This is a genomic window from Halomonas denitrificans (assembly GCF_003056305.1).
In the GTDB taxonomy this organism is placed as follows: Bacteria; Pseudomonadota; Gammaproteobacteria; order Pseudomonadales; family Halomonadaceae; genus Halomonas; species Halomonas denitrificans.
In genome coordinates, this window is record NZ_PYVX01000007.1 from 111,613 (window position 1) to 164,558 (window position 52,946).

Genomic DNA, 52,946 nt, shown 5'->3' on the forward strand with positions numbered 1-52,946 from the left:
TTACTCCTCGTTCAGGGCCACGGCCGCTTCCACCAGGCCGGCCAGGTGGAAACGCTCGGGCAGCTTGCCGGCCACGGCCAGCTCGACCCGCTCGGCCACGGCGTCGAGGTCCACCTGCTCCATCACCTCGCCGGCGAAGGCCAGGGTCAACAGGCCCCGGGCCGTCTGCTCGTCGATGCCGCGGGTGCGCAGGGCGAACACCGCCTCCTCGTCGAGCTGGCCGGTGGTGCTGCCGTGGGAGCACTTGACGTCGTCGGCGTAGATCTCGAGCTCGGGCTTGGTGTCGATCTCGGCGCGGTCGGAGAGCAGCAGGTTGGCGTTGCTCTGGTAGCCCTCGATCTGCTGGCTGTCGCGCTTGACCATCACCTTGCCGTTGAACACGCCATGGGCGCGGTCGTCGAGAATGCCCTTGTAGTTCTCGTTGGAGTAGGTGCGCGGCGCGTTGTGGTTGACCAGGGTGTGGTTGTCCACGTGCTGGCGCCCCTGGCCGTAGAACAGGCCGTAGAGGTTGGCCTCGGCGCCCTGGCCGTTGAGCTCGGCCACCAGGTCGTTACGCACCAGGCCGCCGCCCAGATTGAGGTTGAAGGAGGTGTAGCGGCTATCGCGGGCCTGCTCGACGTGGATGCTGGCCACGTGCAGGTCCTGGAGCGCGGCCTCCTGCAGCTTGTAGTGGGTGAGGATGGCGCCGCGCTCGAGGATGATCTCCTCGACCAGGTTGGTGAAGTTGGCGGCGCCGTCCTCGCCCACGTGATGCTCGATCACCGTGGCCTCGCTGCGCCCGGCCATCTCGACCAGGATGCGCGGGTGGCTCATCACCGCCTGCTCGCCTGCCCGGGAGAGGAACTGCAGCACGATGGGCTTCTCGACCACGGTGCCCGGCGCCAGGCGCAGCACGGCGCCCTCCTCCATGAAGGCGGTGTTGAGCGCGGCGAAGGAGGAGAAGTCGACGCCGGTCAGCCGGCCCAGCGGACCGCCCACGGCCTCGTGGTTCTCCTCCAGCGCCGCCGAGAGCGGCAACAGATGCACGCCCTGGGGCAGCGCGTCGAGCTGCGACAGGGCCGGGGCGAAGACACCGTCGACGAAGGTCAGGCGGTGCGCCTCCATCGGCAGCGTCAGCGCCGCCGCGCTGGCGGGCGAGAAGTCGGCGTTCTCGGCCAGGGCGAAGTCGCCCCGGGCGATGACGCGCACGTCGGTGTACTTCCAGGCCTCGACCCGGCGATGGGGAAAGCCCATGGCCTCGAAGCGCGCGGCGCCCGCCTGGCGCCGAGCGGCGATCCAGGTGGGTTCCGGCCCCCGCGCTTCGTTGCGCTCGGCCAGGCGGTCGAGGAAGGTCTTCACGTCATCACTCATGCCGCGGACTCCTCCTGCACCCAGTCATAGCCACGGCTCTCGAGCTCGAGGGCGAGCGCGGCGTCGCCGCTCTTGACGATGCGGCCGTCGACCAGCACGTGGACCCGGTCCGGCACGATGTAGTCGAGCAGGCGCTGGTAGTGGGTCACCAGCAGGATGGCGCGGTCCTCGGCGCGCAGGGAGTTGACGCCCTCGGCCACCACCTTCATGGCGTCGATGTCGAGGCCGGAGTCGATCTCGTCGAGCATGGCGAGGCGCGGCTCGAGCACCAGCATCTGCAGGATCTCGTTACGCTTCTTCTCGCCGCCGGAGAAGCCCTCGTTGACGGCCCGCTGCAGGAAGCTGGTGTCCATCTTCATGGCCGCCACCTTCTCCTTGATCAGCTTCATGAACTCCGGCGCCGGGATCTCGCCCAGCCCCTCGGCCTCGCGCTTGGCGTTCAGTGCCGCCTTGAGCAGGTAGATGTTCTTCACCCCCGGGATCTCCACCGGGTACTGGAAGCCCAGCAGCAGGCCGGCGCGGGCGCGCTCCTCGATCTCCATCTCCAGCACGTCCTGGCCCTCGAAGGTGATCGAGCCCTGGGTCACCTCGTAGCCGTCCTTGCCGGCGATCACCGCCGAGAGGGTCGACTTGCCGGCCCCGTTGGGGCCCATGATGGCGTGGACCTCACCGGCGTTGATGGTCAGGGTGAGGCCCTTGAGGATCTCGGAACCCTCGACCGTGACGTGCAGATCCTTGACTTCGAGCATGTTGACTACCTTTGATTCGTGGTGAGCCGCCGGCGCGACTCCTTGAATGTGTTGACCTTTTTGCGAACCCGGAGAAACGTGCAGGCGATGTGCCGCCGTTTACTCAACCGACGGCGCCTTCCAGAGTGACGTTCAAGAGCGCCTCGGCCTCCACGGCGAACTCCATCGGCAGCTCCTGGAAGACGTCCTTGCAGAAGCCGTTGACGATCATGCTGACCGCGTCCTCCTCGGAGATGCCCCGGCTCTGGCAGTAGAAGAGCTGGTCCTCGCCGATCTTGGAGGTGGTGGCCTCGTGCTCCACCGTGGCGGTGCTGTTGCCGATCTCCTGGTAGGGGAAGGTGTGGGCACCGCACTGGTCGCCGATCAGCAGGGAGTCGCACTGGGTGAAGTTGCGCGCGCCCTTGGCCCGCGGGCCCACCTTCACCAGGCCGCGATAGGACTGGTTGCTGCGCCCCGCCGAGATGCCCTTGGAGATGATGCTGGAGCGGGTGCCCTCGCCGATGTGGATCATCTTGGTGCCGGTATCGGCCTGCTGGCGGCCGTTGGTCACCGCCACGGAGTAGAACTCGCCGATGCTGTCCTTGCCACGCAGCACGCAGGAGGGGTACTTCCAGGTGATGGCCGAGCCGGTCTCGACCTGGGTCCAGCTGATCCGCGAGCGGTCGCCGCGGCAGTCGCCGCGCTTGGTGACGAAGTTGTAGATGCCGCCCTTGCCGTCCTCATCGCCCGGGTACCAGTTCTGCACCGTGGAGTACTTGATGTAGGCGTCTTCCAGGGCCACCAGCTCGACCACCGCGGCGTGCAGCTGGTTCTCGTCGCGCTGGGGCGCGGTACAGCCCTCCAGGTAGGAGACCTGGGCACGGCTCTCGCAGACGATCAGGGTGCGCTCGAACTGGCCGGTGTTGGCGGCGTTGATGCGGAAGTAGGTGGAGAGCTCCATCGGGCAGGTCACGCCCTCCGGCACGAAGACGAAGGAGCCGTCGGTGAAGACCGCCGAGTTGAGCGCCGCGAAGTAGTTGTCGCCCTGGGGCACCACGCTGCCGAGGTACTGCTTGACCAGCTCCGGGTAGTCGCGGATCGCCTCGGAGATGGAACAGAAGATCACCCCCGCCTCGTGCAGCTTCTCCTTGAAGGTGGTGGTCACCGAGACGGAGTCGAAGACCGCGTCCACCGCCACGCCCGCCAGGGCCGCCCGCTCGTGCAGCGGGATGCCGAGCTTCTCGTAGGTCTCGAGCAGCTTGGGGTCGACCTCGTCGAGGCTCTGGGGCTTGTCCTCGTCGCGCTTGGGCGCGCTATAGTAGGAGATCGCCTGGTAGTCGATGGGCGGGTAGTCGAGATGCGCCCAGGAGGGGGGCGTCATCTTGAGCCACTGGTGGTAGGCCTTGAGGCGCCACTCCAGCATCCACTCCGGCTCGCCCTTCTTGTTCGAGATGAAGGCGATGGTGCTCTCGTCCAGGCCGGGCGGTACCGTGTCGCTCTCGATGTCGGTCACGAAACCTTCCTTGTATTCGCGACGGACAAGCTGTTCCATTTCCTGACTTGCCATGATGTCTCCCCTCCCGGGCGGTTGGGTCGGCGAGCGCGGGCTCGCCTCGGGTAGTGAAATACTCGAGTGCGTCAGGCCTCGACGGCCAGACTCACGCTCTGAATGGGCAGCTGCACCGGCAGCTTGATCGGATTGGTATCGGCCAGGTGGGCCAGGGTGACGCTGTCGAGCAGGGTGCGGATGGCCAGCGAGACGCGCTGCCAGTTGTCGGCGACCCCGCAGGTGGCGGCCAGATCGCAGTCGCCACCAGCTTGGCTGCACTCGGTCATGGCCACGGGACCCTCGATGGCCGAGATGATGTCGCTGGCGGTGATTCGGGACGCCGGGCGCGCCAGCGAGTAGCCGCCCTGGGCGCCGCGGCGCGACTCCAGCAGCCCGGCGCGCACCAGCATCTTCAGCGTCTTGCTGACCGTGGGATGCGGCAGCTGGACCGCCTCGGCGAGCTCCGCCGCGGCATGGGGCTGCTCGGGGTGCCGGGCGATCTGCGCCATCACCACCGCCGCGTAGTCGGTCAGTCTGGAAAGCTTCAGCAAGGCCTGACTCCCCGGGGTTCGACCCCCTCGTGTTTCGATTGGGGACCAGTTTAGTCCTGTATGAATTTGATGTGAAGCCCCGCCGCCCGGGAAGCCGCATAGCCGGCAGGATCGCGGCACGTTCGCCGCCATTCGATAAATAATGCCAATCATTCTCATTTGATCGACACCCGATCTTTCCAGCGTCGCGGCACCTCGGTAGCATGACGCTGATCCCCTGGAGGCCGAGACGATGACGACATCCTTCATGCTGCTGATCGGCGCGGCGCTGGCAGTGCTGGCCGCCCTGCACTGGCTGGTGTTTCGCCTGGTCAAGCGAGCGATCGCCCGTTCGGACGCGACCCGCCGGGACGATGGCCCGCGCCGCGACTGAGCGACGCGGCCACACGACCGGCGGCGCGTGGCGCCGCCCAGGAAGAGGACAGGAGAGACGATGATGCGCGAGGCCCCCGTAGTGGTCTTCGGCGGCACCGGTTTTCTCGGTGGCGCCATCGTCCGGGAGCTGGTGGAGAGCGGTCGGTCGGTGCGCATCGCCGCCCGCCACCCGGCCCTGCCCGCCTGGGCCGAGGAGGGTGACGTCATCGAGCTCGCCACCGCCGACCTGCGTGACGAGCCGAGCGTGACCGCGGCGCTGGCGGGCGCCGGCGCCGTGGTGAACGCCGTCAGCCTCTACGTGGAGAGCCGCGAGGCGAGCTTCGAGGCGATCCACGTGACCGGCGCCGGCCGGCTGGCCCGCCTGGCCCGGGCAGCGGGCATCGCCCGGCTGGTGCAGGTCTCGGGAATCGGCGCCAGCCTCGACTCGCCCTCGGCCTATGTGCGGGCCCGCGCCCAAGGCGAGGCGGCGGTGCTCGACACCATGCCCAAGGCGATCATCGTGCGCCCGAGCGTGATGTTCGGCCCCCGCGACGCCTTCCTCTCGGGCCTGGCGGGCCTCACCCGACTGCCGCTGATACCGCTGTTCGGGCGCGGCGAGACCCGGCTGCAGCCGGTGCACGTCAACGACGTCGCCCGGGCCATCGCCCAGCTCACCGGCCGCCCCAAGACCCCGCGACGCCTCTTCGAACTCGGCGGCCCCGAGGTACTGCGCTACCGCGAGCTCCTCGAGGCGCTGCTCGTTCACCTCGGGCGCTCACGCCCCCTGGTGCCGCTGCCCTTCCTGGCGTGGCGGCTCGCCGCGGCCCTGGCCCGCCCGCTGCCCGGGCCACCGCTGACCCGCGACCAGGTGATCCTGATGCAGGCCGACAACGTCGCCGACGCCGAGGTCGGCGGCTTTGCCGACCTCGGCATCCTGCCCCGCTCGCTGCGCGAGAGCCTGCCGAGCTGCCTGCCGACGGCACCGCCCCGGGGCTGACCTCAGGCCTTCTTGACGAACATCGACTTGAGCTTCATCGGCCCGATGCCGTCGATCTTGCAGTCGATGTCGTGATCCCCGTCGACCAGGCGGATGTTCTTGACCTTGGTGCCGACCTTCACCACCGAGGAGGAGCCCTTGATCTTGAGGTCCTTGATCACCGTCACGGTGTCGCCGTCGGCCAGCGGGTTGCCGTTGGCATCGCGGATCACCGCCTCGTCCTCGCCCGCCGCCGCGGCATCCTTCGACCACTCGTGGCCGCACTCCGGGCAGACATATTGCATGCCGTCGTCGTAGGTGAACTCGGAGCCGCACTCGGGGCAGTTGGGCAGATCGCTCATCGCTGATGTCCTGGGCAATGGAAAGAGGCGGGAAGCCTACACCCAGCGACCGCGCCGCTCCAGTCGCGCCATCGCCCCGACGCGCGCGTGGCGGTATGCTCCCGGGGTGGATTCCCGGAACGATGAGGAGAGGCTGGATGAAGATCGCGATCATGGGCAGCGGCGGCGTGGGCGGCTACTTCGGCGCCCGCCTGGCGCAGGCCGGGGAGGACGTCACCTTCATCGCCCGCGGCGAGCACCTCGCGGCGATCCGTCGCGACGGCCTCGCCGTGTCGAGCGTCGAGGGCGACGTGACCATCGCGCCGGCCAGCGCCAGCGATGCACCGCGAAAGGTGGGCATCCAGGAGGCGGTGATCGTGGCGGTGAAGGCCTGGCAGGTCCGTGAGGCCGCCGAGGCGATCCATCCGATGGTCGGCCCCGCCACCCTGGTGCTGCCTCTGGAGAACGGCGTGGAGGCCGCTGACACCCTGACCGAGGTCCTCGGCGAGGCCGGCGTGCTCGACGGCCTGTGCGGAATCCTCGCCTGGCGGGAGGGCCCGGGCCGGATTCGTCATGCCGGCGTCTCCCCCTTCGTGCGCCTGGGCCCCCGTCGTCCCGATCAGGCCGAGGGCGCACGGCGCCTGCAGGCCGTGCTGGACCGCGCCCCTGGCGTGCGTGCCGAGATCCCCGACGACATCCAGGCCGCGGTCTGGAGCAAGTTCCAGTTCATCTGTGCGATGAGCGGCATCGGCGCCATCACCCGGGCCCCCCTCGGGGTGACCCGCACCCTTGCCGAGACTCGCTCGCTGACCGAGCAGCTGCTCGCCGAGATAGAGGCGGTGGCCCGTGCCCGGGGCGTGGCCCTGCCGGAGGACGCCGTGGAGCGTGCCATGGCGTTCATCGACGCGATGCCGGCCGAGAGCACGGCCTCCATGCAGCGTGACATCATGGCGGGTCGGCCCTCCGAGCTGGAGTCCCAGAACGGCGCGGTGGTGCGGCTCGGTCGGGAGGCCGGCATCGACACCCCGGTCAACGCCATGATCCATGCCGCCCTGCTGCCCCAGGAGCGGGCGGCACGAGGAGACGGGGAAACCGGGTAGGCCGGTGCTCAGTCGCCCAGGGCGGAGAGCCGGTCGGCCTGGACGACCTCAATCCAGTAGCCGTCGACGTCCTTGACGAACACCACGTCCTTCATCTTGCCCTGGTCGGAGCGCTTGACGAACTCCACCTGGTTGGCGTCGAACCAGGCCTCGGCCGCCTCCAGGTCCGGCACCGAGAAGCAGATGTGGCCGAAGCCCTGCGGTTCGGCATTGCCGTCGTGGTAGATCCGCCCCTCCTGGCCCTCGGTTCCCCAGTTGTGGGTCAACTCCAGCACGCCGCGCTGGCTGAAGGTCCAGACGGTGCGCTCGCCCGTCTCCTCGGGAACGGTCTCGCCGGCTTCCGGACGGGCCAGGAAGTAGAGCGAGAACTGCATCGCCTCGAAGTCGAGCCTGCGCAGCACCCTCATGCCGAACACCCGGGTATAGAAGCTCAGCGACGCCTCGGGGTCCTTGATCCTGAGCATGGTGTGGTTGAGGCGAAAGCCGTCGGCCTCGGGGGGCGGCACCTGGACGCCGGGATACTGCTCACCTGCAAAGCTCATATCGCAACTCCTTGATCGATAACCTATGAGGGACGAGAGACGCGCCCGCTCCTCCGGGCGCGTCCCGTGACCGCATCAGACCACGCCTTGCTGCATCAGCCGGCCGATATGCTCGGCTTGGCGGATCGCCAACGACACGATCGTCAGTGTGGGGTTCTCCGCGGCGGAGGTCGTGAACTGGCTGCCGTCCGAGATGAAGAGGTTAGGAATCTCGTGGGCCTGGCCATAGCCGTTGCAGACCCCATCCTCGGGCCGCTCGCTCATCCGGCAGGTGCCCAGGTTATGGGTCGAGGGATACGGCGGCACCTCGTAGATATCCCTGGCCCCCACCGAGCGATAGAGCTCGGTGCCCTGGCGGTAGCCGTGCTCGCGCATGGAGATGTCATTGGGATGGTCATCGTAGTGGACGTTGGCCACCGGTAGCCCGTAGCGGTCGGTGACCTCGGGGTTGAGGGTCACGCGGTTGCTCTCCTGGGGCAGGTCCTCGCCCACCAGCCACATGCCGGCCATGTTCTCGTACTGGTCGAGGGCACCGGTGAAGCGCGGCCCCCAGGCGCCGGGGTCGAGGAAGGCCGCCATGAACGGCAGGCCCAGCGACAGGGTCTCCATCTCGTAGCCGCCGACGAAGCCCCGCTCGGGATCATGGCGCGCCTCGTCGGAGACGATGCCGGCCATGGTGGTGCCGCGATACATGTGCACCGGCTCATCGAAGGTGGCGTAGACCGAGCCGGTCATGTGGCGCATGTAGTTGCGGCCCACCTGGCCCGAGCCGTTGGCAAGCCCCTCCGGAAACATCGTGCTGGCCGAGTTGAGCAGCAGTCGCGGCGTCTCCAGGGAGTTGCCGGCCACCGCCACGAGTCGCGCCTTTTGACGCTGCTCCTCGCCAGCGGCATCGAAATAGACCACCGCCGTGACCTTGCCACTGCCATCATGCTCGATGCGGGCCACATGGGACTCGGGACGCAGCTCCAGATGACCGGTGGCGATCCCCGCCGGCAGCTCGGTGTAGAGCGTCGACCACTTGGCGCCAGTCTTGCAGCCCTGGAAGCAGAAACCGCGCTGCTGACAGGCGGCGCGTCCGTCGCGAGGCGCGCTGTTGATGGCCATGTGTCCCGTGTTGCAGGAATAACCGAGGTTCTTCGCCCCGTTGTACATCACCTTGAAGTTGTTGTTGCCGGGCAACCCCTTGATGTCGTTGGTCCGCGTTACCCCCATGCGCCGTTCGGCGAGGTCGTAATAGGGGGCAAGATCGTCATAGCTGAGCGGCCAGTCGAGCAGGTTGGCCCCCTCCACCTCGCCGTAGGTCGACAGCGCGGCGAATTCGTGGGGCTGGAGGCGCAGGCTGGCGCCGGCCCAGTGAACGGTGGTGCCACCCACCGACTTGACGATCCATGCCGGCAGGTTGGGGAAGTCCTTGGCGAGGCGGAAACTGCCCGAGGTGGTCCGGGGATCCAGCCAGGCGAGCTGAGCGAAGGAGGCCCACTCGTCGGCCAGGAAGTCGCCGGTGGTGTGCAAGGCACCGGCCTCCAACACCACCACATCGACACCCTGCTGGGCCAGCTCGTTGGCCAGGGTGCCGCCCCCCGCGCCGGACCCGATCACCACGACGACGCTGTCGTCGTCGTGGGCGAAGGTCTTCTGGTTGTCGGTCATTGCCATCTTGGCGTCTCCAGTTGCGTTGTTGTTCTGGTCGTCGATCGCTCGGCGGCCCCGTCAGGCCGTGGGTTCCTCGAAGGGCAGGTAACCACCCTGAGGCTGGGGAGGGTCGGGCAGCCAGGTGAGGTCGTTGAAGCCTTTCGTCAGGTAGCCGCCATCGCCCTCGGCGCCCTGGTAGCCGAAATGGGCAAAGGCCAGAGGGTTGTCGTAGAGCGATACCACGGCATCGCCACGGATGGCCTCGAAGAAGGGAGTTCCCCCCATGGGGGTGAGGATCTCGAGCCGCCTGGCATCGTCGATGGCCAGGAAGTCGCCCCCGGCGGCGGCATCCAGCTCGGCAATGCCCTCGTCGAGCAGGTGGCCCAGTGCGCTCACCTGATCCAGGTTATCCGCCGCCCGAGTCTTGCGATCCAGACTCTTCACGACATGGGCGTAGACGGCGTCCTCGAGGTCGGGATGGGGGAAGATTTGACGGGTGACGGCCAGCAGGACCTCGCCCTGGCGACTGGTCAAGTTATCGAGCGGCATGGCCCAGCTCCGCGAGGGCGCCAGCAGAGCAATGGAGCCGCTGGCAAAGGCCAGGGTACCGGCCAGAACGCCGCCACTCGCCTTGAGAAAGACACGGCGGGACATCGTTGGTGAACTCATCGCTGAACTCTCCGGGGTGAGCGGCGCTGCGCCCTCTGGGCCGCGCCTGGTTTATTGTTGTTGGGATACACCGGCGTACCGGCCACCTGATAGTGAGAGTAGTGACTAGCATGGCCGGAGGGGTAACAGCGGGTTACTACATCGACGATGGTCTAATGCTCAAGCCAAGCGGCAGCAGGCAAGGTCGAGTGTGCCGGGGTGGCTCCGGCGCCCTGATTCTGCGGAGTGATGTCATGTGCCACGTCTATGCCTCCACCGATCCCCGACGCTACGAATGCGTCACCCGCTCGCTGCGCGTCCAGGGCAGCGTGACCAGCGTTCGCCTTGAACAGGAGTTTTGGGAGATCCTCGACCAGATGGCCCAGGACCAGCAGCTCTCCACCAGCCGGTTCATCAGCGAGCTCTACATGGAAGTCCTGGCGACCAAGGGAGCCGTGCCCAACCTCGCATCGATGCTGCGGGTCGCCTGTGCGGTGCACCTGCATATCCGCGCCGAACCCGCCTCACGCAGCGCCTGACACCGCACCACGCAACGTTCCACGTTTCGCACCGACATCATTTTCCTCCGTTGGGTCTGCTGCTACGCTGCCGGGCCATGCCGCGACACTCAGGAGCCCCGATGACCCGGCCGCGCATCACCCTTGACGTCTTCAGCGACTTCGTCTGCCCCTTCTGCTACCTGGAGGCGCCGGAACTCGATGCCTTGGCCGAGCGCTTCGCGGGCGAGGTCATGATCCGCTGGCGCGCCTTCGAGCTGCGTCCCGCACCGGAACCGACCCTCGACCCCGACGGCGACTACCTCCACGACGTCTGGGCGCGGGCCGTCTACCCCATGGCGGCCGAGCGCGGCATGATCCTGCGCCTGCCCCGCCGGCAGCCCCGCTCTCGCCTCGCCCACGAGGCCAGCGCCTGGGCCGCCGAACAGACCGATGAGCGCCCCGATGCCGCCGCGGCGATGCGCACGGCGCTGTTTCGTGGCTTCTTCGAGGAGAGTCTGGACCTGGCCGATCCCGAGGAACTCGCCCGGGCGGCGAAAGGGGTCGGCCTGGACGGCGCGGCGCTGGAGCGCTCGCTCGCCGCCGGGGAGTTCCGCGAGCAGGTACTGGCCGATCAGCGCCTCGCCGGGGAGCTCGGCATCGGCGGCGTGCCGGGCCTGCGCTTCTCGCTGGATGGCGAGCACGCCGGGGTGCTCGAGGGCGCGCAGCCGCGCCGACAGCTGTTCCTGGCCGTGGAGCGGCTGCGCGATCTGATGGGCTGACCTAATAGACTGACCCAGTAGACTGACCCAGTTCGCCTGGAGGCACTCGACGCCGGCTACTTGACCTCGACCCTGCGGCGGTTGGCGCGCTTGAGCTTCGGCAGCGTCAGCTCCAGGACGCCGTTCTTGAAGCTGGCCTCGGCCTTGTCGGTGTCGACCTCGCCGGGCAGGGCCACGGTGCGGGTGAAGGAGCCGCGGGAGATCTCCGAGCGGAAGTACTCGCCCTCCTCCTCCTTGCTCTCCTCGCGATGGTCGCCCTTGATGGTCACCGCGCCGTCGGTCACCGAGACATCGAGCTCCTCGCGCTCGAAGCCCGGCGCCTCGGCCCGCACCACCACCTCGGCGTCGCGGTCGATGACGTCAACCTTGGGCATGCCCTTCTCGAAGGCGGCGAAGCGCTCCCAGAGGGGGTGCTCCCAGCGAGAGGGCATCCGGCCGCGATCGAAGAAGCTCTCTAGCATGCGGTCGAACTCGCGAAACGGGCTCATCGCCCGGGATTCCGACGGCTGGTCAGACGGCTCGGTCGAGACCGGGACCTCCTTGGATGCTTTCTTGGCCATGACGCTACCTCCTCGTGATCGGATCGTAAGGGGAGCGAGCGGGGAAGCCCGGGAGAACACGCCGGGGAGGGCTCGCCCAGGGTAAATATAGTCTCGCCCCGCTCCCCCGCGTTGATCCACATCAAGGGCGTATCGCCATCGGCCGGGACCGCGACGCCTCGGGCTCAGTCCATTCGCGCCTTGAGCACCGACCCTGCCGAGAACGCCAGCATCAGGAAGGCGCCGCTGAAGAAGAGCGTTTCGGGCGAGATCGGCTGTCGCAGCCAGAGCGCCGCCGCGATGATCGCCGTGATCGGCTCGAAACCGTAGAGGAGGCCCGCCACCCCGGGGCTCAGGGGGTCGCCCCCAGCGCCTCGGGCCACGCCGAGCTGGAGGAGCGTATACCCGAGGCCGGTGCCCACCACGCCCGCGAGGATGACATCGCCGTTGCCGGCGGCCTCGAGCAGGGCCGAGAGCGTCGTGTCGGTGGTCAGCAGCGCCAGCGCCGCGGCGATGATGCACCCGTAGGCGAGGTACCAGCCGACGGACGCCAGGTCGTCGGCGGCATGCCGGCTACGCAGCAGCACAGGCAGCAGACCGTAGATCGCACCACTCACCACGGCCGCCCAGAGCGACCAGGAGACCTGTGCACGGGCGTTGTGCGCCGAGAGCACCGTGGCGATCAACGCCACCAGCACGGAGGTGAGGATGAAGACATGCTCGAGGCGCAGACGCCCGGAGGTCTCGACCAGGAACCCGACGACGGCGGACGTGCCGACCAGCGTGATGATCACCGGGGTCACGTCGTTGGTCTCGAGCGCCAGGCTGTAGAGAAAGATGGTCGCCCACCCGATGAGCAGGCCGTTACGCAGTAGCGAGAGATGATCCCGAGGGAGGCGTCGGCCGGGCGCCCTTGCGCGCTGCATGCAACAGGCCCCCATCACGGCCACGGCCCCCCAGAAGAGGCGACCCGTGACGAGCTCGGAGGTACTGAGCCCTCGGTCGAATGCCGCCTCGGTCGGCACGACCACGAGCCCGATCATCGCTGCGCCCAACGCGAAGCACACGGCACGCGGCAGGGGGAGGATCATGGGGCACGGCGGTCGCGGAGAAACGGCCCGAACAGGCGGAGGATCGGCAAGATGAAGGTCCTGGCAGCGTCTGTCTCCAAGGACAGAGGAGAACGTCATGCCGGACGCACGCGCCCTGGCGGCTGGAGACCATGTGCCGGGCATGCCCGAACGAGCGGTCGCGATGTCACTCGCATCCTGCTCCACGGCGTCGTGGCGTCATCCCGGGAGCAGACTCCCTCAAGGTAGCAGCACCCGGCCGACTTGACCCGGATCAAGGGTCTCTCGCCATGCCCTGACGGCCAGGGGCTACTCGCCGATGTCCTCGTGCCACAGCTCGGGCGAGGCGGCGATGAAGGCCTCCATCAGCGCGATGCACTCGGGATCCTGCCACACCTCTACCTCGACGCCGCGTTCCTCGAGCAGCGCCTCCTCGCCGAGGAAGGTCCGGTTCTCGCCGATCACCACCCGGGGGATGCCGTAGAGGAGGATGGCGCCGCTGCACATCGCACAGGGCGAGAGCGTGGTATAGAGCGTGCTCTCGCGGTAGACCTCGGCCGGATGGCGCCCGGCGTTCTCCAGGGCATCCATCTCGCCGTGCAACACCGCGCTGCCCAGCTGCACGCGGCGATTGCGGCCGCGGCCGATGATGACACCGCGATGTACCAGCACGGAGCCGATGGGGATGCCGCCCTCGTCGAGCCCCTGGCGGGCCTCCTCGAGCGCGGCCTGCATGAAGTGTTCCATGGGCGGACTCCCTGCCGGATGACAATGTGCACCAGCCTACGTTGTCCGACCGAAGACGCGCCAGCTCAATGCCGGACGGAGAGGCGGCCTGCGTTGAATGCAGGCTGTGGCACATCCCGGCTATGGTGTACCCAGGCACCCGCTACCGGGTGTCGTGTCGTTCTGCCTTTCAGGAGTTGCCATCGTGGCCGACCAGACCCGCGTGATCACCTTCTACGACGAACGAATGCTGGACCACCACCCCAACATCGAGGTGCCCTTCCTGCCCGACCGCATGGACAAGCGGATTCGTCAGCTGCTCGCCGGTCTCGGCACCCCATGGAAATACCCGGAGCATCCCGGGCGCCTGAGCGCCATTCACCATCTGCTGGAGCGCGAACCGATTGCCGGTCTCAGCTTCGAACCGGGGCGTGCCGCCACCCGCGAACAGCTCGCCCGGGTCCACACCACCACCTACCTGAACGAGATCTTCAGCCTGCGGGGACAGAATGCCTGGCTGGATGTGGATACCACGGCGGTCTCACCGGGCAGCATCGAGGCGGCCGAGGTCGCCGCCGGCACTTCCATCGCCGCCGTGGAGGCCGTCATGGAGGGCCGGTCCGAGAGTGCCTTCGCCCTGGTGCGCCCTCCCGGCCATCATGCGGAGCCGGTTCGAGCGAGGGGGTTCTGCCTCTTCAACAACGTCGCGGTGGCCGCCGCCCATGCCCGAGAAGCCCTGGGCTGCCGGCGGGTGATGATCATCGACTGGGACGCCCATCACGGCAACGGCACCCAGGAGATCTTCTGGGCCGATCCCGATGTGCTGTTCTTCGACATCCACCGCGCCAGCCCCTTCTACCCCGGTTCGGGTCAGCTCGAAGAGGTCGGGGCCGGCCGCGGCGAGGGCACCATCATCAACGTTCCGGTTCCCGCGGGCACCGGCGATGAGGCCTATCTCAAGGCCTTCCGCGATATCCTGTTCCCCGCCGCGGACTGGTTCCGCCCCGACCTGATCCTGGTCTCGGCGGGCTTCGACCCGCACTGGCACGACCTGGCGCTGAACGTCTCCTACGAGGGCTTCGGGGCCATGACCGGCCTGCTGCAGTCACTCGCCGAGCGACACTGCGACGGCCACCTGGTCTTCGTGCTGGAAGGCGGCTACAACCTCGAGTCGCTTGCCCGGGGCACCCATGCCGTGCTCTCGGTGCTGGCCGGCGCGCCTCCCCCGGCGCCCGGCAGTTGCGGGGTGGCCGAGGTGGAGGCGGCCGCCGCCTTCCATCGCAGCGCCTTCGCCGACCCGAGCGACGACACTTCCGCCTCCTGAGCCGCTCCCGTCAGGGGCCCAGGCCGAACATCGCCTGTGCCAAGTAGCCGGTGAAGAAGGCCAGTCCCGCCGCGGCCCCGCCGATCAGCAGGGTCCGCAGCCCCGACGTCAGCAGCGGCTGGTGATAGACGAGACTCTTGCCCATGCCGATCAGGAAGAACATCAGCCCGGCCACCGCCAGGCTCGCCAAGAACTGCCGTGTGGGATCGAGCCACGGCATCGCATAGGGCACGAGCGGCATTGCGCCGACGACCATGAAGGCCAGAAAGGTCGCCCACGCCGAGCGCATCGGGCTGAGTCCGACCGTTTGCAGGCCATGCTCCTCGGCCACCATGGTCTCCACCCATGTCTCGCGATTGCTGCAGATGGTCTCCACCACCCGTTCCAGGGTCTCCCCCGTGAACCCCTTGCGCTGGAAGATCTGGCGGATCTCCTCGCGCTCCCCTTCCGGCACCACATCGATATGGTGATGCTCGGTGCGACGGACCCCGTCGAGATGCTCGCGCTGGGCATGGACCGCCTCGTAGTTGCTGATCGCCATGCTGAAGCCGTCCGCGAGCAGGTTGGCGACCCCCAGCACCAGCGCGACCGTGGAGGAGAACCCTGCGCCGAAGGCTCCGGTGACCACCGCGAAGGTGGTCACGCAGCCGTCGATACCGCCGAGGATGGCATCGGGCAGGTGCCGGTGACGGGAGGGGGCGCGAAGCCGCCGTTCGATCATCTCCGGCCGATGCTCCTGCTCCAGTGCGTCCCGCCGCCGATCGTTCATGTGGCCTCGCATCGTCGCGTTGCTCATCCCGCTGACAGCTTGGCACAGCGGGCCCGGGAGGGATAAGCCGCCCTGCCGAGGCCCGCTTCCCCACGGATGCGCCATACTGACAGCGCGACACGACACGGCGAGGCATCGGCATGACCCAGGACACCTTCAATGGCCTCTTCCGCCGCCGCTACCTCAGCCACGAGGCGCTGACCCGCCAGCTCGAGACCTGGGCCCGGGACCACCCCCGACTGGCCCGCCTGGAAAGCATTGGCGTAAGCCCCGAGGGGCGCGACATCTGGGTGCTGACCCTCGGCCCCGAGCCGGATCGCCGGCGTCCCGCCGTCTGGGTGGACGGCAACATGCACGGGACCGAACTGGCCGGCTCCAGCGTCGCCCTGGCGGTGGCGGAGATGGTCCTGGCGCTGCACCTCGCCCCGGACCGGCTGCCGGTCGAGTGCCCCGAGCACCAGTGCCGGCATCTGCGGGAGGTACTGTTCCATGTCTGCCCGCGCATCTCGCCGGACGGCGCCGAGCAGGTGCTGCGCCAGGGCGGCTTTGTGCGCTCCGCCCCTCGGCGAACCCCCGGCAGCCCCGATCGCCCGAGTTGGCGCAGCGAGGACCTGGACGGCGACGGTCGCTGCCGCTACCTGCGCTGCCAGGACGAGGCGGGCGACTTCGTCGCCTCATCGGACCACCCGGGCCTGATGCTGCCTCGCCAGGTGGAGGACCCGCCCCCCTACTGGCGGCTCTATCCCGAGGGGATGATCGATCACTGGGATGGGGTGACGGTTCCCGAGCCCGACTGGCTGGCCGACACCCCGGACTTCAACCGCAACTTTCCCTGGGGCTGGCGGCCCGAGCCGGATCAGGTCGGCGCCGGCCACTACCCCGGCGACGCCCCCGAGACCCGGGCCATCATCGACTTCGCCCTCGCCCACCCGAACCTCTACGCCTGGCTCAACCTCCACACCTTCGGGGGGGTCTTCATCCGTCCGCTGGTCGATGCCCCGGACCGTGACATGGACCCCCAGGACCTCGCGATCTACCGACAGCTGGCCGCCTGGGGCGCCTCGTTCACCGGCTACCCCACCGTGAGCAGCTTCGAGGAGTTCAGCTACCAGCCGGAGACCCCGCTTCATGGCGACCTCATCGAATTCGCCTATCACCAGCGCGGCTGCCTGGCCCAGGTCTGCGAGCTCTGGGACCTCTTCCAGCGCCTCGACCTGCCCCGTCCCGAACGCTTCATCGACCATTACACCGCGCTGGACCGCGAGCAGATGGCGCGGCTCGCCCGGTGGGATCGAGTCAGCAACGGCGGACGGCTGTTCGACGACTGGCATCCCATGACGCACCCTCAGCTGGGCGAGGTGGAGGTCGGCGGACTGGATCCGTGCCTCGGCATCTGGAACCCGCCGCCTGAGGAGCTGCCGGCGATCTGCGACGGCCTTTGCAGCTACTGGCTGCGGGTCGCCTCGATGATGCCGCGCCTCGTCATCGAGGCGGTGCACTGCACGCCCCTGGGCGAGGGGTTCCATGCCCTGGAGGTGACGGTCGCCAACCATGGCTACCTGCCGAGCTACGGCGTCCAGGCGGCCCGGCAGCGCCCCTGGAACAGTGGACTGGAAGCCGAGGCCAGCACCACGGGCTGTCGGCTCCACGACCCCGCCCGGGCACGCCAGCGGCTGGGCCACCTGGAAGGCTGGGGCCGGGGCCTCGGCGACGGCGCCCAGATGCCCTGGTACCAGCGCTCCCGCGGCAACGGCCACCAGGCCCATGCCGAATGGGTGATCCAGGGGGAGGGCGAGGTGACCCTCCACATCGCCAGCCCCCGGCTGGGCACGGTGTCCCGCTGCATCCGGATCCCCGACCCACGAATGGCCCCTCCGCGAGCCCCTGCCCGGGCTGCCCCTGACACTCCGCGTAGATGAGCACACCATGGACGTCGTACTGAAGCAGGTCACCCGCGAGAACTTCGAGGCCGTCATCGCGCTGGAGGTGGCGACTTCCCAGCGCGGCTATGTGGCCAGCAACCTCTACTCCCTTGCCGAATCGTCCTTCCAGCCCACCCTCCGACCCCGCGCCATTCACTGCGACGGCGAGGTAGCGGGCTTTCTCATGTACGAGTCGTTAGAGCAGGAGGGACGGCTTCCCGCCTACAGCATCTTTCGACTGATGGTCGACCGACACCACCAGGGACGAGGCATCGGGCACCGGGCCCTGCGGTGTGTGCTGGACGAGATCAGGGCGCAGGGGCCCTTCGAGCGCATCTTGATCTGCTATGTGCCCACCAACCAGGTCGCCCGGGACTTCTATGCCGGCCTCGGCTTCCAGGAGATAGGGCTGAGCGAGGCCACCGGCGAGGTGATCGCCGAGATCCGGGGATGACGGGGGACCCGGGGCGACGCGCCCTCGCCGACGCACCCGGTGAACGACAGGCTTGACCACCGGGTGGCCGACGGCCCCAGAATACGGCATGACCCCGAGGATGGTACGGCAGGCCCCGCCTCCCTCTTCGGGAGGCGCGCCACATCGACGGAACGACGAGGAGAGCCCCATGACCGATCGCCAGCCCCACCCCCGCATCCTGGTCTTCGCCGGCAGCACCCGCGCCGGGTCGTACAACAAGCGGCTGGCCCGCCAGGCCGCCGAGAGCATCGAGCGGGCGGGTGGTCGCCCCACCTTCATCGACCTGCGTGACCACCCGATGCCCCTCTACGACGGCGACCTGGAGGCCGAGCGGGGCCTGCCCGAGAACGCCCTGGTGCTGCGGCGCGGCCTGGCCGAGCACGACGGCCTGCTGATCGCCTCGCCGGAGTACAACGGCTTCATCACCCCGCTGCTCAAGAACACCATCGACTGGCTGAGCCGCCCCCACCAGGGCGAGAGCGGCCTTGCGCTCTTCGCGGGCAAGCTGGCCGGCGTGGTCTCCGCCTCCCCGGGAGGGCTCGGCGGCCTGCGCAGCCTGACGCTGACCCGCCAGCTGCTCACCAACATCGGCGTGACCGTGCTGCCCGACCAGCTCGCCGTGGCCCGCGCCGCCGAGGCCTTCGACGACCGGGGCCGGCTCATCGACGACGGGCAGCAGCAGACCCTCGACGCCCTGTGCCAGCGGCTGGTCGACACCCTGCACCGGCTGAAGGCCTGAAGACAGGGGCCGAACGCCGGGCCCGAAGGAATAGCCGGGACGAGGCGCCGCGGAGCCTCGCGGGGCGCCGCCCCGGGGCCCGGGTCCAGCGCCCTACCTTTGTCATCTCAGGGGCCGATAGGGCCGCGGCGACGCCCAGTCGAACGCCTGATTTTCGCCGGCCAGGGGGTGCTTTCGGGCGCCAGCGTGCCGCGCCGCGAGCACCGGGCACTATACTATTAGAGCCAGCGCCAAGGTGCCCGCGGCGGCGACCGGAAGGCCAGCGCAAAGAACCACGGCGGTCATGTGAATTCCAGCCCCTCCTTCTTTCACGCGACCCTCTTCTTGCTCAGCACGCCTTGACGACCGGCACCCCGAGTGTCCGCCAGGGCACGCCCGCACCCGACCGGCGATCCCCTGCGAAGATGGACACTTGCGGATCGGTTCGATGATTGGCGCCGGACCGACCCCACAGCGTCAGCGCCACGACACGATGAGGCGTCCCATGAAACTCACGACCCTGACGGCCATCCTGGTGATCAGTCTGTTCTCCGTGAGTGCCTCCCTGGCAGGCGATTCCACCTATCTGGAAGAGCGCAGTGCTCGTCTGCATCAGGGCATCGCCGACACGAGCGAACAGATGATGGGTACCGAACGTATCCACTCCCAGGAACCTCGGCAGACCTATCAGGGGCCGACCCCAGAGCAGGAGCGCTGGTGGAAGTAACACCGGCAGCCGCGCTGCTCCTGTCTCACTGACCCGACCGCGCACCGGCGCCAGGAAGGCACCCGCCGGCCACAACCGACCGTTCGACACGGTCCCCGACGAGACACGCCGCCACCCCTGACCCAGGCCAGGCCCCGCGAGGGGCCTGGCCTGCCTGCATCACCGTCCGCCGGGGCCGTCGCCGGCCATGACAGCCTTGCCTCGACGAGGGATACTGGGCGTATCGCCCACCCTCCTCAGGTCACCGCGCCTCATGACGACCGAGACCGCGCGTCGCGAGCAAAGCCGCCTGAAGAACGGCCTGCAGACCCTGCTGATCATGGGTGGGCTGGCGCTGGTGCTGGCGGTCCCCGGCTACCTGCTGGCCGGCGGCCTCGGCCTGCTGATGAGCCTCGCCGCGGCGGTCGTCGGGGCGCTGGCCGGCAGCTGGGTGCCGGCCCGGGTGATCCTCGCCGAGGCCGGCGCCGGCCTGGTCGAGCGCCATCAGGCGCCGATCCTCTATCGCCTGCTCGACGCCCTCTATCGACGCGCCGGACTCGCCGGGCCGCCGCGGCTCTTCTACACGCCCTCCCCCGACCTCAACGCCTTCGCGGTGGGCACCCGGCGCGACGGCGGCATCGCCGTCACCGCCGGCCTGCTGCGCACCCTGACCCTGCGCGAGCTGGCCGGAGTGCTCGCCCACGAGGTCAGCCACCTGCGCCACGGCGACACCCGGGTGATGTCGATGGCCGCGGCCATGACGCGCCTGACGCTCTTTCTCACCACGCTGCTGCAGGTCAGCCTGCTGCTGATGCTGCCGATGATCCTGGCCGGCGAGCTGCGACTGCCCTGGGGCGTGCTGCTGATCGTGGCGTTCTCGCCCACCCTCAGCACCCTGCTGCAGCTGGCCCTCTCCCGCCACCGCGAGTACGCCGCCGACCTGGAGGCCGCGAGCCTGACCGGTGACCCCCGGGGCCTGGCCTCGGCACTGGCCGCGCTGGAGCGTCATCACGGCCGCTGGCTGCTGACGCTCTTCGGCCGCCATCCGCCGGCCGGCCCCGAGTGGCTGCGCACCCACCCCTCGACCCGCGAACGCATCCGCCGGCTGCTGGCGGCCGAGCCCCCCGCGGGTCACCCCCCGCTCTCGCCTGCCCTCGATCCCGCGCACTCCCCGGTGATCGACGATCCGCCGGGGCCCCTGGGCCGGGGCTACTGGCTGCGTCGCTGATTTGCGCGCCCGGGCCGCGAGGCCGCATCCTGTGGATCCAGGCTCACCGCCTACGCCGTGAGCGGACCCTTTACACCGAGCCATCGAGAGAGCAGCCCATGAGCGATCCCCAAGCCCCCTGGACCCAGGCCATGCCCGAGGCGCAGTTCGACCTGATGCGGCGCATCCTCGCCGCCCCGAGCCCCGTGGGACTCGAGGGCGCGATGACCTACGGCGTGCTGAAGCCCCGCTTCGAGGCCACCACCCCCGCGCACTGGCGACTCCAGCAGTTCAAGGGCCACGCCGGCGTGGTGCTCGACACCCACCCGGGCCGCGACGACCTGTTCAAGGTGATGATCATCGGCCACGCCGACAAGATCCGCATGCAGGTGCGCTCCATCGGCGAGGACGGCAAGATCTGGATCAACACCGACTCCTTCCTGCCGGGCGTGCTGATCGGCCACGAGGTCACGCTGTTCAGCGAGGATCCCGCGGCGCCGGGCCGCTATCGGCGCCTCGAGGGCGGCACCGTGGAGGCGCTGGGCGCCATCCACTTCTCCGACCCGGCGCAGCGCTCCGGCGAGAAGGGCATCAAGAAGGAGCAGATCTACCTCGACCTGCAGATCCACGGCGAGAACAAGAAGCAGCAGGTGGAGAACCTCGGCGTGCGCCCCGGCGACGCCATCCTGCTCAACCGACCCATCCGCCCGGGCTTCAGCCCGGACACCTTCTACGGCGCCTACCTGGACAACGGCCTGGGCTGCTTCGTCACCGCCGAGGTGGCGCGGCTGATCGCCGAGGCGGGCGGCACCGAGCAGATGCGCGTGCTGTTCGCGATCGCCAGCTACGAGGAGATCGGCCGCTACGGCAGCCGGGTGCTGGCCGGGGAACTGCGTCCCGACGCCATCATCGCCGTGGACGTGAACCACGACTACGTGGCCGCCCCCGGCATCGGCGACCGGCGCATGCAGCCGCTGGAGATGGGCAAGGGCTTCACCATGTCGGTGGGCGCCATCGCCAGCGAGCAGCTCAACCGGATCATCGAGGCCACCGCCCGGGAGCAGGGCATCCCCATGCAACGCGACATCGTGGGGCCCGATACCGGCACCGACGGCATGGCCGGGGTGCTCGCCGCCGTGGACTGCGTGGCCACCTCGATCGGCTTCCCGATCCGCAACATGCACACCATCTCCGAGACCGGCCATACCCGGGACGTGCTGGCGGCGATCCACGCCATCACCCACACCGTCCAGGCCCTGGACGCCCTGCCCGACCCGCATCGCGAGTTCCTCGACCACCACCCGCGCCTGGATGAGGCGGGGCCCCTCGCCCATCAGGGGAGCGCCAAGCCCGAGGGGAGCGGGGAGCAGGACGCCGGCTAGCGGCGCGCCCGGCCATCGCGACGCCCCCGGGCGCGGCGACTAGGGCGTGGCGCCGCGCAGCTGCTCGAACTCCGCGTCGCTGACCTCGCGGCGCTCGGCGTCGAGGATCTTGCCGCCGAGCGCGGCGATGGAGCGGGTGAAGTCGATCAGCGCATCGGGGCTGTGGGCGACGCGACGCCGGTTGCGGAAATGCACCAGGATGGAGAGGCCGTCGACCACCGGGTGCTCCCCCTCCTCGTGCAGGGGCGGCAGCGCGCCGGGCGGCGTGCTGTTGGCGATCATCATGCGATAGCCGGTGCGCGGCGGATGGATGTTGTAGACCCGCTGGCGGGCGTCGTAGACCGCCCCGACCTCCTCCAGCCGGCGGCGGATGCGCCGATTGGTATCGAGCCCGGGCCAGTCGAGGACCACGAACAGGCACTGCCGGACCTCGCCGTCCGCGGCGACACGAAAGCGCCGTGCCACCTGCTCGGGCTCGGGCGCGGCCGGGGCGCTCGGTGCCTGCGGCGCGGGGGGCTCGACCGGGGGCGCCGCCGGCATCTCGGGGGCGGCCTCGGCGCGCTCCTTTTCGGCAGGTCGCTCGGGGCGGCGGTCGCGACGCAGACGCCAGAGCACCCCCACGGCCGCCAGTCCCATGGTCAGGGCCACGCCGGCCAGCAGTACGGCTCCGTTCGTCATGTCCATCGCGCCTCCCCCTTCCGCAGTCCACCGTCGACCTTAAACAAGAACATGACGATATAACCTGCACAAGGCGCCCAGGCCGGGAACAGCCGCGCAAAACCCCCGCTATTCGTCGCTTTGCCCGCCCCCTTCTTGCCGAGTCCCCTTCGCCGAGCGCTCCTGACGGCTTCCTCGATCTGACGATGCCCTCGAGAGGGCCGCGCGAGCTATCGCCAGGCCGCCAGCACCCGGGCGAGGGCCGGCGCCAGCAGCGGCGCCAGGGCGATGGCGTTGCTCGAATGGGCGATGGCGTCGGTGCTCCACACCTCCCCCACCCCGGCGGCCTCGATCACCGCCAGCGCATCGTCGACGAAGAGCGCGTGGGTAACGGCCACGTCCACCGAGGCCGCCCCGGCACCGAGCAGCGCCTCGGCGGCGCGGGCCAGGGTATGGCCGGAGCTCGCCACGTCGTCCATCAGCACCACCTGGCGGCCGGCCACGTCGAGGTCCGGCAGCCGGATCGTCACGTCCCGGTCGCCGCGGCGGGTCTTGTGGCAGACGCCGACCTCGAAGCCGGTCGCCTCGGCCGCACTCTGCACCCACTGGCGCGCCTCGGCGTCGGGGCCGACCAGCAGCGGAGCCGCGCGCTTCTCGGCGATCAGCTCGGCGAGGCGCGGCGCCCCGGAGAGCGCGACGGCGTGGTCGAGGGGAATCGCCTGGTCGAGGCGCGCGATGCGGTGCAGGTGGGGATCGACGGTGATCACGGCGTCGAACAGCTCGGCGAGGAAGTGGCCGATCAGCGGCTGGCTGACCACCTCGCCGGGAGTAAAGGCGATGTCCTGGCGCATGTAGGCGAGATAGGGCGCCACCAGCACCAGCCGGCGCACGCCCTGGGCCCGGGCATGGCGGGCGACCAGCAGCAGCTCGACGAGCTTGTCGTTGGGCCGGTCGAGGCTGCGGTAGACCACCAGGGTCTCGGGGAAGTCGGCGGTATCGGCAAGGGGCAGCGTCAGGCGCAGCTCCTCGTCGGGGAAGCGGTGGCGGGCGATGGCCACCGCCGTCAGCCCCGCGGCCTCGGCCAGGCGGCAGGCGGCGGCGGCCTCGTCGTCGCAGTAGAGCAGTACGGGGCTCATCAGCACTCCACGTTGAGTCGGGTGATCTGGTCGGGCTGGCCGATGGCGAAGCCGCTGTCGCGCTCGCTGGCCTGGCGGGAGAAGGTCAGCTCGTTGGGGTAGGCGGCATAGACGCGATAGAGCGGCTGGCCGGCCTCGACCGTATCGCCGATCCGCGCCAGCACGTCGATCCCGGCGCCCACGGCCCGCGGCGCCCCGGCGAGCCGGGCGATGCGCGCCAGCTGCAGGTTGTCGATGGCGGTCACCACGCCGCCGGAGCGAGCGGTCACTTCCAGGCAGTGCGGCGCCAGCGGCGGCTGCTCGGGATCGAAGGGCCGGGCGCCTTGGGCCGCGATGATGGCCTGCATCTTCTCATGGGCCCGGCCGGCGTCGAGGATGTCCCGGGCCAGGCCGAAGCCGTCGCCGCCGCGCACGTCCGGGTCGAACTCCAGCATTCGCCCGGCCAGGCGCAGGGCCTTCTGGCGCAGGTCCATGGGGGCATCGGGGTGGTTGGTGAGCACTCGCATCACGTCCCGGGCCTCCAGCACGGGGCCGATGCCCCGCCCCACCGGCTGGCTGCCGTCGGTGATCACCACGTCCAGGGTCAGGCCCATGCGCCCGGCCACGAACTCGAAGAGCTTGCGCAGCCGGCGCGCCTCGGGCATCGAGCGCACCTTGGCATGGGGACCGATGGGGATGTCGAGCAGCAGGTGGGTGGAGCCGGCGGCGACCTTCTTGGAGAGGATCGAGGCGACCATCTGCCCCGGGGAGTCGATGGAGAGCGGACGCTCCACCGAGATCAGCACGTCGTCGGCCGGCGAGAGCTGGCTGGTGCCGCCCCAGGCCAGGCAGCCGCGGTGAGTGCGCACTAACTGACCCAGCTCCTCGAAGGGCAGGTCGACGTTGGCCAGCACCTCCATGGTGTCGGCGGTGCCCGAGGGCGAGGTGATGGCCCGCGAGGAGGTCTTGGGGCACAGCAGGCCGTGGGCGGCGACGATCGGCACCACCAGCATCGAGGTGCGGTTGCCGGGGATGCCGCCGATGCAGTGCTTGTCGACCACCGGATGCTCGTGCCAGTCGAGCCGCCGCCCCACCCGGCTCATGGCGTCGCTCAGGTAGAAGACCTCCTCCCGGTCGAGCTCGTTGCGGTCGCAGGCGACCACGAAGGCGGTCAGCTCGATCTTCGAGTAGCGCCGCTCGGCGATGTCCTGAACGATATGCAGGAAGTCGTCACGGGTCAGCCGCTCGCCGGCGATCTTGCGGTGCAGGGCGGGAATCGAGGGCGGCGGCTCGGCCTGCAGGATGCTCACCGGCTGGCCCTCGGCGACCCCCAGGGTGGCGAAGGCCTCCTCGGAGAGCCCCAGCTCCCCGCAGGAGACGATCGAGGCATCGTCCACCACGTTGAGCGTGGCGAGAATGCGCTGGCCGTCGGCCCGCACCTCGACCTTGGCCAGCGCCTGAAAGCCCTCGGCCCGGTAGCGGTCGCACTCCCGGTGCATGTAGGCCACGTTCTCCCGGTAGGTATCGATGCCGACGCGCGTCAGCTTGAGCGGCGAGAGGTGATCCTGAGCGGGTGCCGCCTCGGCGACGGGGGAGCGGGTCATCGTGTCGTCCTTGCAGGGTGGCCGGCCCGCGCCCGAGATGCGGGGGCCGGCCACCCGAATGAGGAATGGCTTCATCCTAGCAGCGCCCCGAGACAGCGTCATCGCGGCTCGGCGCACGCACCGGGGCTCCCCTGCCGGAGCCACTCCCCTGTCTTGCCAACGCCGCGCCTTGGACTAGCTTGAGGGAGTGGGCGTGCGGCCCGACGTCGAGGTGACTCCCCAACGAGCCCGTTCATGCCCAGGATCAAAGGACGTATCACGAGTACTCGGAGGTCAGGATGAGGATGAACACGACAACGGTGGGGATAGCGGCGGTGATGGCGCTCTCCCTGGGCGGCTCGGCATGGGCTGGCGAACACGAGGAGGAGTCCGGCGCAACGACGCCGAGCGCGGCCGGCGGCGGCGAGGGTCCCCCCAATATCCTGGTGATCTGGGGCGACGACATCGGCTGGACGAACCTGTCGGCCTACGAAAACTCGGTGATGGGCTACTCGACGCCCAACATCGACCGGATCGCCGACGAGGGGGTGCTGTTCACGGACCACTATGCCCAGCCCTCCTGTACCGCGGGCCGGGCCGCGTTCATCACCGGGCAGTACCCGATCCGCTCGGGCATGACCACGGTGGGCCAGCCCGGCTCTCCCCTGGGCCTGCAGGCCGAATCGCCGACCCTGGCCGAACTCTTGAAGGCGGAGGGCTACCGCACCGGCCAGTTCGGCAAGAACCACCTGGGCGATCGCAACGAGCACCTGCCTACCGTGCACGGCTTCGACGAGTTCTTCGGCAATCTCTATCACCTCAACACCCAGGAAGAAGCGGAACAGCGCGACTACCAGCGCTTCGGCGAGGCGTTCTCAGGCTCACTGGAAGCCTACGAGAAGCGGTTTGGCACGCGGGGCGTGCTCCACAGCGTCGCCACCGAGGAGTTCGACGACACCGAGATGCCGCGTTTCGGGGTGATCGGCGCCCAGACCATCGAGGACACCGGCCCGCTGACGCGCGAGCGCATGGAGAACTTCGATGGCGAAGAAATCGTTCCTCGCGCCCTGGAGTTCATGGAGAAGGCCAAGAGCGCGGGCGATCCCTTCTTCGTGTGGCTGAACACCAGCCGCATGCACCTCTACACCCGCCTCAACGACGAGTGGCGCTATGCCGCGGAGGAATACACCTCCGAGGCCGACCTCTACGGCTCGGGGATGCTGCAGCACGACCATGACATCGGCACCGTGCTGGACTGGCTGGAGGAGCAGGGCCTGGCCGACAACACCATCGTCTGGTACTCCACCGACAACGGCCCCGAGCACAGCTCCTGGCCACACGGCGGCACGACGCCCTTCCGCGGCGAGAAGATGACCACCTACGAGGGCGGGATCCGAGTGCCCTCGATGCTGCGCTGGCCCGGGGAGATTCCCGCCGGCAGCGTGCGCAACGGCATCCAGGGCCACCAGGACATGTTCACCAGCCTGGCGGTGGCGGCCGGCATCGAGGATCCGGTCCAGCGCGTGAAGACGGAGATGGACCAGTACATCGACGGCGTCAACAACCTGCCGTACTGGCGGGGTGACGCCGAGGCGTCCGCCCGAACGCATATCTTCCACTACTACGAGAACAAGCTGACCGCGGTGCGCATGGGGCCCTGGAAGTTCCACTTCTCCACCAAGGAGGACTACTACGCCAACGTGGTGCCACGGACCATGCCGCTGATCTTCAACCTGCGCATGGATCCCTACGAGAGCTACGACTCGACGGACAGCTACGGCCATCTGACGCAGAAGATCTCCTGGCTCTTCCAGCCCATGTCGGTGCTGATGCAGCAGCACCTGGCCTCGCTGGCCGAGTACCCGCCGGTGCAGGGCGGCGCCTCCTTCGACATGTCCAACGTGATCGAGGAGTTCACATCCAAGGCCATGCAATAATCGGCCGCTCGTCACCCGCCATGGTCTCCTCCGGGGGGCCATGGCGGCGTCACGTCTGTTCGCCATGCAATCGACACGACACCGCACGACACAGGGAGTGCCATCGCATTGGACGCCTTCGCCTCGCCCGTCTCCGCTCCTAGTTTTCACCTCGGTCGCCGCCTGACGCGGCGTCTGTCGATACTGACCCTGCTGACGCTGCTGCTCGTCGACAGCGTCCAGGCCGCCTCGCCGCGCCTGGCCAGCGAGGCCGAGGGCTATGCCCCGGAAGGCAGCTGCGCCGGCTGCCATCGGGAGGAAGCGGCCGCCTGGCAGGACTCCGACCACGGCTGGGCGATGCGCCCCGCCACCCCGGACAGCGTGCTCGGCGACTTCACTGACGCCCGCTTCATCGAGAGCGGGGAAGAGGGCGAGGTCCAGGCGCGCTTCCACCGCGAGGAGGAGCGCTTCCTCGTCACCCTCGAGGGCCCCGGCGAGCCCGAGGCCACCTGGGAGATCGCCTACACCTTCGGCTACTTTCCCCTTCAGCAGTACCTGATTGAGCTGCCGGGCGGCCGGCTGCAGGGCATGACCATCGCCTGGGACGCCCGCGACGAGCAGGACGGCGGCCAGCGCTGGTTCTCGCTCTATCCCGGCCAGACCTTCACGCCGGACGACCCGCTGCACTGGCAGGGGCGCTACCAGAACTGGAACGCCATGTGCGCCGACTGCCACTCTACCAACCTGCAGAAGGGCTATGACCCGGTGGAGGACGTCTTCGCCACCACCTGGCACGAACAGAGCGTGGGCTGCCAGAGCTGTCACGGCCCGAGCCGGGCGCACCTCGACTGGGCCGAGTCCTGGTCACCCGAAGAGCATGATGCCTCGTCGCTGGATGCGGCGGCACGCGCGACGGACAGGGGCCTGGGCGTGGACCTCGACGGGATGAGGGGCCAGGAACTCGTCGGCCAGTGCGCCCGCTGCCACAGCCGCCGCCAGCCACTCGGAGTGGGCCCGGCACATGGCCAGCCGCTGCTCGACAGCGCCCTGCCCAGCCTGTTGACGGAGGGGCTCTACCACGCCGACGGCCAGATCCAGGGCGAGGTCTACGTCTATGGCTCCTTCGCCCAGAGCAAGATGTATCAGGCCGGCGTCAGCTGCACGGACTGTCACGACCCGCATACCAACCGCCTGCGCCTCGAGGGCAACGCCGTCTGCACCCAGTGCCACAACGCCGCTCCCCCCGCGCGGTTTCCCGGCATCACCCCGTCGGATTACGACAGCATCGATCATCACCACCACACGCCCGGCAGCGAGGGCGCCCAGTGCGTGAGCTGCCACATGCCAGAGACCACCTACATGGTGGTCGACCCGCGGCGCGATCACAGCTTTCGCGTGCCGCGCCCGGACCTCGCCGAGGCCACGGGGAGCCCGGACGCCTGCACCCGCTGCCACGACGACATGTCCCCGGAGCGCGCGGCCGCGAGCATCCAGGCGTGGTTCGGCGAGCTCGCCCGTGCCGAGCGCGGCGCCACCCACTACGGCGAGATCCTCGCCGCCGCCCGCCAGGGGCGAAGCGACGCCCTGCGCCCCCTGCAGCGGCTGGTGGCGAACGAGGCGACCCCAGATATCGTGCGCGCCACGGCGATCGATGCCCTGGCCGACTTCGGGGTACCGGCACTGCCCACCCTGGAGGCCGCCCTGGTCGACGAGGCCGGCCTGGTGCGCGCCGCCAGCGTCCCGGCCTTCGCCCGCGCGCCCGACGCGGCCAGGCTGGCGCTACTGCTGCCGCTGCTCGATGATCCGCTGCTGGCAGTCCGCGACGAGGTCGTGAAGGCGCTGGCCGGCGTCTCGCTGATGCGACTGCCCGAGGCGCGGCGCGATGACCTCCTGAGCGCGCGGCGCGACTACGAGCGTCGCCTGAGAGAGAATGCCGACCTGCCGGGCAATCGCCTCAACCTGGCCGTGCTGCTCAGCCGGATTGGCCGGGCGGACGAGGCGATCGCGCACTACCGGGCGGCGCTGGCGATGGATCCGTACTTCCTTCCCGCCCGAGGCAACCTGGTCACGCTGCTCTCGCAGCGGGGCGAGGCGCAGGAGGCGCAGCGGGTGCTGGAGGATGGCCTGGCGCTGGAGGACATGCCGCCCCCCGACCGCGCCCACCTGGCCTACCTGCTCGCCCTCTCGCTGGCCGAGGCGCAGCGCTTCGCCGAGGCCCTGAGCTGGCTGGACCGGGCCGTCGAGTGGCGCCCCGAGCACGTGCGCAGCCACTACAACCGCGCCCTGCTGCTCGATCGCCTGGGCAGGAAGTCCCAGGCCCTGGCGGCCCTCGAGCAGGGGCTCGTCCTGGCGCCCGAGGCGCCGGACCTGCTCTATGCGGCAGTCTACCTGAACGCCGCCGCCGGCGATATTCCCCGGGCGCTGTCGCACCTCGAGCGCCTGCGCGGCCTGCAGCCCGATGATCCCCGTCTGGAGCGCCTGGAGCGCCAGCTGAAAGGCCGGTGACGCCCCGCCTCGCCCGTTGAGCCCGCCGGGCCGCTCGCCTCGCCAGGCCGGTGACGATGGGGGCGGGATCGCGCTAGGCTTGCCCTCTACCTACTCAAGGGAATGCCCATCGTGCTCGTTGCCACCCTCTACAATGGCCATCTCTGGGCGGTGGCGCTCACCCTGGTCACCGTCCTGGTCTGCATCCTGATGCACTACGAGGTGTCGATGCGCCTCTGGCAGCGCCTGGAGACCTCGCGTCGCTCCCTGCGCGCGCGTTTTTTGATGCTGAGCTTCGTGCTGTTCGGCACCCATGTCGCCCAGATCTGGCTCTTCGCCGTGGCCCTCGCCCTGCTCGGCGCGCACCCCCTGACCGGCGACCTGGTAGGCATGGCGAGCCTCGACTTCCTCGACTACGTCTACTTCTCGGCGATCACCTTCACCACCCTGGGCTACGGCGACCTGGTCCCGACCGGCCCGATCCGCTTCATGACCGGCACCGAGGCGCTGATCGGCCTGATGCTGATCACCTGGTCGGCCTCGATCACCTTCCTGGAGATGCAGCGCCACTGGTCCGCCCGCCGCGAACGGTGAAAAGGCCCGGAAGAAGAGACCCGCCACCCTTGCCCGGGCGGGTCCAGGCTCAGGCCAGAGGAGGCTCTGACCAGTGAACAGCCAGGGGGCACGCCGCCCGATTCGGCATGGTCCTGACCCTCAGGGCAGTCGTCCCTCCCGCTCCAACCGCTCGCGTACCCAGCGGTCATACCACCGGCGCAGCAGCGGCTTGAGCCCCGGCAGGCTGATCAGCCAAGCCAAGGGCTTGAGCCGCGGCACCCGGTGCATCAGCAGCACATAGGCGTCGATCCCCTCCTCGATGCGCCCGCCCTCCTCTTCCACATGCAGCGACAGCAGTGCCGCCCGGGGGTCGATGCCCTTCTGGCGCAGCGTCTCCTGGTGCTCGGTCACATCGCACCACGCCACCTGTCGACCGGCCTCCCCCGCCCAGCGCTCGAAGCGGGCACGATCCCGCCGGCAGACGGGGCAGATGCCGTCGTAATAGACCTTCAACACGGGTAGATCGGGCATGCGGGGCCTTCCTGGGTTACTCAACGGTCCATGTCGAGGGACAGGGCGGGCCGGCGGGAGTTCATCGGCTGCCGGCGACGCCCCTCCCCCAGGCACCCGGGCAGCTTTGCAGCGGGCACTTAACGAGTTCGGTCATGCACGGATCTTCGACACATTCATGGATACCCCCAGACCTGCCCCCGCGTGCAAGCCGTCGTGCGACTTGAAAACGGCCATGCTACAGGCGCGGCGGCGGATCTTCGGCGCAGGAGGGTCACGACCTCATCAACGGGGCCTACCTCCGGTTAGATTCGTCTCCAGTGCCATTCGTCCCTGACGACATCCATACGCCATCGACCATCCGGAGCCCATTCATGTCCCGTTCTATCGACATCCCCGCTGCCGACGGCACCATCGACGCTCATGTCTTCACGCCCGGGGATGCCGACCGCCCCCTTCCGGCCGTGGTGCTGTTCACCGATATCGGCGGCCTGCGCCCCTGCTATCACGAGAAGGCCCAGAAGATCGCGGACAACGGCTATGCCGTCTTGATGCCCAACGTCTACTACCGCGATGCGAGCGGCCCCGTCGTGCCGGCGGGCAGGTCCTTCCGCGACCCGGACGTGAGACCGACGCTGGTCGAGTATGCCGGCCACCTGACGCCCGAGGCACAATCCCGCGACTTCGCTGCTCTGTTGGACTGCATCGATATCCAGGTCGAGTTCGCGGGTGGCAAGGTGGGCGTGGTCGGCTACTGCATGACCGGGGCCTTCGCGCTGCGCATGGCGGCCGAACACCCCGGCCGCGTCGCCGCCGCGGCCGGTTTCCACTCGGCACGGCTGGCGGAGGCCGATGACCCGAACAGTCCCGTCCACGTGGTCGGCAGCCTCGAGGGACGCGTCTATCTCGGCCACGCCGACAAGGACGAGTTACTGCCCCCCGAGCAGATCGCCCGCATGGACGAGGTGCTGGCCAGGGCCGGCGTGCACTTCACCACGGAGCTCTACAAGGGGGCAGCCCACGGCTTCACGGCCAAGGACGCCCCCGCCTACGACGCGGCCGCCGACGCCCTGCATCACAAGCGACTCGCCATGCTCCTGGACGAGACGCTGTAACGGGACCTTTCCCGCTTCTTATCAGCGGTCCCGCTGAAGGGGACCCGCAATGGCGGGAGCAAAATCTGCCTTGAGGAGGGTAATTGAGAACCTGTCCCCGATTACCCCACTCATGCCTGCTCTCGGCCAACAGCGGACATTCGAAAAAGTCGGATCCACGTGCGGTTCGCGCAGAAAATCGACTCGGAGATGGTCGACGTGAAATGGGGCAATCGGCCCAGACCCGATCTTCGTAGACTTCGCAGCGAAAGGCCGGAAAGAGCCCGAATAGGCCCGGGAAAGTTACGACCGAGGTCCGCTATAGTGTCAGCCGCCCGGCGTATACCAGATGGGCGAGGTGTAGGCACGCTCCTGGGTGGTCATCGGCGGAACTGTCCAGCTGCATGGTCGAGAGTGCAAAGGCCATGGTGATCAACCTCCCTGGAGGTCGAATGGTCGGGATGACGGTGCGACGGCGCCGAATCAGCCTTGGAGAAAGGCCGGCGCCTGTCAACGACCGCGGCCCATGTCATGATGGCGGGCGACCCTCAACCCCGGGAGATCGCCATGCCCCGCCTGCTGATCGTCGCCCATGCGCCCTCGCCTAATACGCAACGACTACGCGAGGCCGCCGCGCGAGGCGCGCGCCATCCGGACATCGAGGCCGTGGAGGTGGTGGTCAAGCCGCCGCTGGAGGCGGGCCCCGAGGACGTGCGGGCCTGCGATGCCATCCTGCTCGGCACCACCGAGAACCTCGGGTACATGAGCGGTGCGCTCAAGGACTTCTTCGACCGCAGCTACTACCCGGTGCTCGAGGAGCAGCAGGGGCTGCCCTGCGCGCTCTACGTGCGCGCCGGCCATGACGGCACCGGCACCCGGCGCGCCGTGGAGAGCATCGTCGCCGGCCTGCGCTGGAAGTGGGTGCAGGCACCGCTGCTCCTGCGCGGCGAGTGGCAGGAGGCGTTCGTCGACCGAGTGGAGGAGCTCGGCATGGCGATGGCGGCGGGACTCGACGCCGGCATCCTGTGAGGCGTATCAGTCATAAGACTGACTTCGCTCTTTGAAGGATGATAAACACCACCGCTCCTCTCCTGCGCGTCATGCTATACCTCAAGGGTGTCTGGGCATCTCCGGAAACACGGCAGCAGCGACGCCGCGGGGAAGCTTGCCATCATCCCTAACAATCACGGACACCCTCCGCCTCTCGCGGCGCCATGCAGTCAGCCCTCGGCGCTCTCCCGGGGATGGCCCGGGGCCCTGGTGAGGCGGTAGACGCTCTACGCGAGGTACATCATGAAAGCATCCACCGGACTCCTGGCCGCCCTCCTGGGCGGCCTGCTGCTATCGGGGCCGCTATCGGCACAGGACGAGGAGCCCCTGGTCATTGCCACCGCCAGCCCGGCCGGGGTCTACCACGTGGTTGGACGAGCGCTCTGCCGCACGCTGGATATGCCCTGTCAGGCGCAGCCCACCGACGGCTCCAGCGCCAACCTGAGGGCCCTGCGACGGGGCGAGCTGAAGCTCGCCTTCGCCCAGTCCGACCTCCACCTCTATGCCACCCTGGGCACGGAGGGCTTCCAGAAGGATGGGCCGGACGAGAGCCTGCGCTCGGTCTTCTCGCTGCACAACGAACCCTTCACCCTGGTGGCGCGACGGGGCGCCGGCATCCATCGCCTGGAGGACATCACCGGGCACAACGTGAACATCGGCAACCCAGGCTCGGGCCAGCGGGGCACCATGCTGCGGCTGATGGACGCGGAGGGCTGGAGCCGCAGCGACTTCAGCTCGATCCACCACCTGCCGGCCGACCAGCAGGCGATGGAGCTGTGTCACGGCAACATCGACGCCATGGTCTATACGGTGGGCCATCCCAACGCGTCGGTGGCCAAGGCCATCCGGCTGTGCGATGCCGTCCTGGTCGACGTGGAGGGTGACATCGTCGACTTGCTGGTGGATGCCTACCCCTACTTCACGCGCGCCTGGATCCCCGCCGACCTCTATGGCCCCGACCAGCCGGCCGTGCAGACCTTCGGGGTCAAGGCCACCCTGGTCGCCTCCGAGGCCACCGACCCGGACGTGGTCTACCGGCTGGTGGCCGCGGTCTTCGACGACTTCGAGCGCTTCAAGGCCTCGCACCCAGCGCTCGGGGTGCTGACGCCTCAGGAGATGATCCGCGACGGCCTCACCGCACCGTTGCACGAGGGGGCCCTGCGCTATTACCGCGAGCGGGGGTGGATCGCGCCGACCGAGACGGCGCCCGACGCCGGCTGACCGCCCTCGCCCGGATCGACAACCCCGCACCGTAACGAACGACGCCGCCCCAAGGGGCGGCGTCGCGCGTCATGGACGGGCCGGGTCAGGTGGACACGGCTATTTCAGCCGCTCGAACACCGTGGCCACGCCCTGCCCCATGCCGATGCACATGGTGGCCAGGCCCAGGGTGGCGTCGCGCTCGCGCATCACGTTGAGCAGGGTGGTGCTGATGCGCGCGCCGGAGCAGCCCAGCGGATGGCCAAGGGCAATGGCGCCGCCGTGGAGGTTGACCTTCTCGTCCATGGCGTCGCGCAGCCCCAGGTCCTTGAGCACCGGCAGGGCCTGGGCGGCGAAGGCCTCGTTGAGCTCGACGGTCTGGATGTCCTCGATGGTCAGGCCGGCGGCCTTCAGCGCCTGCTTCGAGGCCGGCACCGGCCCGTAGCCCATGATCGAGGCGTCGCAACCGGCCACCCCGGTGGAGAGGACCCGCGCGATGGGCTCGAGGCCCAGGGCCCGGGCGCGCTCGCCGCTCATCACCACCAGGCCGGCGGCGCCCACCGAGAGCGCCGAGGAGGTACCGGCGGTGACGGTGCCCCCGCGCGGGTCGAAGGCCGGCTTGAGCTCGGCCATCTTGGCGAGGCTGGCGTCGGCGCGGATCACCTCATCCCGATCGACCCGCACCCGGAAGCCCCGGGCGTCGTGGCCCTCGATGCCGACGATCTCGCGGTCGAAGCCGCCGTTCTCCATCGCCGCCTGGGCGCGCTGGTGGGAGCGCACGCCGAAGGCGTCCTGCTCCTCGCGGGAGATGCCGTGCATCTTGCCCAGCAGCTCGGCGGTCAGGCCCATCATCATGGCCGCCTTGGCCACGTGCCGGCTGGCCGCCGGATTGACGTCGACGCCATGGGTCATGCCGACGTGCTCCATGTGCTCGACGCCGCCGATCAGGTAGACATCGCCCATGCCGGCGCGGATGTTGGCCGTGGCGATATGCAGCGCGCTCATGGAGGAGCCGCACAGGCGGTTGACCGTCTGGGCCGGCACGCTGCGCGGGATGCCGGTCAGGATCGCCGCGTTGCGGGCGATGTTCATGCCCTGCTCCAGGGTCTGGTTGACGCAGCCCCAGATCACGTCGTCGATCTCGGCCGGGTCGAGCCCGGGATTGCGCTCCAGCAGCGCCTGCATCACCGCGGCGGAAAGGTTCTCGGCCCGCACGTGGCGGAAGGCCCCCTGCTTGGCCTTGGCCATGGCGGAACGGGCACAGTCGACCACCACCACGTCTCTCGGATTCACGCTCATCGATTACTCCTTGGAATTCTGTCCGACACTCGCGGGTCGTGGCTTCAGGCCCGGGACGGGGCGGGATAGAAACGCTCGCCGGCGGCGGCCATCTCGCGCAGCCTCTCGGTGGGCGCGTAGAGCGGCCCCAGCTCCTCGGCCAGGCGGTCGGCCTGCTCGACGAAGGCCGACAGGCCCATGGCGTCGATGTAGCGCAGCGCGCCGCCGCGGAATGGCGGGAAGCCGATGCCGTAGATCAGCGCCATGTCGGCCTCGGCCGGGCTCGCCACGATGTCGTCCTCGAGGCAGCGCACGGCCTCCAGGCACAGCGGCACCATCATGCGCGCGATGATCTCCTCGTCGGAGAACTCCCGGTGTGACGTCGCCACGCCCTTGACCAGGTCGATGGCCGCCTCGTCCTCGACCTTCTTCGGCTTGCCCTTGCGGTCTTCCTCGTAGGCGTAGAAGCCCTTGGCATTCTTCTGGCCCAGGCGATCGTGGTCGACCATCACCTGGATGACGCTCCGGTCGCCCTCGCCGCCCATGCCGGCCATGCGCTCCGGGAAGCCCTCGGCCATCACCTCGCCGGCATGCACCGCGGTATCCATGCCCACCACGTCGAGCAGGTAGGCAGGGCCCATCGGCCAGCCGAAGCGCTCCATCACCTTGTCGACATGCCGGAAGTCGGCGCCCTGCGCGACCAGCTGGCTGAAGCCACCGAAGTAGGGGAAGAGCACCCGGTTGACGAGGAACCCCGGGCAGTCGTTGACCACGATGGGGGTCTTGCCCATGGCGCGGGCGTAGGCCACGGTCGCCGCCACGGCGGCGTCACTGGTCTTCTCGCCGCGGATGACCTCGACCAGCGGCATGCGGTGCACCGGGTTGAAGAAGTGCATGCCGCAGAAGTTCTCGGGGCGCTTCAGGTTCTCGGCCAGCCGCGTGATCGAGATGGTCGAGGTGTTGGAGGTGAGGATGGTCGACTCGCCGACCTGTCCTTCCACCTCGGTGAGCACGGCGTCCTTGACCTTGGGGTTCTCGACCACCGCCTCGACCACCAGGTCGACATGCTCGAAGTCGCCGTAGGAGAGGGTCGGGCGGATGTTGGTCAGCCGCTCGGCCATCGCCTCGCTGGAGAGCTTGCCGCGCTCGACCTGCTTGGCGAACAGCTTGCGCGCCTCCTTGAGGCCGAGCTCGATGGCCTCGTCCTTGATGTCCTTCATCAGGATCGGCGTGCCCTTGGCGGCGCTCTGGTAGGCGATGCCGCCGCCCATGATGCCGGCCCCCAGCACCGCGGCCTGCTTGATCGGCCGGGCCTGGCGCTCGTGGCGGCTGCCCTTCTTCTTGACCAGCTGGTCGTTCAGGAACAGTCCGACCAGGTTGAAGGCCACCTCACTCATCGCCAGCTTGGCGAAGGCCTGGCTCTCGATGGCCTGGGCCCGCTCGCGGGATTCGCCGGCGCCCTTCTGGATGACCTTGATGGCCTCCACCGGGGCCGGGTAGTGGGGGCCCGCCTTGCCGGCCACGTAGCCCTTGGCGGTCTCGAAGGCCATCATCTGCTCGATGGGACCGAGGGCCAGCGGGGCCTGCTTCTGCGCCCGGCGCTCCCGGTAATCGAGCTCGCCGTCGTGGGCGCGGGCCAGCAGGTCCAGCGCCGCCGCCTCGAGTTCCGCCTGGGGCACCACCGCATCCACGGCCCCCATCTCGAGCGCTGCCGCGGCACGGTTGTCCTTGCCGCCGGCGATCCACTCCACGGCGTTGTCGGCGCCGATCAGCCGCGGCAGGCGCACGCAGCCGCCCCAGCCCGGCAAGATGCCGAGCTGAGTCTCGGGCAGGCCGATCTTCGCCGACTCGGCCATGACGCGAAAATCGGTGGTCAGCGCCAGCTCGCAGCCGCCCCCCAGCGCCAGGCCGTTGATCGCGGTGACGGTGGGAAACGGCAGGTCCTCGATGGCATTGAAGATGCCGTGCACGCGCTCGAGCATGGCCGACAGCGACTCGCCGCCCTGCTCGAACATGCCATGGAACTCGGTGATGTCGGCCCCGACGATGAAGACCTCCTTGGCGCTGGCGATCAGCAGCCCGGCGAGACCCTGCTCGGCGCGGATCGCCTCGACCGCCTGGCCGAGCTCCTCGATCACGGCGCTGGAGAGCTTGTTGACGGACTCGTCCTTCAGGTCGAGGGTGAGCCTGGCGATGTCATCGCCGCCACCCTCGACACCCCGCGCCACCGTGATGGCATTGCCTTGATAGATCATCCACGCATCTCCCTAAAGGAATTCATACGGCCGTTTGATTTCTGACAGCTTGGGACAGTCCCGCGTCCACGTCAAGCCCGTTTCCCAGGTATGGCAGCGGGCCGGCGGCTCACGTTCGCAGAGCCCCTGCTGCTAAGCTACGGCCATGACCCGCGCCCCCGACATCGATCCCTCTCCTCCCCCTGACGAGCAGACCCACGCCGCGACTGCCGGCGGGCCTCCGTCACGGGTGGCGGCCTGGCAGTCGCGCCTCGAGCGGCTGATGGCGCGCCTGCACCCCTGGCGCTGGCTGTGGCCGCCGATGGCGCTTGCGGCTGGCCTCGCCAGCTTCTTCCTGGTGGAGCGCCAGCAGTGGCTCGGCGCCATGCTGGCGCTGGGCATGCTGCTGGCCTGGCTCCTGCTGCTCTCCGAGAGCCTGATCGGCCGCCTGCTGGTGCGGCGCGGCTACCCGGCGCTGCCCCGCGGGGTGACCGCCTTCATCGCCCAGCTGATCCACCAGGAGACCCTGTTCTTCACCCTGCCCTTCCTGCTGGCCACCACCGTCTGGGCGAGCGGCCAGGCGCTCTTCACCCTGCTGATCCTCGCCATGGCGCTGCTGTCGATCCTCGACCCGCTCTACTACCGGCTGGCCGAGCGTCATCGCTGGCTCTACTTCGCCTTCCACGCCCAGTGCGTCTTCTTAGTGGTGCTGGTCACCCTGCCGACCCTGCTGCACCTGACCACCGGCCAGAGCCTGGTGCTGGCCATCCTGGCCATGCTGCTGTTCAGCCTGCCGAGCCTGGTCCACCTGCTGCGCCCGCTGACCACGCGCCGCCTGCTGGCGATGCTGGCCCTGCTGCCGCTGCTGGCGGGCGCCGCCTGGGCCGGCCGGGCCTGGGTGCCGCCGGCCAGCCTGTGGATCTCGGGCAGCGCGCTCTCCCCGGCCTTCGCGCGCCAGGCGCGCCACCCGCTGGGCAGCACGCCGCTGACCCCGGCGGCCCTGACCGGCCAGGGGCTCTATGCCTACACGGCGATCCATGCGCCGCGCGGGCTGAACGAGGAGGTGGTGCACGTCTGGCGCCAGAACGGCGTGGAGGTCGACCGCATCCCGCTGTCGATCCGCGGCGGACGCGAGGCGGGTTACCGGGCCTGGAGCCACAAGCAGAACTTTCCGAAGGATCCGCGCGGCGCCTGGCGCATCGACGTGATGACCGACAGCGGCCAGCGCATCGGCATGCTGCGCTTCACCGTCAGCGAGGATAAAGAGGCCGCCACCCTGGCCGACGGCACGATCCACAAGCCCTCCGGCATCCCGGGGCTCAGCCTTCGCGGATTGCTGCCGCCGCCCGCCCCGCCCGACGACGCGGCGACCCCATCGGGGAAGGCCGGTCCCCTGGAGGAGGCGACGGAGTCGGCCGATGGGGCGAGCGGCGCGCAGCGGTGACGTCGAGCACGGTGCTCGCGCCGGCTTCGGCGAGGGGAGAGACGACCGCGGGCGCCGAGGGACGCGATCGTCGAGACCGCGAACGGCGGGCGGGGCCGGCGACGCGGGGGCGCGCCGGTGTAATGGTAAGCCTGCTTGCATTTAACGCCGGTGGTTCCGACAATCCCGTCAGACTTCTCTTCCTGCGGATGCACAGACCCATGCCCCAGAACATCGGCTTTCAGCTGTCTCGCGTGCCGCGCCTGTGGCGCGCCGTCATCGACCGCCGCCTGGCTCCTCTGGGCCTGACCCAGACGCGCTGGATCACCCTCTACCATCTGTGGCGCCTCGGCGACGGCCAGCCGCAATGCGACCTGGCCCGCGCCATCGGCGTCGAAGCGCCCTCGCTGGTGCGCACCCTCGACCAGCTCTCCGAGCAGGGGCTGATCGAGCGGCGCGGCTGCGACCAGGACCGGCGCACCAAGCGGATCTTCCTCACCGAGGAGGCCACCCCCCTGCTCCAGCAGATCGATGCGGTGGTCAGCCAGGCGCGCAGCGAGATGCTGGCCGGCCTCGACGCCGACGACGTGGCGCACCTGGCGAGCCTGCTGTCGCGCATCGAGGAGAACGGCCTGGCGATCCAGGCCCGCGAAGCCCAGGAGTGAGCGGCCTCAGCGCGGCATCGAGGGCGGGCGTGCCTGACGGCCCGGCCGATCGCGGCCCGGCCGATCGGGGCGCCCCGAAAGGGCGTCGCGCAGCGCCGTGAGCCGCGCCAGCAGCGGCGACAGGGCCTCGACCGCCAGCGACTCCCCCCACCACAGGGTCAGGGCGTGATCGCCGGACTCCAGCACCAGCGCGTCCCGGGGCAGCGCCGCCAGGGCCTCCTCCAGCCGGTCGAGGGCCTCGGCCGGCAGCGGGCGCAGCGGCTCGACGCGCCAGCGCCAGCCCTCCCGGCAGGGCTTCAGCGAGGCGCTGGCCGCCTCCTCGCGTACCAGCACGAAGTCGGGCCCCGGGTGCTGCTGGGGATAGGACCAGCGGTAGGCCGCCATGGGCCCGCCCGTGCCGTGCAGCGGCGGCGACTCGAGCCGCACCGTCACGCCCGCCTGGCGCGCCACGGTGCGCAGCCTGCCCATGCGCCGCTGGGCGGGCGATGGCTTGAGCCACATCACCGGGGCGAAGACCAGCCCGACGATGGCGATGATGAGTAACCAGACCATGGGGTCTCCTCGCTGAATGTTGACGCAAGTCGTTGTCTTGTCTTACCAGTCGTCCTAGAGTTGAAGCACCCACTGATACGCTGGACGCGGTACGGAGAGTCACACCATGAGCAACGAATATCGTCATGTCCTGGTCGCCGTCGACCTGACCAAGGACTCCCACAAGGTGCTCGAGCGCGCGATGCAGATCGCCGATCGCAACGAGGCCAAGCTGTCCATCATGCACACCCTGGAGCCGCTGGGCTTCGCCTACGGCGGCGACATTCCCATGGACCTGACCAGCATCCAGGACCAGCTCGACGAGCACGCCAAGCAGCGTCTCGCCGAGATCGCCGACAGCCACGTCGCCCGCGAGAACCAGCACGTGGTGGTCGGCATGCCGGACACCGAGATCCATCGCTTCTCCGAGGAGAACGACGTCGACCTGATCGTGGTCGGCTCCCACGGCCGGCACGGCTTCGCCCTGCTGCTGGGCTCCACCTCCACCGGCGTGCTGCACGGCGCCCAGTGCGACGTGCTCGCCGTGCGGGTGGGCGCGAAGAGCGAGGAGTAGCCCCGCGCCGTGCTCGTTCCCCGGAAAAGGCGCCCTCGGGCGCCTTTTTCGTGGGCGGTGGTGGCTCACTCGCCGGCGGCCATCGCCTCCAGCTCCATCCAGCGCTCCATCGCCGCGTCCAGCGCGGCCTGGGTGTCGTTCAGAGACTGCAAGGTGGCGGCGACGGTCTCCGCTTCCTGCTGATAGAAGGAGGGCGCGCCCACCTGCTCCTCGAAGGCCGCCACCTCGGCCTCAAGGCGCTCGATCTCGGCGGGCAGGCCGTCGAGCTCGCGCTGCAGCTTGTAGGAGAGCTTGACCCGCTTGGGCGCCGCCGGCGACGGGGTCGCCTCGCGCTCCGCCTCGGCCGTCTGAGCAGGCTCCTCCGCCGCGGCCGTCGGCTCGACGCCCTGGCGGGCCGCCCCCTCCCAGGGCGCCGGCGGCAGCTTGCCGCCCTGGCGCACCCAGTCGGTGTAGCCGCCCACGTACTCGCGCACCCGGCCCTCGCCCTCGAAGGCCAGCACGCTGGTCACCACGTTGTCCATGAAGGCCCGGTCGTGGGAGACCAGCAGCAGGGTGCCATCGAAGTCGAGCAGCAGCTCCTCGAGCAGCTCCAGGGTCTCGACGTCCAGGTCGTTGGTCGGCTCGTCGAGCACCAGCACGTTGGCCGGCTGGGTGAACAGCTTGGCCAGCAGCAGGCGGTTGGACTCGCCGCCGGAGAGCGCCTTGACCGGCTGGCGCACGCGATCCGGGGTGAACAGGAAGTCCTGCAGGTAGCTCATCACGTGGCGGTCGCGGCCGCCCACGCTGATGCGATCGCTGCCCTGGGCGACGTTGTCGTAGACGGTCTTCTCGGGCTCCAGGCCGGCGCGCAGCTGGTCGAAGTAGGCCACCTGCAGCTTGGTGCCGAGCAGCACCTGCCCCTCGCTGGGCTCGAGCTCGCCGAGCAGGATCTTGAGCAGGGTGGTCTTGCCGGCGCCGTTGCGGCCGATGAAGCCCAGCCGGTCGCCGCGCTGGATCTCGAGGCTCAGGTCGTCGATCACCACCTCGTCGCCGAAGCGGTGGGTGACGTGGGAGAGCTCCACGACCCGCTTGCCGCTGCGTGCACCGCTGTCCACGGAGAGCGCGGCCTTGCCCTGGCGCTCCCGGCGCTCGCTGCGCTCCTGGCGCAGCTGCTGCAGTGCCCGCACCCGGCCCTCGTTGCGGGTCCGCCGCGCCTTGATGCCCTGGCGGATCCACGCCTCCTCCCGGGCGAGCTTCTTGTCGAACTCGGCGTTCTCGCGGGCCTCGACCTCGAGCTCGTGCTGCTTCTGGGCCTGGTAGGCGGCGTAGTCGCCCGGGTAGCGGCCGAGGCGCCCACGGTCGAGCTCGAGGATGTTGGTGGCGAGCTTCGAGAGGAAGGCGCGGTCGTGGGTGATGAACAGCACGGCGCCGTTGAAGTCGGCGAGCTGCTCCTCCAGCCAGGCGATGGTGTCCAGGTCCAGGTGGTTGGTGGGCTCGTCGAGCAGCAGCAGGTCGGGCTCGGCGACCAGCGCCCGGGCCAGCGCCACGCGCCGGCGCCAGCCGCCGGAGAGATCGGCCATGGCGGCGTCCTCGGGCAGCCCAAGGCGGGTCAGCACCACGTCGATGCGCTGGTGGAAGGACCAGCCGTCGATGGCCTCGATGCGGGTCTGCAGCCGGGCCATGCGCGCCATGTCCGGCTCGGCCTCGTGGATCAGGTGATGGTACTCGGAGAGCAGCTCGCCGGCCTCGGGCAGCCCCTGGGCCACCACGTCGAAGATCGTCTGGCCGCAGGCGTCCGGCAGCTCCTGGGCGAGCACGCCGATCTTGAGGCCGGGGGCGCGCCAGATCTGGCCGCCGTCGGCCTGGATCTCGCCCGCCACGATCTTCAGCAGGGTCGACTTGCCGGTGCCGTTGCGCCCCACCAGGGCCAGGCGTTCGCCCTTCTCCAGCACCAGGTCGGCGCCGTCGAGCAGTACGTGGGTACCGTAAGCCAGTTGCAGCTGTTCCAGTCGTAGCAGGGTCACGCGTTCACCTCGTCGTTCATCAAGGGCGCTAGTGTAACGCATGGCCGGGCCGGCGTGGCCCCATCCCCGTCCTCCCGGGTACAATGCGCGCCCGCTTTCACAGGAGTGTTCCGCCGTGGCCGACGCGACGCCCCCCTTCGACGACGTGCTGCCCGAGGCGCTGAGGTTCCGTTCCCCCGCCCCGCTGGTCGACATCGGCGCCAACCTGACCCACGAGAGCTTCGCCCGCGACCTCGAGGCGACGCTCCAGCGCGCCCGGGCCGCCAACGTGACCACCCTGATCCTCACCGGCACGGACCGGGAGCACGCCGAGCAGGCCGTGGCCCTGGCGCGCCGCTACCCGGGGCTCTATGCCACCGCCGGGGTGCATCCCCACGACGCCAGCCGCTGGTCGCCGAGCCTCGCCGCCGCCATGGGCGAGCTGCATCGCGCCCCGGAGGTGGTCGCGGTGGGCGAGTGCGGCCTGGACTTCAACCGCAACTTCTCGACCCCCGCCGAGCAGGAGCGCGCCTTCGAGGCCCAGCTCGCCCTGGCCGCCGAGAGCGGCAAGCCGCTGTTCCTCCACGAGCGCGATGCCGGACGGCGCATGCGCGAGATGCTGCATGCCTGGCGCGACGACATCCCGGATGCCGTGATCCACTGCTTCACCGCCGACCGCGACACGCTCTACGGCTACCGGGACCTCGACCTGCACATCGGCCTGACCGGCTGGCTCTGCGACGAACGCCGCGGCCACCACCTGCGCGAGCTGGTCGGCGAGATTCCCCTCGAGCGACTGATGGTGGAGACCGACTGCCCCTACCTGCTGCCGCGCAATTTACCTGCCAAACTCAAGGGCAGGCGCCATGAGCCGGCCCTGCTGCCCTGGATCGTGCGCGAGATCGCCCACTGGCGGGGCACCGACGAGGCCGCTCTGGCCCGGGCCACCACGGCCACCGCCTGCGCCTTCTTCCGCCTGCCGGCGGAGCCGACATCCCCCGACACCGAACACGAGGACTTGTGACATGGCCGGTTCCGGCATCAACGAGACGCCCGGCTTCATCGCCGTGGAGACCGGCGACGACGATGGCCTGCCGCTGGCCATCGCCTGGACGCTGTCCGACGGGCGCATCAAGCACACCCTGATCCAGCCCGACGACGACTGGCTCGACGGTGAGATGCACTCGCTGGGCGGCTACAGCCTGGAGGAGCTCACCAGCATCGGCGTGAGCCCGCTGGACGTGATCCGCGAGCTGGAGAACGACCACTTCAACCAGACCCTCTATACCGCGGGCGTCGGCGACGACGAGGCGGCCATCTCGCGGCTCTTCGACACCTACGGCCTCGACCCCTTCGTGGAGCTGGCCCCGGCCGAGAGCCTCTATAACGACCTCGCGCCCGGCGACTGGCCCCGCGCCCGCGGCGACCTGTTCGGCGAACTGGGCCTCGAGCCGCTGCGCCCGGAGCACGAGGTGGAGGTGATGCTGCACCTGCACCTGCGCCTGGCCCCCGGCGGCGAGGAGCGCGAGGCGGAGCCCTTCGACGGCCGGCTGATGGATGGCGACGACGTCGACGACTGAGCCCAACTTCTATTTAGGCGGCGCCGGTGCCCGACCGCGCCAGCAGGGCGCGCGCCGCCTCGACGATGCCCTCCACCGAGGGCAGGGTGAGCGTGGCGGCCGGCCCCAGGGCGATGAAGCTGTCCTCGGCGGTCAGCCGCGCCAGCCGCTCCCCCGCCATGCCGTGCTCGACCAGGCCGGTGACCAGTTCCTCGCTCGGCGAGCCGCTGCGCCGGCACTCGTCCACGATCAATACCCGGGGGCAGTCGGCCACGCGGCCGTGCAGGGCCGCGTGGTCGATGGCGGTGAGCCAGCGCAGGTCGATGATGCGCACCGCGATTCCCTCGTCCGCGAGGCGCGCCGCCGCCCGTCGCGACAGCGCGATCCCGTTGCCGTAGCCGACGATTGCCAGGTCGCGCCCCTCCCCCCACTGGCCGAACGTCCCCACGGGCAGGCGATGCTCCGGGCCCGGATCGACGCCGCAGGCGAGCTCGTCGCCTGCCTCCAGCAGGTCGCGGGCGTGGTAGCGGGCGATCGGCTCGAGGAGCACCACCACCCGCTGCTCCTCGTCGGCCAGGCGCACCGCCTCCTGCAGGAGCCCCACCGCCTCGACCCCATCCGACGGGCAGGCCACCAGCAGCCCGGGGATGTCGCGCAGCACGGCGATAGCGTTGTCGTTGTGGAAGTGGCCGCCGAAGCCCTTCTGGTAGCCGAGCCCGGCGATGCGCACCACCAGGGGATTGGCGTACTGGCCCGCAGAGAAGAAGCTCAGGGTCGCCGCCTCGCCGCGCAGCTGGTCCTCGGCGTTGTGCAGGTAGGCGAGAAACTGGATCTCGAGGATCGGCACCAGGCCGCTCTGGGCCAGTCCGATGCCGAGCCCGAGGATGCTCTGCTCGTCGAGCAGGGTGTCGATCACCCGGTGCGGCCCGAAGCGCGCCTGCAGCCGCTGGGTGACGCCGTAGACCCCGCCCTTGCGACCGATGTCCTCCCCCGCCATCACCAGGTGCGGATAGCGCGACAGCAGCCTCGCCAGCGCCTGGTTGATCAGCCGGGCCATGGGCGCCGGCGTGGCGTCGACCTCGCCCCGCCAGGGCCGCCCGCGTCCCTCGCGCGGCGGCGGCACGATGCTCGCCATCACTTCCCGGGCGCTCGACAGTTTCGGCTGGCCCACCGCCGCCTCGGCCTCCCGGGCCACCCGCTCGCCGATGGCCCGATAGCGCGCGGCGATCTCATCGGGCGAGAGCAGGCCGTGGCGGCGCAGCAGCCCGGCGCTAATCAGCAGCGGGTCCCGCGCCTCATCGGCCGCGATGCGCGACGCCGAGCGATAGGCCTGCTCGGCGTCCGAACCGGCGTGACCGAAGAGGCGCACGCAGCGCAGGTGCAGGAACACCGGCTGGCGGCGGTGGCGGGCGATGCGCACCGCCTCGCGGGCCGCCCGCCAGGTGTCCAGCAGGTCCAGACCGTCGCCGGCGAGGTAGTGAATGCCGGGGCGGGCGCGCATGCTGGCCGCGATCCAGCCGGGCGGCGTGGGCATCGAGACGCCGAGGCCGTTGTCCTCGCAGACCAGCACCAGCGGCATGGGCGCGCCCTGGAAGGCGGCCCAGCCCGCGGCATTGAGGGCCCCCTGGGCGGTGGAGTGGTTGAAGGAGGCGTCACCGAAGCTGCACACCACCACGCCGTCCGCCGGCCACGCGCCCTCGCCTCCCAGGCGACGCCACAGGCCGAGGGCGTGGGCCGCGCCGACCGCCTTGGGCAGGTGGGAGGCGATGGTGCTGGTCTGGGGCGGAATGTGCAGGGCCCTGGACCCCAGCACCTTGTGGCGCCCCCCGGAGATCGGGTCGGCGCTCGAGGCGACGAAGCTCAGCAGCAGGTCGCGGATTGGCGTCTGGTGGACCACGGCGCGGCTGCGCTCGATCAGGAAGGCGGCGTCGCGATAGTGCAGGAAGGCGGGATCATCGGGGCGCAGGGCCCGGGCGACGGCCGCGTTGCCCTCGTGGCCGGCACTGCCGATGGTATAGAACCCCTCGCCCCGGGCCTGCAGGCGGCGGGCCATGAGGTCGAGGTGGCGGCTGGTCAGCTGGGTCTCGTACAGCTCGATCAGCGCCTCGCCGTCGAGCCCGACCTCGTCGAGGGTGAGCCGCTGGTCGGGAGCGGGCCAGTCGTCGCGACGCAGGGCGTCGAGGAAGCGCTGTTCCTGGGGCAGGACGTCGGCCACGGGCGGCCTCCGGTCGGCGGCGGATGCCTTCAGCCTAGTCGACCGTCTCCGGCCGCCGCGACCCGGGACGCGCCTCGGGCGCGAGCAGGGCACGCCCGGCGGCCACGGCGGCCGCCAGCGGCTCGCCGCCGTGGTAGAAGGCGGCCAGGGCGCGACGGAAGGCCGCCGCCCGCGCGGGCAGGCCCTCCTGCAGGTAGCGCTCGGCGCGTGCCTCGACCCGGGCCCGGAAGCCCTCGCGATCGACCCGGACGTCGCCCAGGTTGTCGACGCTGACGTTGAAGGGCAGTCCGCAGGCGTCAGCGAAGAGCCGCTCCAGCGCCTGGGGCGCCACCTCCACCGCCTCGAACTGGCGCTGCTGGTCGGCGTCGCGGCCGTCGGGCAGGTACCAGTAGCCGTAGTCCTCGAGCTCGCGACGCCGCGCCCCGGCGATGCACCAGTGGCTGACCTCATGCAGGGCGCTGGCGAAGAAGCCCCGGGCGAAGATCACCCGGTGCCAGGGGCTCGCCTCGTCCGCCGGCAGGTAGAGCGGCTCGTCGCCGCCGCGTACCAGCCGCGTCCCGAAGGTCGGCTGGAAGAGGCCGTCGAACAGGGCGATGACATCCTCGAGTCGGTGGTCCACACAGGCTCCTTGGGTGAGAAAAATGGGCCATTATAGGCGTGGGGCGGGCGGAGCGAAAATCGCCGCCGGCTGATAGACTGAGCGCCTTCCCGGCGCGCGTCATGGACCGACGCCGCCGTCCCTCTCTGTCGCATGGAGCCTCGCCGTGATGCCGTTCATCTCACGCCTGCTGACCACCAGCCGCCGGGAAACCCCCGCCCTGATGCGCCTGGCCCTGCCGATCTGCGGAGCCCAGCTGGCCCAGGCCGGCATGAGCGTCGTCGACGTGATGATGACCGGGCGACTGAGCGCCACGGACCTGGCGGCGGTCTCGGTGGGCGCGAGCCTGTGGCTGCCGCTGATGCTGTTCATGACCGGTACCCTGATGGGGCTGACGCCGATCGTCGCCCAGCTGCTCGGCGGCGGACGCACCGAGGGCATCCGGCCCAGCGTCCACCAGGCGCTGTGGGTGGCCCTGGCGCTGGGCGTCGTCGCCGCGCTGCTGCTGTGGAGCGTGGTGATGCCGATCTTCCGGCTGATGGAGGTGCCCGAGGAGGTCGCCAGCCGCGCCACAGCCTACCTGGCGGCGCTGGCCTTCGGCATGCCCGGGGTGGCGCTGTTCCAGGCGCTGCGCGCCTTCTCGGACGGCATGAACCACACCCGCCCGTCGCTCTGGATCAGCCTGGTCGGCCTCGGCGTCAACATCCCCTGCAACTTCGTGTTGATCTACGGCGGCGACGGCCTCACGGGGCTGTTCGGCACCGGGCTGCCCGCCTGGCTGCAGGGCCTGCCCGCCCTCGGGGCGCTGGGCTGCGGCATCGCCACGGCGATCTCGATGTGGGTGATGAGCCTGACCATGTTCGCCTATACCCGCCGCGCCAGGGCCTACGGCGACATCGACCTCTGGCGGGCGCCCTCCCCGCCGCGCTGGCCGCTGATCGCCGAGCTGCTGCGCGTGGGCGTGCCGATCGGGGTGGCGATCTTCCTCGAGGTGACGCTGTTCACGCTGATCGCGCTGTTCGTCGCCAGTCTCGGCGAGATCACCGTGGCGGCCCACCAGGTGGCGCTCAACTACACCTCGATCCTGTTCATGCTGCCGCTGTCGCTGGGCATGGCGCTGACCGTACGGGTGAGCAACACCCTCGGCCAGGGCCGTCCCGAGCAGGCACGCCTGGTGGCCTGGAACGGCATTCTGGTCTCCCTTGGCGTGGCGGGGCTCAACAGCCTGCTGCTGTGGCTGACCGCCGAGCCGGTGATCGCGCTCTACACTCACAACAGCGAGGTGACACGCCTGACCCTGTCGCTGGTTGGCCTGGCGATGCTCTACCAGGTCTCGGACGCTCTGCAGGTCAACCTGGCCGGGGCGCTGCGCGGCTACAAGGACACCCGCATCATCATGCTGATCACCCTGCTGGCCTACTGGCTGGTGGGACTGGGAGGCGGTCACTGGCTCGGCCAGGTCGGCCTCGCCGGCTGGATCGAGCCGCTGGGCGTGCACGGCTACTGGATCGGCCTGGTGGCCGGCCTGACCGTCGCCGCGGTAATGTTGGGCGAGCGACTCCGACGCATCGGCAAGGCGAGGGCGCATGACACCTTCGAGATCTCCCGCGACTGAGCCCCCACGCCGGCCTCGGCGACGTGGGCGGCGCCTGCTGGCCGCCACGGCGGTGGCGCTGCTGGCCGGCTGCGGCGAGGGCGGCAGCGAGGCGCTGCTGGGCGACTACCAGCAGCATCTGGCCGACACCCTGGCCCTCGAGGCGCCGCCCCGGGCCGACCCGGAGAATATCGGCGCCTTCCCCGAGCAGGATGAGCGGCTCTTCGAGGTCGCCGAGACCCGCGAGGGCATGCTCGACGTCTACGCCCTGCGCGGCTGCCACATCGCCGCCCTGGTGGCGGGACGCAACAACCAGCTGGGACGGGTGGCGCCGCCCAGCCAGCGCTGGCTCTACGAGCTCGAACTGTGGCGACAGCTCAGCGCGTGCTGGAACACCGAGGTGCCGGCGTCGCTCTCCGAGGCCAGCCGGGAGCGGCTCTCGCGGCTCACCGAGCTCAAGACCGAGCAGCTGCCGCGGGTGAGCTGGAACGCGCTGTTCGCCTCCGAGGAGTGGGTCAAGAACTTCTCCCGGGCCAGCGACCCCCTCGCGCCCGAGGCCCTCGACGAGACGACGCCGCGCAGCGCGGCCCTGGCCTACCTGCGCGAGGCGACCCTGCGCCAGTTCGACCCCGACTGGGCCGCCGATTCCGCCACCCTGGAGGGCCACTTCAAGACCCTGCAGGAGCGCCCGTTCTCCGCCGAGCTGCTGCGCACCCTGCTGCTGGCCGAGCAGCGCCTGGACGAGGCCTCGGCGCTGATCGAACAGGCGCTGGCCCGCCCCGACGGACAGGCCTGCCCCGTCGACCCCGAGCGGCTGACCGACGCCCCCGAGGCCGCGCGCCTGACCGAATGGCTGGCGAGCCTGGAGCGCTCGGCCCGCCACTGGTTCGGGGCCATCGATGCCCTGCTCGACGCCCAGGTGGCCGCGCCGCCGGCGGTCGCCGAGTATCGTCGCGACTGGCTGTCCCTTGAGCATCCGACGGCGCCCCTGCCGGCCTTCGCCGAGGCCCGCGACCAGCACCGGGCGCTGCTCTCTCGCCTCCGCCGGCGCTGCCAATCCATCGCCGGGACTTAACCTCGGCAATCACTCTGTGCTATTGATGAAGCAACAGTGACGCAGTGCGCTGCTGACCAGGCCGATGCCGCGACCACGCAGCACTTGGAGGGACATCATGGGAATCCCGCAGTCACGCCGCAGCGCTCGAGTCATCGATCTCGAGGCCATGCGCCAACGCCAGCTGGCACGCCGCCGGCTGGTTCGCCTGTCGCCCGAGCTGGACAACCTGGAGATGGTCTATCGCCTCTCCTCGGATGGCGACACCCTCTACGGCATGCCCCTGCTGGCGTGGGGGCTACAGGAGGATGGTGAAGTGGTGGGCCTGGTGCCCTGGATGGAGGCCCTGACCCCCTGCCACCGCCTCGACGACGCCGACCACGGCCATTTCGTCGGCTACCGCGATCCGGAGACCGAGGAGCTCTTCGAGCAGGCGCCGGAGCACAAGGTGCTGGAGCTCGAGCACGCCGCGGCCTACTTCGACTACGAGGAGACCGACGAGACGACGCTGATCCAGCAGCTCCCGGAGACGCAGGGCACCCATGCCCTCTGCATGGACGAGGGCGACGCGCCCTGGCAGCTCAAGCAGGTCTTCGGCTGGCGACTCTACAGCGACGGGGCGGTGGAGGCCCTGCTTGCCGACGAGCGCCTCATCGAGACGACGCCGATCCTGCCCGGCGATCCCTGCCTCTACCCCGGCCACAGCCAGCACCGGGTGGTCTACTTCTTCCAGCGACAGATCGCCAGCCGCATCCGCCAGGAGGATCCCACGACCCTCGAGGCCCTGGCGCTGATGGTCATGCCCGACAGCGACGAGCCCCCCCAGGCCGAGCCCGGGAGCGAATAAGGGAGCGGGCGCGCCTCAGCCGAGGCGGATCAGGTAGCGGTAATGGCCATCGTCCTCCTGCTGATGAATCAGCTCGTGGCCGAGGAAGCTGCAGAACTTGGGAATGTCACGCGTCGTGGCCGGATCGCTGGCCACCACCTCGAGTACCTCGCCCGGGTTCATGTCGCGCACTCGGTTGTGCATCAGCATGATCGGCTCGGGGCAGTAGAGCCCGGTGGTGTCGAGCCTTGCATCAGTGGGCGGCAGGGAATCCGCGGAATCAACCATCGATGACCTCGTTGCAGGACAGGAAAGAAGAAGGAGCGTAACCGGATGATCAAGATCATTATCGAACGTCGTATCATGCCCGGCCTGGAGGAAGAATACGAGGCGGCCGCCCGGGACGCCATGCGCCACTCCCTCGGCGCACCGGGCTTCGTCGGGGGCGAGAGCCTCGTCGAGTTCGGCCACAGCGATCGACGCCTGATGATCACCAAGTGGCGCGACCTGCGCGCCTGGAAGGAGTGGTACCAGAGCGAGACCCGCGCCCGCGTCATGCAGGGGCTGCTGCCGCTGCTGACCGAGGACGAGCGCATCCGGATCTACGAGGCGGCCAGCTGCTGAGCGCCGACGCCGGCGCTCGCGACGCGCGCCATCAATCCCGCAGCCGCACGTGCACCGTCACCTCCTCACGGTCGTGGTAGAGGTGGCGACACGCCACCTCCGCGCGCACCCCGGCCTCGGCGAGGGCCGACTCGAGGCGTGACAGGCAGTCGGCGACCTCCTGCCAGCGCCGCTTCATCGGCAGCTTGAGATTGAACACCGCCTCGCGGCACCAGCGACGCACCAGCCAGCGCTGGACCATCGACATGACCCGCGACGGCTGGTCGACGATGTCGCAGACCAGCCAGTCGAGCCGTCCGGGCGGCGCCCAGACGAAGCCGTCCTCGCGCAGGTGCTCGACCATCCCGGTGGCCATCAGCCCCTTGTCCATGGGGCCATTGTCGATGGCGTAGACGTGCATGCCGCGCTGGACCAGCTGCCAGGTCCAGCCCCCGGGCGCCGCGCCCAGGTCGGCCGCCTGCATCCCCTCCCCCAGCCGCTCGTCCCACGCGTCCCGCGGCACGAACTCGTGCCAGGCCTCCTCCAGCTTGAGCGTGGAGCGGCTGGGCGCCGCATGGGGGAAGCGCAGCCGCCGGATGCCCCCCAGCAGTTCGCTGCGGTTGCCGGGAAAGCTCATGCCGAGCTGGACCCGGTCGCCGTCGCTCCACAGCAGGTGCAGCCGACGACCGCCCGCCTTGCGGCGCAGGGCGCCGCGCTTCTTCAGCATCGACTCCAGCGGGCGCTTCAGCGCCTTGATCAGGCCGGCCAGGGCCTTGGCCTCGTTGGTATCCGGGGTCTCCTGCCACAGCGACTCGAAACTCCAGCCGCTGGCCTTCACCTGCTCGAGGATGGGCGACAGCCGGTCTTCCCGTGAGAGCGACAGCGGTGGCAGGGCCACCAGGCTCTGGCGCGCGAACACCAGGCTGGAGAGCGGCAGGTCGCGATGCAGCCCGTTGGCCGGCTCGCCCCCCTCGACCAAGAAGCGCACGAAGCCACCATCGGGACGATACTCGGGCGTCCCGGCTCGCCCCAGGGCGGCGGCCTTGTCGGTGATCTCGGCGGCCAGGTCAGGCTCGAAGCCCGGACGGCAGTAGAGCAGCAGTTCACTCGGCAGAGTCATGGTGTTCCTTGCTCGACGGTGGTCGCCGGGAACCGGACGCCACCAGCGCCTCGATGTCCTGGAGCTGGACGTTGAGGGCATTGGTGGAGATCTGGATCTCCCAGCAGGAGTAGATCAGCGAGATGGAGAGCAGTACCAGGCTGGCCCCGAACAGCGCCACGCCCGGCAGCTCCAGCGACAGGAAGAGCGCGAACATCGAGAGGGTGCAGAACAGGAAGCTAAGCACGCCGGCCAGTTGCATCCGCTTGGTCAGGGAGATGCGCCGACGCAGCAGCACGATCTGCTTGGCGTTGCCCTCGTGGTGCTGGGTGCGCTCCTCGTCGGCCAGCTTGCGAATCAGCTGGGCCAGGGTGAGGAAGCGGTTGGTATAGGCCAGCAGCAGCAGCGAGATGGCGGGAAACAGCAGCGCGGGAGTGGTCAGCGTCACGGGCGATCTCCGAAGTGATGGCTACGCTCATGGCGACAGTCGGCGCCGTCGCGGGCTCAACATGAAAAAACCCCGAGCTCATTGAGCTCGGGGTTTTCTCGGAATAGGTGCCTGACGATGACCTACTCTCGCATGGGGAGGCCCCACACTACCATCGGCGCTGATCGGTTTCACTGCTGAGTTCGGCATGGGATCAGGTGGTTCCCGT

Annotated in this window: 53 protein-coding genes and 1 rRNA gene; 27 read left to right on the top strand and 27 right to left on the bottom strand. The window is 69.6% G+C overall.

The window, feature by feature from the left end; genetic code table 11:
* The 4 genes from sufD to C9F13_RS15675 form a co-directional block, all read right to left on the bottom strand.
* Entirely contained in the window at positions 1-1,350 is a 1,350-nt protein-coding gene (gene sufD / locus C9F13_RS15660; RefSeq protein ID WP_108447182.1) for a Fe-S cluster assembly protein SufD, read from the bottom strand.
* A complete protein-coding gene (gene sufC / locus C9F13_RS15665; protein WP_108447183.1) occupies positions 1,347-2,099 on the bottom strand; it encodes a Fe-S cluster assembly ATPase SufC in 753 nt (250 codons plus the stop codon). The genes sufD and sufC overlap by 4 nt, the downstream gene beginning before the upstream one ends.
* A gap of 103 nt (positions 2,100-2,202) precedes the next feature.
* Positions 2,203-3,645 (bottom strand): Fe-S cluster assembly protein SufB, encoded by a 1,443-nt coding sequence (sufB, locus tag C9F13_RS15670; RefSeq protein WP_108447184.1) that lies wholly within the window; start codon positions 3,643-3,645, stop codon positions 2,203-2,205.
* A 71-nt stretch (positions 3,646-3,716) separates the two neighbouring features.
* Positions 3,717-4,178 (bottom strand): SUF system Fe-S cluster assembly regulator, encoded by a 462-nt coding sequence (locus C9F13_RS15675; RefSeq protein WP_108447185.1) that lies wholly within the window; start codon positions 4,176-4,178, stop codon positions 3,717-3,719.
* Positions 4,179-4,410: 232 nt separating this feature from the next.
* On the opposite strand from C9F13_RS15675, the gene C9F13_RS17555 reads away from it, so the two are divergent.
* Together C9F13_RS17555 and C9F13_RS15680 are read left to right on the top strand one after the other, a co-directional pair.
* Complete coding sequence (locus C9F13_RS17555) at positions 4,411-4,551, top strand: hypothetical protein (protein WP_157955216.1); 141 nt, start codon at positions 4,411-4,413, stop codon at positions 4,549-4,551.
* Between the two features lie 63 nt (positions 4,552-4,614).
* The gene (locus C9F13_RS15680; RefSeq protein WP_108447237.1) at positions 4,615-5,529 is read left to right on the top strand and encodes a complex I NDUFA9 subunit family protein; all 915 of its coding nucleotides are present in this window, start codon (positions 4,615-4,617) and stop codon (positions 5,527-5,529) included.
* A gap of 2 nt (positions 5,530-5,531) precedes the next feature.
* Here the strand turns inward: C9F13_RS15680 and C9F13_RS15685 are convergent, their stop codons facing one another.
* Positions 5,532-5,870 (bottom strand): zinc ribbon domain-containing protein YjdM, encoded by a 339-nt coding sequence (locus tag C9F13_RS15685; RefSeq protein WP_108447186.1) that lies wholly within the window; start codon positions 5,868-5,870, stop codon positions 5,532-5,534.
* A 137-nt stretch (positions 5,871-6,007) separates the two neighbouring features.
* Between C9F13_RS15685 and C9F13_RS15690 the strand changes: the two genes are divergently transcribed.
* The gene (locus C9F13_RS15690) at positions 6,008-6,949 is read left to right on the top strand and encodes a 2-dehydropantoate 2-reductase (protein ID WP_108447187.1); all 942 of its coding nucleotides are present in this window, start codon (positions 6,008-6,010) and stop codon (positions 6,947-6,949) included.
* Between the two features lie 8 nt (positions 6,950-6,957).
* Here C9F13_RS15690 and gloA read toward each other — a convergent pair whose 3' ends face one another.
* The 3 genes from gloA to C9F13_RS15705 all read right to left on the bottom strand — a co-directional run bounded on the left by gloA (position 6,958) and on the right by C9F13_RS15705 (position 9,795).
* A complete protein-coding gene (gene gloA / locus C9F13_RS15695) occupies positions 6,958-7,491 on the bottom strand; it encodes a lactoylglutathione lyase (RefSeq protein WP_108447188.1) in 534 nt (177 codons plus the stop codon).
* 75 nt (positions 7,492-7,566) lie between these two features.
* Entirely contained in the window at positions 7,567-9,150 is a 1,584-nt protein-coding gene (locus C9F13_RS15700) for a GMC family oxidoreductase (protein ID WP_211310983.1), read from the bottom strand.
* 54 nt (positions 9,151-9,204) lie between these two features.
* Positions 9,205-9,795, bottom strand: coding sequence for a twin-arginine translocation signal domain-containing protein (locus tag C9F13_RS15705; RefSeq protein WP_108447190.1), 591 nt, complete (start codon positions 9,793-9,795; stop codon positions 9,205-9,207).
* 233 nt (positions 9,796-10,028) lie between these two features.
* Between C9F13_RS15705 and C9F13_RS15710 the strand changes: the two genes are divergently transcribed.
* Both C9F13_RS15710 and C9F13_RS15715 read left to right on the top strand, forming a co-directional pair.
* Positions 10,029-10,313 (top strand): ribbon-helix-helix domain-containing protein, encoded by a 285-nt coding sequence (locus tag C9F13_RS15710; protein WP_108447191.1) that lies wholly within the window; start codon positions 10,029-10,031, stop codon positions 10,311-10,313.
* Positions 10,314-10,414: 101 nt separating this feature from the next.
* Positions 10,415-11,053 carry a DsbA family oxidoreductase gene (locus tag C9F13_RS15715; protein ID WP_108447192.1) on the top strand — a complete coding sequence of 213 codons (639 nt, stop codon included), beginning with the start codon at positions 10,415-10,417 and terminating at the stop codon, positions 11,051-11,053.
* A 56-nt stretch (positions 11,054-11,109) separates the two neighbouring features.
* Here the strand turns inward: C9F13_RS15715 and C9F13_RS15720 are convergent, their stop codons facing one another.
* The 3 genes from C9F13_RS15720 to C9F13_RS15730 form a co-directional block, all read right to left on the bottom strand.
* Positions 11,110-11,613 carry an Hsp20/alpha crystallin family protein gene (locus C9F13_RS15720; protein WP_108447193.1) on the bottom strand — a complete coding sequence of 168 codons (504 nt, stop codon included), beginning with the start codon at positions 11,611-11,613 and terminating at the stop codon, positions 11,110-11,112.
* 164 nt (positions 11,614-11,777) lie between these two features.
* Positions 11,778-12,683 carry an EamA family transporter gene (locus C9F13_RS15725; protein ID WP_108447194.1) on the bottom strand — a complete coding sequence of 302 codons (906 nt, stop codon included), beginning with the start codon at positions 12,681-12,683 and terminating at the stop codon, positions 11,778-11,780.
* A gap of 288 nt (positions 12,684-12,971) precedes the next feature.
* Positions 12,972-13,409, bottom strand: coding sequence for a nucleoside deaminase (locus C9F13_RS15730; RefSeq protein WP_108447195.1), 438 nt, complete (start codon positions 13,407-13,409; stop codon positions 12,972-12,974).
* Between the two features lie 184 nt (positions 13,410-13,593).
* Here C9F13_RS15730 and C9F13_RS15735 point away from each other — a divergent pair, with 184 nt between their 5' ends.
* Positions 13,594-14,712, top strand: coding sequence for a histone deacetylase family protein (locus tag C9F13_RS15735; protein WP_245888807.1), 1,119 nt, complete (start codon positions 13,594-13,596; stop codon positions 14,710-14,712).
* A gap of 10 nt (positions 14,713-14,722) precedes the next feature.
* Here the strand turns inward: C9F13_RS15735 and C9F13_RS15740 are convergent, their stop codons facing one another.
* Positions 14,723-15,481 carry a VIT1/CCC1 transporter family protein gene (locus C9F13_RS15740; protein ID WP_108447196.1) on the bottom strand — a complete coding sequence of 253 codons (759 nt, stop codon included), beginning with the start codon at positions 15,479-15,481 and terminating at the stop codon, positions 14,723-14,725.
* A 140-nt stretch (positions 15,482-15,621) separates the two neighbouring features.
* Between C9F13_RS15740 and C9F13_RS15745 the strand changes: the two genes are divergently transcribed.
* From C9F13_RS15745 to C9F13_RS15770, 6 genes are all read left to right on the top strand, one after another.
* A complete protein-coding gene (locus C9F13_RS15745) occupies positions 15,622-17,400 on the top strand; it encodes a M14 family metallopeptidase (protein ID WP_108447197.1) in 1,779 nt (592 codons plus the stop codon).
* Positions 17,401-17,407: 7 nt separating this feature from the next.
* Entirely contained in the window at positions 17,408-17,857 is a 450-nt protein-coding gene (locus tag C9F13_RS15750; protein WP_108447198.1) for a GNAT family N-acetyltransferase, read from the top strand.
* A 169-nt stretch (positions 17,858-18,026) separates the two neighbouring features.
* On the top strand, positions 18,027-18,617 hold the full coding sequence (locus tag C9F13_RS15755) for an NADPH-dependent FMN reductase (protein ID WP_108447199.1): 591 nt from the start codon (positions 18,027-18,029) through the stop codon (positions 18,615-18,617).
* A 484-nt stretch (positions 18,618-19,101) separates the two neighbouring features.
* On the top strand, positions 19,102-19,323 hold the full coding sequence (locus C9F13_RS15760; RefSeq protein WP_108447200.1) for a hypothetical protein: 222 nt from the start codon (positions 19,102-19,104) through the stop codon (positions 19,321-19,323).
* Between the two features lie 253 nt (positions 19,324-19,576).
* Entirely contained in the window at positions 19,577-20,530 is a 954-nt protein-coding gene (locus C9F13_RS15765) for a zinc metalloprotease HtpX (RefSeq protein WP_108447201.1), read from the top strand.
* A 98-nt stretch (positions 20,531-20,628) separates the two neighbouring features.
* Complete coding sequence (locus tag C9F13_RS15770) at positions 20,629-21,891, top strand: M20/M25/M40 family metallo-hydrolase (RefSeq protein ID WP_108447202.1); 1,263 nt, start codon at positions 20,629-20,631, stop codon at positions 21,889-21,891.
* Between the two features lie 39 nt (positions 21,892-21,930).
* Here C9F13_RS15770 and C9F13_RS15775 read toward each other — a convergent pair whose 3' ends face one another.
* From C9F13_RS15775 to C9F13_RS15785, 3 genes are all read right to left on the bottom strand, one after another.
* Positions 21,931-22,569, bottom strand: coding sequence for a cell division protein ZipA C-terminal FtsZ-binding domain-containing protein (locus C9F13_RS15775; RefSeq protein WP_157955217.1), 639 nt, complete (start codon positions 22,567-22,569; stop codon positions 21,931-21,933).
* A gap of 209 nt (positions 22,570-22,778) precedes the next feature.
* Positions 22,779-23,684: a ribose-phosphate diphosphokinase gene (locus C9F13_RS15780; RefSeq protein ID WP_108447204.1), complete on the bottom strand. Its 906-nt coding sequence runs from the start codon at positions 23,682-23,684 to the stop codon at positions 22,779-22,781.
* A complete protein-coding gene (locus C9F13_RS15785) occupies positions 23,684-25,267 on the bottom strand; it encodes a thymidine phosphorylase family protein (RefSeq protein ID WP_108447205.1) in 1,584 nt (527 codons plus the stop codon). The genes C9F13_RS15780 and C9F13_RS15785 overlap by 1 nt, the downstream gene beginning before the upstream one ends.
* A 284-nt stretch (positions 25,268-25,551) precedes the next feature.
* On the opposite strand from C9F13_RS15785, the gene C9F13_RS15790 reads away from it, so the two are divergent.
* The 3 genes from C9F13_RS15790 to C9F13_RS15800 all read left to right on the top strand — a co-directional run bounded on the left by C9F13_RS15790 (position 25,552) and on the right by C9F13_RS15800 (position 30,240).
* Positions 25,552-27,183, top strand: a complete 1,632-nt coding sequence (locus C9F13_RS15790) for an arylsulfatase (RefSeq protein WP_211310984.1) — start codon at positions 25,552-25,554, stop codon at positions 27,181-27,183.
* 108 nt (positions 27,184-27,291) lie between these two features.
* Positions 27,292-29,667 (top strand): tetratricopeptide repeat protein, encoded by a 2,376-nt coding sequence (locus C9F13_RS15795; RefSeq protein ID WP_211310985.1) that lies wholly within the window; start codon positions 27,292-27,294, stop codon positions 29,665-29,667.
* 111 nt (positions 29,668-29,778) lie between these two features.
* The gene (locus C9F13_RS15800) at positions 29,779-30,240 is read left to right on the top strand and encodes a potassium channel family protein (protein WP_245888808.1); all 462 of its coding nucleotides are present in this window, start codon (positions 29,779-29,781) and stop codon (positions 30,238-30,240) included.
* Between the two features lie 120 nt (positions 30,241-30,360).
* Here the strand turns inward: C9F13_RS15800 and C9F13_RS15805 are convergent, their stop codons facing one another.
* A complete protein-coding gene (locus C9F13_RS15805) occupies positions 30,361-30,732 on the bottom strand; it encodes a thiol-disulfide oxidoreductase DCC family protein (protein ID WP_108447208.1) in 372 nt (123 codons plus the stop codon).
* A gap of 353 nt (positions 30,733-31,085) precedes the next feature.
* Between C9F13_RS15805 and C9F13_RS15810 the strand changes: the two genes are divergently transcribed.
* Positions 31,086-31,826 (top strand): dienelactone hydrolase family protein, encoded by a 741-nt coding sequence (locus tag C9F13_RS15810; RefSeq protein ID WP_108447209.1) that lies wholly within the window; start codon positions 31,086-31,088, stop codon positions 31,824-31,826.
* Between the two features lie 306 nt (positions 31,827-32,132).
* Here the strand turns inward: C9F13_RS15810 and C9F13_RS17875 are convergent, their stop codons facing one another.
* The gene (locus C9F13_RS17875) at positions 32,133-32,225 is read right to left on the bottom strand and encodes a DUF3604 domain-containing protein (RefSeq protein WP_108447210.1); all 93 of its coding nucleotides are present in this window, start codon (positions 32,223-32,225) and stop codon (positions 32,133-32,135) included.
* Between the two features lie 147 nt (positions 32,226-32,372).
* On the opposite strand from C9F13_RS17875, the gene C9F13_RS15820 reads away from it, so the two are divergent.
* Together C9F13_RS15820 and C9F13_RS15825 are read left to right on the top strand one after the other, a co-directional pair.
* Positions 32,373-32,834 (top strand): flavodoxin family protein, encoded by a 462-nt coding sequence (locus C9F13_RS15820; RefSeq protein ID WP_108447211.1) that lies wholly within the window; start codon positions 32,373-32,375, stop codon positions 32,832-32,834.
* A 264-nt stretch (positions 32,835-33,098) separates the two neighbouring features.
* Positions 33,099-34,076 (top strand): TAXI family TRAP transporter solute-binding subunit, encoded by a 978-nt coding sequence (locus C9F13_RS15825; RefSeq protein ID WP_108447212.1) that lies wholly within the window; start codon positions 33,099-33,101, stop codon positions 34,074-34,076.
* A gap of 99 nt (positions 34,077-34,175) precedes the next feature.
* On the opposite strand, the gene fadA is transcribed toward C9F13_RS15825, so the two are convergent.
* Positions 34,176-35,354, bottom strand: a complete 1,179-nt coding sequence (gene fadA / locus C9F13_RS15830) for an acetyl-CoA C-acyltransferase FadA (protein WP_108447213.1) — start codon at positions 35,352-35,354, stop codon at positions 34,176-34,178.
* A gap of 44 nt (positions 35,355-35,398) precedes the next feature.
* Positions 35,399-37,588, bottom strand: a complete 2,190-nt coding sequence (gene fadB, locus C9F13_RS15835) for a fatty acid oxidation complex subunit alpha FadB (RefSeq protein ID WP_108447214.1) — start codon at positions 37,586-37,588, stop codon at positions 35,399-35,401.
* 145 nt (positions 37,589-37,733) lie between these two features.
* Here fadB and C9F13_RS15840 point away from each other — a divergent pair, with 145 nt between their 5' ends.
* On the top strand, positions 37,734-39,011 hold the full coding sequence (locus tag C9F13_RS15840; protein ID WP_281261081.1) for a DUF5924 family protein: 1,278 nt from the start codon (positions 37,734-37,736) through the stop codon (positions 39,009-39,011).
* Between the two features lie 200 nt (positions 39,012-39,211).
* The gene (gene slyA / locus C9F13_RS15845; protein WP_108447215.1) at positions 39,212-39,655 is read left to right on the top strand and encodes a transcriptional regulator SlyA; all 444 of its coding nucleotides are present in this window, start codon (positions 39,212-39,214) and stop codon (positions 39,653-39,655) included.
* Positions 39,656-39,661: 6 nt separating this feature from the next.
* On the opposite strand, the gene C9F13_RS15850 is transcribed toward slyA, so the two are convergent.
* On the bottom strand, positions 39,662-40,207 hold the full coding sequence (locus tag C9F13_RS15850) for a preprotein translocase subunit YajC (RefSeq protein ID WP_108447216.1): 546 nt from the start codon (positions 40,205-40,207) through the stop codon (positions 39,662-39,664).
* Positions 40,208-40,313: 106 nt separating this feature from the next.
* On the opposite strand from C9F13_RS15850, the gene C9F13_RS15855 reads away from it, so the two are divergent.
* Complete coding sequence (locus C9F13_RS15855) at positions 40,314-40,760, top strand: universal stress protein (protein ID WP_108447217.1); 447 nt, start codon at positions 40,314-40,316, stop codon at positions 40,758-40,760.
* A gap of 65 nt (positions 40,761-40,825) precedes the next feature.
* Here the strand turns inward: C9F13_RS15855 and C9F13_RS15860 are convergent, their stop codons facing one another.
* Positions 40,826-42,763 carry an ATP-binding cassette domain-containing protein gene (locus tag C9F13_RS15860; protein WP_108447218.1) on the bottom strand — a complete coding sequence of 646 codons (1,938 nt, stop codon included), beginning with the start codon at positions 42,761-42,763 and terminating at the stop codon, positions 40,826-40,828.
* Between the two features lie 115 nt (positions 42,764-42,878).
* Here C9F13_RS15860 and C9F13_RS15865 point away from each other — a divergent pair, with 115 nt between their 5' ends.
* Positions 42,879-43,766 carry a TatD family hydrolase gene (locus C9F13_RS15865; RefSeq protein WP_108447219.1) on the top strand — a complete coding sequence of 296 codons (888 nt, stop codon included), beginning with the start codon at positions 42,879-42,881 and terminating at the stop codon, positions 43,764-43,766.
* Between the two features lies 1 nt (position 43,767).
* Positions 43,768-44,322: a hypothetical protein gene (locus C9F13_RS15870; protein ID WP_108447220.1), complete on the top strand. Its 555-nt coding sequence runs from the start codon at positions 43,768-43,770 to the stop codon at positions 44,320-44,322.
* Between the two features lie 13 nt (positions 44,323-44,335).
* On the opposite strand, the gene C9F13_RS15875 is transcribed toward C9F13_RS15870, so the two are convergent.
* Both C9F13_RS15875 and C9F13_RS17640 read right to left on the bottom strand, forming a co-directional pair.
* Positions 44,336-46,516 (bottom strand): dehydrogenase E1 component subunit alpha/beta, encoded by a 2,181-nt coding sequence (locus C9F13_RS15875; RefSeq protein WP_108447221.1) that lies wholly within the window; start codon positions 46,514-46,516, stop codon positions 44,336-44,338.
* A gap of 34 nt (positions 46,517-46,550) precedes the next feature.
* Positions 46,551-47,135 carry an elongation factor P hydroxylase gene (locus C9F13_RS17640; protein ID WP_108447222.1) on the bottom strand — a complete coding sequence of 195 codons (585 nt, stop codon included), beginning with the start codon at positions 47,133-47,135 and terminating at the stop codon, positions 46,551-46,553.
* Positions 47,136-47,283: 148 nt separating this feature from the next.
* On the opposite strand from C9F13_RS17640, the gene C9F13_RS15885 reads away from it, so the two are divergent.
* The 3 genes from C9F13_RS15885 (at position 47,284) to C9F13_RS15895 (ending at position 50,609) form a co-directional block, all read left to right on the top strand.
* Complete coding sequence (locus C9F13_RS15885; RefSeq protein ID WP_108447223.1) at positions 47,284-48,729, top strand: MATE family efflux transporter; 1,446 nt, start codon at positions 47,284-47,286, stop codon at positions 48,727-48,729.
* The gene (locus C9F13_RS15890) at positions 48,701-49,783 is read left to right on the top strand and encodes a DUF3080 family protein (protein WP_108447224.1); all 1,083 of its coding nucleotides are present in this window, start codon (positions 48,701-48,703) and stop codon (positions 49,781-49,783) included. Before C9F13_RS15885 ends, C9F13_RS15890 begins: the two co-directional genes overlap by 29 nt.
* Before the next feature lie 97 nt (positions 49,784-49,880).
* Positions 49,881-50,609: a hypothetical protein gene (locus tag C9F13_RS15895; RefSeq protein WP_108447225.1), complete on the top strand. Its 729-nt coding sequence runs from the start codon at positions 49,881-49,883 to the stop codon at positions 50,607-50,609.
* A 15-nt stretch (positions 50,610-50,624) separates the two neighbouring features.
* Here the strand turns inward: C9F13_RS15895 and tusA are convergent, their stop codons facing one another.
* Complete coding sequence (tusA, locus tag C9F13_RS15900) at positions 50,625-50,876, bottom strand: sulfurtransferase TusA (protein WP_108447226.1); 252 nt, start codon at positions 50,874-50,876, stop codon at positions 50,625-50,627.
* A gap of 45 nt (positions 50,877-50,921) precedes the next feature.
* On the opposite strand from tusA, the gene C9F13_RS15905 reads away from it, so the two are divergent.
* Positions 50,922-51,212, top strand: coding sequence for an antibiotic biosynthesis monooxygenase family protein (locus C9F13_RS15905; protein WP_108447227.1), 291 nt, complete (start codon positions 50,922-50,924; stop codon positions 51,210-51,212).
* 31 nt (positions 51,213-51,243) lie between these two features.
* On the opposite strand, the gene rlmM is transcribed toward C9F13_RS15905, so the two are convergent.
* The 3 genes from rlmM to rrf all read right to left on the bottom strand — a co-directional run.
* A complete protein-coding gene (gene rlmM / locus C9F13_RS15910; RefSeq protein ID WP_108447228.1) occupies positions 51,244-52,311 on the bottom strand; it encodes a 23S rRNA (cytidine(2498)-2'-O)-methyltransferase RlmM in 1,068 nt (355 codons plus the stop codon).
* The gene (locus tag C9F13_RS15915; protein ID WP_108447229.1) at positions 52,295-52,738 is read right to left on the bottom strand and encodes a DUF2721 domain-containing protein; all 444 of its coding nucleotides are present in this window, start codon (positions 52,736-52,738) and stop codon (positions 52,295-52,297) included. Before C9F13_RS15915 ends, rlmM begins: the two co-directional genes overlap by 17 nt.
* 109 nt (positions 52,739-52,847) lie before the next feature.
* Positions 52,848-52,946 (bottom strand): 5S ribosomal RNA (gene rrf / locus C9F13_RS15920); the annotation flags it as partial.

Bases quoted from the DNA above. Each gene is read 5' to 3' on its own strand.
- sufD (WP_108447182.1), bottom strand. From the start codon at position 1,350: ATGAGTGATGACGTGAAGACCTTCCTCGACCGCCTGGCCGAGCGCAAC.
- sufC (WP_108447183.1), bottom strand. From the start codon at position 2,099: ATGCTCGAAGTCAAGGATCTGCACGTCACGGTCGAGGGTTCCGAGATC.
- sufB (WP_108447184.1), bottom strand. From the start codon at position 3,645: ATGGCAAGTCAGGAAATGGAACAGCTTGTCCGTCGCGAATACAAGGAA.
- C9F13_RS17555 (WP_157955216.1), top strand. From the start codon at position 4,411: ATGACGACATCCTTCATGCTGCTGATCGGCGCGGCGCTGGCAGTGCTG.
- C9F13_RS15680 (WP_108447237.1), top strand. From the start codon at position 4,615: ATGCGCGAGGCCCCCGTAGTGGTCTTCGGCGGCACCGGTTTTCTCGGT.
- C9F13_RS15685 (WP_108447186.1), bottom strand. From the start codon at position 5,870: ATGAGCGATCTGCCCAACTGCCCCGAGTGCGGCTCCGAGTTCACCTAC.
- C9F13_RS15690 (WP_108447187.1), top strand. From the start codon at position 6,008: ATGAAGATCGCGATCATGGGCAGCGGCGGCGTGGGCGGCTACTTCGGC.
- gloA (WP_108447188.1), bottom strand. From the start codon at position 7,491: ATGAGCTTTGCAGGTGAGCAGTATCCCGGCGTCCAGGTGCCGCCCCCC.
- C9F13_RS15700 (WP_211310983.1), bottom strand. From the start codon at position 9,150: ATGGCAATGACCGACAACCAGAAGACCTTCGCCCACGACGACGACAGC.
- C9F13_RS15705 (WP_108447190.1), bottom strand. From the start codon at position 9,795: ATGAGTTCACCAACGATGTCCCGCCGTGTCTTTCTCAAGGCGAGTGGC.
- C9F13_RS15710 (WP_108447191.1), top strand. From the start codon at position 10,029: ATGTGCCACGTCTATGCCTCCACCGATCCCCGACGCTACGAATGCGTC.
- C9F13_RS15715 (WP_108447192.1), top strand. From the start codon at position 10,415: ATGACCCGGCCGCGCATCACCCTTGACGTCTTCAGCGACTTCGTCTGC.
- C9F13_RS15720 (WP_108447193.1), bottom strand. From the start codon at position 11,613: ATGGCCAAGAAAGCATCCAAGGAGGTCCCGGTCTCGACCGAGCCGTCT.
- C9F13_RS15725 (WP_108447194.1), bottom strand. From the start codon at position 12,683: ATGATCCTCCCCCTGCCGCGTGCCGTGTGCTTCGCGTTGGGCGCAGCG.
- C9F13_RS15730 (WP_108447195.1), bottom strand. From the start codon at position 13,409: ATGGAACACTTCATGCAGGCCGCGCTCGAGGAGGCCCGCCAGGGGCTC.
- C9F13_RS15740 (WP_108447196.1), bottom strand. From the start codon at position 15,481: ATGAACGATCGGCGGCGGGACGCACTGGAGCAGGAGCATCGGCCGGAG.
- C9F13_RS15745 (WP_108447197.1), top strand. From the start codon at position 15,622: ATGACCCAGGACACCTTCAATGGCCTCTTCCGCCGCCGCTACCTCAGC.
- C9F13_RS15750 (WP_108447198.1), top strand. From the start codon at position 17,408: ATGGACGTCGTACTGAAGCAGGTCACCCGCGAGAACTTCGAGGCCGTC.
- C9F13_RS15755 (WP_108447199.1), top strand. From the start codon at position 18,027: ATGACCGATCGCCAGCCCCACCCCCGCATCCTGGTCTTCGCCGGCAGC.
- C9F13_RS15760 (WP_108447200.1), top strand. From the start codon at position 19,102: ATGAAACTCACGACCCTGACGGCCATCCTGGTGATCAGTCTGTTCTCC.
- C9F13_RS15765 (WP_108447201.1), top strand. From the start codon at position 19,577: ATGACGACCGAGACCGCGCGTCGCGAGCAAAGCCGCCTGAAGAACGGC.
- C9F13_RS15770 (WP_108447202.1), top strand. From the start codon at position 20,629: ATGAGCGATCCCCAAGCCCCCTGGACCCAGGCCATGCCCGAGGCGCAG.
- C9F13_RS15775 (WP_157955217.1), bottom strand. From the start codon at position 22,569: ATGACGAACGGAGCCGTACTGCTGGCCGGCGTGGCCCTGACCATGGGA.
- C9F13_RS15780 (WP_108447204.1), bottom strand. From the start codon at position 23,684: ATGAGCCCCGTACTGCTCTACTGCGACGACGAGGCCGCCGCCGCCTGC.
- C9F13_RS15785 (WP_108447205.1), bottom strand. From the start codon at position 25,267: ATGACCCGCTCCCCCGTCGCCGAGGCGGCACCCGCTCAGGATCACCTC.
- C9F13_RS15790 (WP_211310984.1), top strand. From the start codon at position 25,552: ATGAACACGACAACGGTGGGGATAGCGGCGGTGATGGCGCTCTCCCTG.
- C9F13_RS15805 (WP_108447208.1), bottom strand. From the start codon at position 30,732: ATGCCCGATCTACCCGTGTTGAAGGTCTATTACGACGGCATCTGCCCC.
- C9F13_RS15810 (WP_108447209.1), top strand. From the start codon at position 31,086: ATGTCCCGTTCTATCGACATCCCCGCTGCCGACGGCACCATCGACGCT.
- C9F13_RS15820 (WP_108447211.1), top strand. From the start codon at position 32,373: ATGCCCCGCCTGCTGATCGTCGCCCATGCGCCCTCGCCTAATACGCAA.
- C9F13_RS15825 (WP_108447212.1), top strand. From the start codon at position 33,099: ATGAAAGCATCCACCGGACTCCTGGCCGCCCTCCTGGGCGGCCTGCTG.
- fadA (WP_108447213.1), bottom strand. From the start codon at position 35,354: ATGAGCGTGAATCCGAGAGACGTGGTGGTGGTCGACTGTGCCCGTTCC.
- fadB (WP_108447214.1), bottom strand. From the start codon at position 37,588: ATGATCTATCAAGGCAATGCCATCACGGTGGCGCGGGGTGTCGAGGGT.
- C9F13_RS15840 (WP_281261081.1), top strand. From the start codon at position 37,734: ATGACCCGCGCCCCCGACATCGATCCCTCTCCTCCCCCTGACGAGCAG.
- slyA (WP_108447215.1), top strand. From the start codon at position 39,212: ATGCCCCAGAACATCGGCTTTCAGCTGTCTCGCGTGCCGCGCCTGTGG.
- C9F13_RS15850 (WP_108447216.1), bottom strand. From the start codon at position 40,207: ATGGTCTGGTTACTCATCATCGCCATCGTCGGGCTGGTCTTCGCCCCG.
- C9F13_RS15855 (WP_108447217.1), top strand. From the start codon at position 40,314: ATGAGCAACGAATATCGTCATGTCCTGGTCGCCGTCGACCTGACCAAG.
- C9F13_RS15870 (WP_108447220.1), top strand. From the start codon at position 43,768: ATGGCCGGTTCCGGCATCAACGAGACGCCCGGCTTCATCGCCGTGGAG.
- C9F13_RS15885 (WP_108447223.1), top strand. From the start codon at position 47,284: ATGCCGTTCATCTCACGCCTGCTGACCACCAGCCGCCGGGAAACCCCC.
- C9F13_RS15890 (WP_108447224.1), top strand. From the start codon at position 48,701: ATGACACCTTCGAGATCTCCCGCGACTGAGCCCCCACGCCGGCCTCGG.
- C9F13_RS15895 (WP_108447225.1), top strand. From the start codon at position 49,881: ATGGGAATCCCGCAGTCACGCCGCAGCGCTCGAGTCATCGATCTCGAG.
- tusA (WP_108447226.1), bottom strand. From the start codon at position 50,876: ATGGTTGATTCCGCGGATTCCCTGCCGCCCACTGATGCAAGGCTCGAC.
- C9F13_RS15905 (WP_108447227.1), top strand. From the start codon at position 50,922: ATGATCAAGATCATTATCGAACGTCGTATCATGCCCGGCCTGGAGGAA.
- rlmM (WP_108447228.1), bottom strand. From the start codon at position 52,311: ATGACTCTGCCGAGTGAACTGCTGCTCTACTGCCGTCCGGGCTTCGAG.